This is a genomic window from Pseudomonas sp. C9-3 (genome assembly GCF_032392015.1).
Lineage (GTDB): Bacteria > Pseudomonadota > Gammaproteobacteria > Pseudomonadales > Pseudomonadaceae > Pseudomonas > Pseudomonas nitroreducens.
This window is the reverse complement of the sequence record NZ_CP135919.1, coordinates 1993011-2048501: the sequence shown is the minus strand read 5'-3', so window position 1 is coordinate 2048501 and position 55491 is coordinate 1993011. Positions and strand designations below refer to the sequence as shown.

Below are 55491 nucleotides of genomic sequence, written 5' to 3'. Positions count from 1 at the left end.
GCTGCAGGACGCTCGCCGCCACGGCCTGCAGATCCGCCCGGTGGACGTGCGCCACAGCCACTGGGACTGCACCCTGGAGCCCATCGCCGAACGCCAGCCGGCGATTCGCCTCGGCCTGCGCATGGTGCGCGGGCTGCGCGAAGACGTCGCCGATGCCATTGCCCAGGCCCGCGAGCAACGCCCCTTCGCCGATGCCGCCGACCTCTGCCTGCGCGCCCACCTGGATAACCGCGCCCGCGAGCAACTGGCCGACGCCGGCGCCCTGCGCGGCCTCGCTGGCCACCGGCACAAGGCGCGCTGGGCGATTGCCGGGGTCGAGCCGCAACTGCCGCTGTTCGCCGGCCAGGTCACCGAGGAAGCGCCCGTCAGCCTGCCGCTGCCCAGCCGCGGCGAAGACCTGCTGATCGACTACGCGACCCTGGGCACCACCCTCGGCCCGCACCCCATGACCCTGCTGCGCGGCGCCCTCAAGGCTCGCCGCTGCCGCAGTTCGCGGGACCTGCTCAAGCTCGAAGCTGATCGCCCGGTGCGCGTCGCCGGCCTGGTGGTCGGTCGGCAACGGCCGGGGACGGCCAGCGGCGTCACCTTCGTCACCCTCGAAGACGAGTTCGGCATGATCAACGTGATCGTCTGGCGCGACCTTGCCGAACAGCAGCGCCGCCCCTTCCTCAGCGCCCGCCTGATGCAGGTGGACGGCACCCTGGAAGCCAAGGACGGCGTGCGCCATGTGATCGCCGGGCGGCTGACGGATTTGAGCGGATTGCTGGAAGGGCTGGATGTGCGGAGTCGGGACTTCCATTAGAAGCGCGAGCTGCCGGCCGCTCGCGACGGTATCATTCAAGGCATCACGCAAATCCTGGATGGAACCCATGAACTCGAACGGACTTCGGCCACTCCTTCTCCTTTTCATTGCACTGGGCTGCACCGCCCACGCCGCCGACACCACGCTCCCCGCCGGGGAATATCTGGCCAAGGGCGGTTGGGGCACCCTGGTGATCCAGCCGGCCAGAGAGGGCAAGCAGCAGTTCAGCCTCGATTCCCTTGGCGCCAACGGTCACTCCTGCACGCTGGATGGCAGCATTCGCAACGGTGAAGCCGACCTTCGCGAGGACTGGCAGGACGGCACCTGCCACATCACCTTCAAGCTGCAGGACAGCGCAATAGAAGTCAGCAACGAGCAGAACGAAAACTGCCGAAGTTACTGCGGAGCCCGGGCCGGCTTCGACGGCAGCTATCTGAAACCCGCCCAGGGCTGTGGGAGCAAGGCGCTGCGGCAGACGCGAGACCGCTTCAAGAAGCTCTACGACAGCAAGGACTATGCAGGCGCCGAGCGCGTGCTCAACCCGGTCCTGAGCGACTGCAAGGCCACCTTGCTCTGGCTGGAAGAACTCAGCATCCGCAACGACCTCGCCCTCACCCAGGCCAAGCTCGGCCAGGGCAAGGCATGCCGCAGCACGCTGGAGTCGATGATCGAGGATGCCCAGCGCTACAGCGGCCCCCAGGAGGACAACACGACCATCTGCGACAGCGGCGATCGCTACCTTCCCCCGGCGGACTGCGATGGCTACCTGCGACAGGTCCGTGCCGCCAAGACCAACCTCGGCTGGTGCGAACGCGCCGGCGGCTGATTCGCAACGTAGGGTGCATAACCTGGAACGGGTGATCCGCCATTACAGCGGGTAACGCTTGAGGCGTGAGTCACCCTGCGGAGCTTCCGCAAAATTCGACGTGTTGTGCGGTTCGCGAGCAAGCGCGCTCCTACAAGGAGCGCACGGCGCAAAGTCGGACCTGTAGGAGCGAGCTTGCTCGCGAACCCGCCGGGCGCCGAGCAGGTCAGGGGAATCACGGAGTACGAAAGGACTCACCCTCCCAGCAGGTAGATGACCAACTCGGCCACCGACAGCGAGAACAGGTACGGCCCGGTGAAACCCGCCCAGATGAGCAGCGCAAAAGGCGTGTAGAGCACTACCAGCACCACGCGGGCGCGACGGCTGCGGAGCATCAGCCAGAATATCTGCCCCAGTGCAAACAATGCGCCGCACAGAACGGCGGGAACGAAGATGGCGTGGAGCCGACCATAGTCGCTCAGCGCCCCGATATCGCTGCCCAGCACCAGGTACATCGCCAGCGCCATGCCCGCCGCGCCGACTGCCAGGGCCAGCACAGCGCCCACCAGGACCCAGAACGCCAGACGTGTGAGCCCGGGCTCAGCGGGTACGGATTGTTCGCCTTCCATCAGCCTTGCCGCTCCTTTGCATGACGGCCCGACACTACACAACCCCGGCCGATTTGCCGAGACCGCGCGGACGCCTTACGCTGCCGCCATTCCTTTCTCCGGCCCCGAGCATGATCACCCTCCGCCACATCGAAGTCTTCCGCGCGGTCATGACTACCGGCAGCGTCACCCGTGCGGCGGCGTTCCTGCATACCAGCCAGCCCACGGTCAGCCGCGAGCTGGCTCGGCTCGAGCAACTGGTCGGCTTCGAGCTGTTCCTGCGCGAGCGCGGGCGGCTGGCGCCGACGGCGCGGGCGTTGATGCTGTTCGAGGAGGTGGAGCGTTCCTTCACCGGGCTGGACCGTATCGTCGCCTTCGCCGGTAGCCTGGGGCAGTTCGCCGAGGGCAAGTTCTCCATCGGTTGCCTGCCGGCGCTGTCCCAGGCGCTGCTGCCGGAAGCCTGCAAGCGCTTCAGCCGGGAAAACCCGGCCATCAGCCTGGAAGTGGCGGCGCTGGAGTCACCGCATCTGGAAGAGGCCCTCAGCGCCCAGCACCACGACATCGGCCTGATCGAGAACGACGACGCCCCGCGCGGCACCGAGTTGCAGCCGCTGCTGGCGGTGGACGAGGTGTGCATTCTCCCGGAGGGCCACCCGCTGCTGGCCCGCGAGCGCCTGGAGGCGGCGGATTTCGCCAGCCAGCCCTTCGTCAGCCTCGCCACCAGCGACCGTTACCGGCACCTGATCGATGCCGTATTCCTCGGCGCCGGCGTGCAGCGGCAGATGCAGGTGGAAACCCACAGCGCCGTCTCGGTGTGCAGCATGGTCCGCGCTGGTTTGGGCCTTGCCGTGGTCAACCCGATCACCGCGCTGATGTTCCAGGGCCAGGGCATCCAGTTGCGGCCACTGGCGTTCTCGCTGCCGTTCCAGGTAAGCGTGGCGAAGCCGCTGTACCGCCCCGCTACGCCACTGCGCGAGCGCTTCGTCGCGGCACTTCAGGCAGAAGCTGGCGTGCTGGTACAGCGCCTGCGCGAAGCCGGCGTGGGCTGCACCCTATATCAAAAATGAATTGACCAAATAACAAGCGGCATTATTCAGCCAGACAAAGGCCCGGTAGACTAGCGCCATCTATCTTCGGAGCCCATTCATGACTTTCCTCGCCCTGCCCCGCGCCGAACAGCTCGCCCTGCAATTCGGCACCCCGCTGTGGATCTACGACGCCGCCACCATCCGCAGTCAGATCGAGCGTCTGAAGAGCTTCGACATCATCCGCTTCGCCCAGAAGGCCTGCTCCAACCTGCACATCCTGCGCCTGATGCGCGAACAGGGCGTGAAGGTCGACGCCGTTTCCCAGGGCGAACTGCTGCGCGCCCTGGCCGCTGGCTACTCGTGCCGCGAGGATGAATCCGAGATCGTCTTCACCGCCGACCTGCTGGACCGCGCCACCCTGGAAACCGTGGTCGAGCACGGCATCCCGGTGAACGCCGGCTCCATCGACATGCTCCGCCAGCTGGGCGAAGTCGCTCCCGGCCATCCGGTGTGGCTGCGCATCAACCCCGGTTTCGGCCACGGCCACAGCAACAAGACCAACACCGGCGGCGAGCACTCCAAGCACGGCATCTGGCACAGCGACCTGCGCGCCGCCCTGGACGTGATCCGCGAACGCGGCCTGCGCCTGGTCGGCCTGCACATGCACATCGGCTCGGGCGTCGACTACGGTCACCTGGCCCAGGTCGGCGAAGCCATGCTCGGCCTGGTACAGCAGGTGAAAGACGCCGGCCACGACCTGTCCGGCATCTCCGCCGGCGGCGGCCTGTCCATCCCCTACCGCGCCGGCGACCCGGAAGTGGACACCACGCACTATTTCCAGCTGTGGGACAAGGCGCGCAAGGCCGCCGAAGCCGTGGTCGGCCACTCGCTGCACCTGGAGATCGAGCCGGGTCGCTACCTGGTCGCCCAGTCCGGCTGCCTGCTCAGCGAAGTGCGCGCCACCAAGGACGCCGGCCGCAACCACTTCGTGCTGGTGGACGCCGGCTTCAACGAGCTGATGCGCCCGTCCATGTACGGCAGCTACCACGGCATCCGCGTACTGGCCGGCGACGTGGCCAGCCGCGAGGTGATCGACACCGTGGTGGCCGGCCCGCTGTGCGAGTCCGGCGACGTGTTCACCCAGGGGGACGGCGGCGTGGTCATCCCCCGCGCCCTGCCGCGCGCCCAGGTCGGCGACCTGCTGCTGATCGAGGACACCGGCGCGTATGGCGCGTCCATGTCGTCGAACTACAACAGCCGTCCGCTGATCGCCGAGGTGCTGCTCGAAGGCGCCGAAGCGAAGCTGATCCGCCGCCGCCAGCGCGTGGAAGAACTGCTGGCGCTGGAAGAAGAACTGGGCTGATTGCGGGCGTGGCCCATTACAGAGGCCATCGGCGCTGGGCGGTTCGCGAGCAAGCTCGCTCCTACAGTTCCATCCCGGTTTCGGAGTGCTTTTCGTAGGAGCGAGCTTGCTCGCGAACCCGCTCCACGCTGGCTCCGCCGGCGAGGAGCGGGCGAAGTCCTCCTACAAGGACAACAGCCCCCTCACCGATCGATGCGCGTCGACAGAATGATCGACGACATCGTCCGCTCCACCCCGTCCAGCGCGCCGATGCGGTCCAGCACGGCGTCCAGGTCGCGGATCGACAGCGCCTCGACGATCACGATCATGTCGAAGTTGCCGCTCACCGAGTGCAGTGTCTTCACCTCGATGATCTTCTCCAACGCCTGCACGACCTGGTGCGACAGCTTGGGCAGCGCCGTCACCAGCACGTGGGCGCGCACCAGCGACTGGGCGTAGCTGTCCGACACCTTGATCGAATAGCCACTGATGATCCCCTGCTGCTCCAGCCGCTCGATTCGGCTCTGCACCGTGGAACGGGACACCCCCAGCTTGCGCGCCAGCTCGGAAATCGACTCACGGGCATTGGCGCGCAACAGGTTCAACAAGGCCGCATCAGCGTTTTTCGTCATATTGCTCATTGGATTGATCAATCTGCCTGAAAGCTCTCGCCAATCTTGCAGATTGCCGGATTCATTTCAACGACAAGCTTTGCAATAGTGATCGCCAAGGCGAGCCCACCAGCTCGCCATTTCTTTGCCCGCGCGCCGCTCATCGACTGGCTCCTGCGGGCCACGCAATGCCTTGCCAAGCTGGTCGAGACAGACCGGCAGACCGATAACCGGGAGATTCCAATGCACAAGAACCGCCATCCCCACACCCCCGGCAAGAAACCGGTGACCATCTTCGGCCCGGACTTCCCCTTTGCCTTCGACGACTGGATCGAGCACCCCGCCGGCCTGGGCAGCATCCCCGCCGAGCAGCACGGCCAGGAAGTGGCCATCGTCGGCGCCGGCATTTCCGGGCTGGTGGCGGCCTACGAGCTGATGAAAATGGGCCTGAAGCCCGTCGTCTACGAAGCCTCGAAGATGGGCGGTCGCCTGCGCTCGGAGACCTTCGAAGGCGCCGACGGAATCATCGCCGAGCTGGGCGGCATGCGCTTCCCGGTGTCCAGCACCGCCTTCTACCACTACGTCGACAAGCTGGGCCTGGAAACCAGACCCTTCCCCAACCCGCTGACCCCGGCGTCGGGCAGCACCGTGGTCGACCTGGAGGGCACCAGCCACTACGCGGAGAAGATCGACGACCTGCCGGAAATCTTCCGCGAAGTCGCCCAGGCCTGGGCCGACGCGCTGGAAGACGGCGCGCGCTTCTCCGAGATCCAGGACGCCATCCGCGAGCGCGACACGGTCAAGCTCAAGGCCCTGTGGGACGAGCTGGTGCCCAAGTGGGACGACCGCACCTTCTACGACTTCGTCGCCAGCTCCAAGGCTTTCTCCCGGCTGTCCTTCCAGCACCGCGAAATCTTCGGCCAGGTCGGCTTCGGCACCGGCGGCTGGGACTCGGACTTCCCCAACTCCATGCTGGAAATCTTCCGCGTGGTGATGACCAACTGCGACGACCACCAGCACCTGGTCGTGGGCGGCGTCGAGCAGGTGCCGCGCGGCATCTGGAGCCATGTGCCGGAAAACTGCGCGCACTGGCCGGCCGGCACCTCCCTGGCCTCGCTGCACAACGGCGCGCCGCGCCCGGGCGTGAAGAAGATCGCCCGCGCCACCGATGGCACTTTCGCCGTCACCGACTACTGGGGCGATACCCGCCACTACGCGGCCGTCCTGGCGACCTGCCAGACCTGGCTGCTGACCACCCAGATCGAATGCGAGGAAGCGCTGTTCTCGCAGAAGATGTGGATGGCCCTGGACCGCACCCGCTACATGCAATCCTCGAAGACCTTCGTGATGGTCGACCGGCCGTTCTGGAAGGACAAGGACCCGCAGACCGGCCGCGACGTGATGAGTATGACCCTCACCGACCGCCTGACCCGCGGCACCTACCTGTTCGACAACGGCGACGACAAGCCGGGGGTGATCTGCCTGTCCTACTCGTGGATGAGCGACGCCATGAAGATGCTCCCGCACCCGGTGGAAAAGCGCGTGCAGCTGGCCCTGGACGCGCTGAAGAAGGTCTACCCGAAGGTCGATATCGCCGGGCACATCATCGGCAATCCGATCACCGTGTCCTGGGAGGCCGACCCGCACTTCCTGGGCGCCTTCAAGGGCGCGCTGCCGGGCCACTACCGATACAACCAGCGCATGTACGCGCACTTCATGCAGGACGCCATGCCCGCCGAGCAGCGCGGCATCTTCATTGCCGGCGACGATGTGTCCTGGACCCCGGCCTGGGTGGAAGGCGCGGTGCAGACCTCGCTGAACGCCGTGTGGGGCATCATGAAGCACTTCGGCGGCGCGACTCATCCGGAGAACCCCGGCCCTGGCGATCGCTTCGCCGAGCTGGGCCCGATGGCGCTGCCGGACTGAAGCCCGGCTGACGAAAACCGCCTCGCGCACGAGTGGGATCGGGTGCAAACTGCCTGACCCGCTCGTGCTTTTTTCAAGGAGACCCCTCATGTACCTCGCCCTCTACCAGTGCCCTCCCGGCCCCGAAGACGTCGCCGGCAACCTGCAGCGTCTGGAACAGGCAGCGCGGCAGGCGGTGCAGAACGGCGCGGACCTGCTGGTGCTGCCGGAGATGTTCCTGTCCGGCTACAACATCGGCGCGAAACGTGTCGCGGAACTGGCGGAAAGCTGCGACGGCCCCTCCGCCCTGCGCATCGCCGAGATCGCCCGCCAGCACAAGCTCGGCATCCTCTACGGCTACCCCGAACGTGACGCCAACGGCGCCATCTACAACAGCGTGCAGCTGATCGACCGCCAGGGCGAACGCCGCGCCAACTACCGCAAGACCCACCTCTACGGCGATCTGGACCGCAGCCAGTTCAGCGCCTCCGACGAGCCACCGGCGATCTTCGAGCTGGACGGCTGGAAGATCGGCCTGCTGATCTGCTTCGACGTGGAATTCCCCGAAGCCGTCCGCACCCTCGCCCTGGCCGGCGCCGACCTGGTGCTGGTGCCCACCGCGAACATGCGCCCCTACGAGTTCGTCGCCCAGGTGCTGGTACCGACTCGCGCCTTCGAGAACCAGGTATTCCTGGCCTACGCCAACTACGTCGGCAGCGAAGGCGAGATCGAGTACTGCGGGCTGAGCAGCATCGTCGCCCCGGATGGCCAGGTGATGACCCAGGCCAAGCACGGCGAGGAACTGCTGGTCGCCGAACTGGACCCGCAGCGTATCGCCCTGGCGCGCGAGGGATACAGCTACGTGCACCTGCGGCGGCCAGTGCTGTATCGCAGCTGACGAAAAGCCCGGCATCACGCCGGGCTTTCTCCATCGGTGCTGCAACTTCCCTTGTAGGAGCGAGCTTGCTCGCGAACAGATTCGCCCGCGGCTTCGGCGTCAGGCAGGTTCGCGAGCAAGCTCGCTCCTACAGGTTCCCTCTGCGGTGGCACGCCTGGCAGCTACGCACCGGCCCGCTGGCGTGAAACGCCTGCAATCGTTCGAGGTGACAGCTCTGGCACAGCTGATGGAAATCCGCCTCGATGCGCACCGCCAGCGCCGGGCTCTGCTTGTGGCAGAGAATGCAGGTGCGGTTGCCGGAGACCGAAGGCGACTGGTCCTTGTAGTCGTGGTGGCAGGTGATGCAGTTCACCGAGGCGTGTGGCTCGTGGGGGAAGGCCAGCGGCATCAGCGGCCGGCTGCGTTGCCAATGCCCGTGGGCGAACCACGCCCCCACCGACAGCGCCACGACCGAAACAAGCGAAAGCCCGATCCAGACTCGCCTCATAGCGGCAGCTCCAGGTTCGCCAGCAGGCTGTAGAGCGCCGAAAGTCCGATGATCACGCCGCTTGCCGCCAGCGCAAACCAGGTGGCGCGCTGCGCCGTGTTCCGCTTGCGCCCGCTGATACCGTTGCCAGGTTTTGGCAAGCGCGGCCAGATGGCCGCCGCCAGCATCAGCGTCACCAGCAGTGCACCTTTCCAGATGCCACCGCTGTAGTAACCCGCGCCAAGCACGTGCACGGCCATCAGCAACAGGGCGAGCAGGCTGCCGCCGTAATGCCAGCGGCGGAACGAAGCGGCGCTGCTGCTCCAGCGTGGGCGCACGCGGTTCAGGCTGGATATCGCGAGCACCAGCATCAGCACCGCCGAAGCCAGCCCGGCGAGCATGTAGCCGGGTGCGGATGGCAGCAGGTCCTCGATCAGCAATGGTTCATCGACCAGCAGCACGCCGATATGCACCAGCAGCAGCGCAACGGCGGCGAAGCCCAGGTCGCGGTGCAGGCGCAGGAAGAACTTGCCCTCATAGAGCGGGCGCGGCTGCGGGCGCCCCCCGATGACGAAAAGCAGCCCCAGCAGGCAGGCGCCGAGCAGCCCGGCGGCATTGGCGAAATCCCAGGCATAGCCGAGCCCCGGCATGGCGCCGAGGCCGAGCAGGATGGCGACCGGCAGCAGGCAGCCGAGCGCCAGGCGCGCGATCAGCGTAGGCATGGGGGACTCCGAACGGGGACTATCGCCGGAGGCTAGCAATTGCCGGCGGCGCGCGAGTGTCGCTGTCTGCCAGACGAATTGCCAGCGCTGCCATCACCCGCCGATCTGATGTTGCAGGAGCGAGCCTGCTCGCGAGCGAAGTACCCCTGCGACGCCGGCATCAAGCGGGTTCGCGAGCAAGCTCGCTCCTACATGGTCCATGTCCGTAGGATGGGGTGGAGCGCAGCGATACCCATGCTGCTGGCGCGCAGATTGATGGGTATCGCTTCGCTCCACGCCATCCTACGCAGAGCGATCTGCGTTACAGGTCCAGCACCAACCGCGCCGACCGGGCCCGCGAAACGCAGGCGCAGATCTGCTTGTTGGAGGCCTTCTCCTTGTTCGACAGGCAGTTGTCGCGGTGCTCCGGCTCGCCGTCCAGCACCTCGACGATGCAGGTGCCGCAGATGCCCTCGCGGCACTCCGTGTCGATGTCGCAGCCGTGGGCCTGCAGCACGTCCACCAGCGTCGAGTCCGCCGGCACATGGAGCACCACGCCGGAGCTGGCCAGTTCCACTTCGAAGGAACCCGCCGGCGCCGCGTTGGCGGCCAGGTCGGCCTGGAAGTGTTCGAGGTGGATGGCATCTTCCGGGCGGCTGCGCGCGGCGATCTCCACCACCTTGTTCATGAATGGCGCCGGGCCGCAGGTGTAGACGTGGGCGTGCTGCGGCGCACGCGCAAGGCACTCGCCCAGCACGCTGTCGAGGTCAGCGGGTTCGACGCCGTAATGCAACTCGACCTTGCCGGCGAACGCCTCGCTGGCCAGCAGCTCGACAAAGGCCGCGTGCTCGGCGGACCGGGCGAAGTAATGCAGGCGATAAGGCTCGCCCTTGGCGTTCAGGCGGTAGGCCATGCTCAGCAGCGGTGTGACACCGATGCCCGCAGCAAACAGCACGTGCTCGCGGGCTTCCGCTGCCAGGCGGAACAGGTTGCGCGGCGCGCCGATGTCCAGCTCCGCGCCTTCCTGCACGTCGTGCAGGGCACTGGAGCCGCCACGGGACGCGCCCTCCTTCTTCACCGCCACCAGGTAGGCGGTGCGGTCGTCCGGCGGGCTGCACAGCGAATACTGGCGCGTCACCCCGGTCGGCCCGGTGACGTCGACGTGAGCGCCCGGCTCGTAGGCGTCGAACGGCTGGCCATCACAACGTACGAGACGCAGGGAACGGATGTCCTGCGCTTCCTCGACGATCCTTTCGATTCTGACCTTCATCATGGCGTTACCTGCAAGGCGTTGGGTGCGGGCTCTGTGGCCCCTTTCCCGGCCTCTTTGTTACGAGCGGACGGGTTTTCGATTGGGTAAGGGAGCGTGCCGGGCTCACTTCTGAAATATCGGAGCGGACGGCTTCGCCCTCTCCCTAACCCTCTCCCTGAAGGGAGAGGGAACCGGTCGGCGCAGGGTGAATCCACAGCGTCAGCCGGTACGGACAGCTCCCTCTCCCTTCAGGGAGAGGGCTGGGGAGAGGGGCTTTCAGACACCCATGTCCCCATGGTTCAAACCTCAACGCATGAACAACCCACCATTGATATCCCAGCACGCCCCGGTCACCGATCCGGCGTTCTCCGCACACAGCAGCAGCACGCTGTCGGCGATGAAGGTCGGGTCGCCCAGGCGGCCGGCGGGGATGGTCTTGAGGATCTGTTCCAGGCGCTCGGGCGCCACGCTCTCGTAGACCACCGGCAAGTCCAGCGGCCCCGGCGAGATCGCGTTGACGGTGACGCCCTGCGCCGAGAGTTCGCGGGCGAACACCTTGGTCAGGGTCGCCACGCCGCCCTTGGCTGCGGCGTAGTGGCCGCCGGTGGCGGTGCCGCCGTTCTGCCCGGCCAGCGAGGCAATGTTGACGATGCGACCGAAACCGCGTGCCGCGAAGTGCGTGCCGAATACCTGGCAGGCGACGAAAGTGCCGCGCAGGTTCACCGCCATGGAGGCGTCGAAATCCTCCGGGCTGATGTCCATCAGCCCGGCAACCTTGGACATCCCGGCATTGTTCACCAGGATGTCGGTGCCGCCCCAGCGCTCGGCAATCACATCGCGAGCGCGTTCGAAATCGGCTTTCTCCCGCGCATCCAGCTTCAACCCGAGGGCCGTGCGGCCCTCCGGGTCGAGTTCATCGGCCAGGCGCTGCACCGCGTCCTCGTTGAGGTCGGCCAGCGCCACGCGCAGGCCGGCGGCGTGCAGGCGGCGCGCGATGACTTCGCCGAGCCCGCGTGCGGCGCCAGTTACCAGGGCAACTCGTTGCATGGTGCGGCCCTCAGAGCAGGAAGCCGAGCGCGTTGAGCGTGTCTTCGGCGTTGATCAGGCGGATCACCTTGCGCTCCAGGCGGGCTTGCCCGTCGGTGAAGCGAATACGGTGGTTCAGGTCGGCAATGAACGGCGTCGCCACGCCACGCTTGTAGGCGTAGAGCACCTGCGCCGAGTTCACCTCGACCACATCGCCCGCCGCTTCCACCAGGGTGAAACGCGAGACGGTGCGCACGGTCTTCGCCGCGTCCACCGCCGACGGCGAATGGCCGCCGGTGAGGCGTTCGATGCGCAGGGCGCGCATGCGCGCGTCGTCGAAGACGTAGTTCAGGCTGGCGGCGAAGTCGTCGCCCTCGGCGTCAATCGGCACCACGTAGATGCCGTCCTCGCTCCACAGCTGCGACCACTGTGCGTAGTCCTTGCGGTCGAGCAACTCGGCCTCGCGCCAGACGAATTCGATGGCCTTGGCCAGCGGGCCGGAGAAGCCGTTCAGGGTGTCGTTGCTCATTGGCTCATCATCCTTTTCCACATCTGGTACGCCTCGCGCATGCCGCCTTCGTCGGTGGCGTGGGAGACCTTGTCGCCGTTCTCGGCGACCACTTCGCGGTTCAGACCGCGGTTGACCAGGATCGGCGCGTCGACGCCGGCGTAGGAGCCACGCTGCACGCGGTCCCAGGCCTCGGCGTCGTCCGGGCTGCCAAAGCCGAACGGGCCCTGGAAGTGCTCGTGGATGCGCATGCGTTCGCGGTTGGCGATTTCCGGGCCGCCGTCCATGCCCAGGGCGACGTGGCGAATCTCGGTCTCGGTGACGGAGATCGGCCGCAGCACGCGGAAGAACGACATGGACATGGCCACGTTGGGGAACAGGTTGAGGTTGAAGCCGGCGCCATGCAGCGAGCGGACGATGCGGCGCACCTGGGCAGGCTCCATGGTTTTCGACAGTTCCTCGGTGACGTGGGCGAAGCGCTCCTGCAGTTGCTCGGTGCCGTCGTCGTGGTCGAGGTCGACGTGCTCGGGGACCATCACCATCACGCTGTGGCCGTTGCCCAGGGCGTGAGTCACCGCCTGCTCGTCGCTCATGAACGAGAGCATCTCTTCGGTCTCTTCATCCACCGAGGACATGAACGACTTGTGCACGATGGGGAAGTGGTAGCCGTCGGTGGTGTTTTCCAGCTGGATCTTCCAGTTGCCGCGGAAGGTGAACTTGTGTTCGCCCTGGGTCTTGATCGGGTAGCCGGCGCCCTGCTTCATGAACAGGTCCATCCAGTGCTTCGCCCCGCCGAGGAAGTCTTCCAGCGGCTCGATGTCGTCGTTGTAGGTGGCGAACACCATGCCGGCGTAGCTTTCCACGCGCAGGCTGGTCAGCGGCAGCTCGGACTTGTCGAGGATGTCCTCGTAGCCATCCGGGTACGGCAGCGCACGCAGCTTGCCGTCCAGCGCGTAGGACCAGCTGTGGTACGGGCAGGTGAATCCGGTGGCGTTGCCCTTGTGCTTCTCGCAAACGGTGGCACCACGGTGGCGGCAGCGGTTTTCCAGGACGTTGATGTTGCCCTTCTTGTCGCGCACCACGATCACCGGGCGGCGACCGACGCTGGTGGTTTTGAAGTCACCGGCGTTACGCACTTCGCTTTCGTGGGCGACCCACACCCAGGTGCGGTAGAAGATCTTGTCCATCTCCGCTTCGAACAGCTGCGGGTCGTTGTACAGCGAGACATCGACGCGGTCGTCACCGACCAGCTCTTCGACGCTGCGCGACCGGGCGATCAGCCGGTATTCGTGAGCGCTCATGCCCATCTCCTCATGCCGATTTCTTATGTTTTTGCGCAGGCCGCGTGGCGGCCAGGCTGTGTTCGAGTTGCGCACCGAAGGCGCATACGCGTTCGTCGTCGCCCTTGCGGCCGACGATCTGCAGGCCGACTTTCAGCCCGCCGCAATCCAGGTCCACCGGCACGGTCAGCGCCGGGTGTCCGCTGAGGTTGAAAGGCCGCACCAGGGGCGTCATGCCGGCCACCGATTTGCCGTTGCGCGCATCGCTGAGCAGCGGCGGCAGGTCGGGCATGGTCGGCAGCAAGAGCACTTCAAAGTCCTCCAGCGCGGCGTCGATGGCGCGGGTGAAGTGCTCGCGCACTTTCTCCGCCTCGGCGCGCTCGGCGTCGGTGGTGCGGCTGGCCAGCAGCAGGCGCTGCTCGACATCGGCGCCGATCAGGCCCTTGCCGGTCAGCGCCGCATAGGCGGCCCAGTTCTCATGATTGATCACCACCAGCCCGGCCTGGAACGCCGCCTCGAACTCGCCGAGGAACAGGTGGCTGCGGCGCCAGCCGGCGCGGTCCGCGGCGGCACCCAGGCAGGCCTGGATGTGTGGCGCGGACGGCACTTCGAGGAAGGCCACACGGGCGCCGTCACCGGGCATTTGCACGTTGCCGAAGCCAGGGCAGATGACCTGCATGGCGGCGATCAGGTCGGCCATGTTGGCGGCAAACGGGCCAACGCAATCCAGGCTGCTCTGCGCCGGGTGCACGCCGTCGCGGCTGACGCGACCGAAGGTCGGCTTCAACCCGGCGATACCGCAGCAGGCCGCCGGCACGCGCACCGAACCACCGGTGTCGGTGCCCAGCGCGATATCCGCCAGGCCCGCCGCCACGGCGGACGCGGAGCCGCTGGAGGAACCGCCGGGTACGCGGTCCGGCGCCATCGGGTTGATCGGCGTGCCGGTCCAGTCATTGATGCCGGTGACGCCGAAGGCCAGTTCGTGAAGATTGGTCTTGCCGACGATCTGCCAGCCGGCGTTCAGCACGGCGTCGACCACGAACGCGTTGCGCGTGGCCGGCGCGGCGTCGGCCAGCGCGCGAGTGCCGCAACAGGTCGGGTAGCCGGCGATGTCGATGCTGTCCTTGACCGCGACGCGCTTGCCGTCGCCGCCGAGAATGAATTCGCTGACGAAAGTGCTCATGGACGGCCCTCCCCTGCGCCACCCAGCGCGCGTTGCGAGAGGCGCTGCGTGCGGAAATGGCTGATCTGCCAGCGCCCGTCGATCTCGCGGAAATCGATGTCCAGCCGCGTGCCGAACAGCTCGGTGTGGCCCTCGGCATAGGTCGAGAGCTGCTGCATGATCCATTGCCCGCGCGCGGTGCGGCCGTCGACGCGGATCGACTCGCTGGTAAGGAAATGCAGGTTCAGCGCGAAGTGCGGCGACGGCGGCAGGTAGCCGAAGACGAACGCAGCGATCGCCTCGCGGCCCTGGTGATGGCCGAAGGTCTGCGCCGTAGTTGCGCCGATGCCTTCCCACACTGCGTCCTCGCTGAACAGCTCGGCCAGCTCGGTGATCGCCACCGGCGCGCGCGGTACGTCGCAGAGGTCCATGTAGCGGGCCATCAACCGGCGCACCTGGCTTTCCCCTTCGAGGACCTCCAGGCGGCGGTTCAGCTCGGCCATGCTCAGGCTGCTCATGGCTCAGGTCCGCGCGGCTTCGGGAATGGTCAGCGGGCGGCCGATGCGCGCCTCGACCTTGGCGTACTTCCACAGGCTGTACTCGCCCACCGGCGTGGTGCGGAACAGGTTGCAGGCGTCGATCACGGTCTGGTGGCAATCCACGTCGGCCATGATGTAGACGGTCCAGGGCGAGGTGGTGGACGGGCCGACCATCAGGCGGTCGTCATCCAGCACGCCGAGCACGTTCATGCCCGGCAGCGCGCCGAGGTCGCTCATCATTTGCGAGAAGCCTTTCCACACGGTGATGCCTTCACCGGTGGGCAGGTCGAAGAACGGCTGGGCGATGCCGATGCAGAACAGTACGCGCAAGGGTTCGGTGGTCGGACGGGTCATGCTTCGAGTCCTTGTTCTTATGGGTTTGAATCAGATGTATCCGGGGAACGGCGGCACATCGAGCAGCACCGCACCGGCGCCGTCGTACATGCCATCGCTCAGGAAGGCGTGCTGGGTCACCACCATGGCGTCGCGCAGGTAGCGCTGCAGCGGGTGGTTCAGGTAGATCGCCGTGGTGCCGGCCAGGCTGTAGGCGCGGCGTACCACGTCGGCGCCGGCGCGGGACACGTGCACGGCGGCCAGGCGCAGCTGGCTGACCTGCTCGGGGCTGACGGCGTTGCCGGCAAGGATGGAGTCCCAGACGGTCTCGGTGGCGTCGTAGAAGAAGCCGCGCGCGGCCTGCAGCTCAGCCTCGGCCTTGCCGATCTCGATGCGTACATAGGCGCGGTCGCCAAGCTTGGGCGCGCCGGTCACGCCACTGGAGGACGCCATGCGGGTGATCTCGTCCAGCGCCGCGCGGGCCAGGCCGAGGTTGACCACGGCCAATACCTGGGCGGCGTAGGCGATGGTCGGGTAGCGGTACAGCGGTTCATCGATGTTCGATTCGCCGCCGCGAATGAACGTCCAGTCGTCCGCAACGAAGGCGTTGTCCAGCTTCAGGTCGTGACTGCCGGTGCCCTTGAGGCCAACCACGTTCCAGTTCTCGACGATCTCCACGTCCCTGGCGCGCAGCAGCGCAGTGCGCGGCTTGCCGCCTGGGCCACCGATGCCAATGCCGACGCCGAGCACGTCGGCGCCCTTGCAGCCGCTGGCGAATTTCCAGGTGCCGCTGACGCGCCAGCCGCCTTCGACCTGGGTGGCCGGCTGGATCGGGAACAGGCCGCCGGCGAACACCAGGTCCGGGCCGTCGGCATAGAGTTCGGCGAGGGTGTGGCGCGGCAGCGCGGTGAGGTAGGTGCTGGCGCTGCCAAAGCTGGCCACCCAGCCGGCGGAGCCGTCGGCTTCGGCGATACGCTCGACCAGTTTCAGGAACTGCGCAGGCGGCAGTGCGTCGCCGCCGAAGCAGCGCGGAGTTGCGGCGCGGTAGATGCCGACATCGCGGAAGCGTTCGATCATGTCGCGGGGAACGTGGGAGCGGGTGTCGAACTCATCGCGGCGCTGGCGCACTTCATCGAGCACGCGCTGGAATTCGAGGGCACGGCCGTCCGCATCGAGCGGTTCGGCGAGGGCGGCACGCAGCATGGCATTATCTCCGTTTGTTCTTATCGACCTGCTCCCGGTCTGCCTGCGCTTGCTCAGGCTGCGTTGGAGGCGCACTCGGAATGCTCATTTGCAAATGCAAACTGCGCTTCCTCGCGCGCCTCCGCCTTGCCTGAACTGCGCTCGGCGAGACCTGGAACAGGTCGTGTAGGCCATCGGCCCGTTCGATGCGGGCCGGTCGTCGTTGGGGCCAGTGTATGAACCGCCCTGCCCGCCCAACTATTGGGGCGTGCAGCCCCGCGTCTAAAGGAATCCCCTAGTCGGCGCCGGGTTACTCCGCAGTCCCTTCGCGCTACGCTGCGCGGTATAAAGGCGCCACTGCTTACCCGTCCCTGCAATCGAGAGCGAGCTTCGATGTTCCAGCCCAAGCCCGACGACTTCCTCGCCCTGCTCCAGGCCATGCCGCTGTGCGTGATCCTTCACGATGCGCAGACCAAGGAAATCCTCTGGGCCAACAACGCCGCACTGGCCGTGCTTGGTTTCACGCTGGAAGAGCTGGTGCCACTGAAGGCGCCGGACATGACCGCCAAGGCCCCGCAGTACCGCCGCTCGGTCGGCCTGCGCTGGCTGGAAGGCGCGGCGCGCACCGGCCAGCGCACCATCGAGTGGTGCTACCGCTCCAAACAGGGCGTGGAAATCCTCTCCGAGGCCGTCGCCACCCGCGTGCGCCTGCAGGAGCGCGACGTGCTGATGGTGCAGTTCCGCGATATCTCCAGGGAGAAACAGGTCGAGCGCGACCTGCAGCGTTTCGAGAGCCGCCTGAAGGCCTTCATGCAGGACCTCGCCGAAGGCGTGGCGGTGCTCGACGCTGACGGCAACCTGCGCTTCCTCAGCGAATCCGCCCTGCCCCTGCTGGGCGGCAGCCAGGACGACTGGATGGCGCACAACTTCCTCGGCCGCTGCGACAGCGCCACGCGCCCGCGCCTGGAACACCACCTGGCGATGCAGCCGCCAAGCCGCGAGCCGTACTCCGTCAGCTACCAGTTGCAGCGCCTGGACGGCGAATGGCGCTGGCACCACGCGACCTGCCGCTACATCGAGATCGAGGACGACCTGGTCGGCCACCTGCTGCTGTTCCGCGACGTCACCGAACAGGTCCGCGCCGCCCAGGCGCAGCGCCAGAGCGACCAGAAGCTGGAGTACCTGGCGCGCTACAACGCCATGGGCGAGATGGCCCTGGCCATCGCCCACGAACTCAGCCAGCCGCTGGCGGCCACGCGCAACTTCATCGAGGGCGCGCTGATCCGCCTGGACCGCGAACAGAAGGCCGAAGCTTCCGCCGCCTGGGGCCTGGACAGCGCCGTGCGGCAGATCGAGCACGCCTCGCTGATCATCAAGAGCGTGCGCGAATACGTGGTGAAACTGGAGCAGGCCGAACAGCGCATCGACCTCAACGAACTGCTCGGCGAAACGCTCTACTTCATCAGCCTCAAGGCGCAGCCGAGCAACGTGCGCGTGGAACTGGAGCGCTGCGACGAGCCGCTCTGGGTGAGCTGCGAGAAGGTGCTGGTCGGCCAGGTGATCCTCAACCTCGCCTTCAACGCCATCGAGGAGATGCTCAACCTACCCGAGGAGCGCCGCCTGCTGCGCATCCGCACCTCTCGCGAGGGCGACAGCGCGCGGCTGTGCGTGCTCGACCAGGGCCGTGGCATCGATGCCGGGGCCAAGGAGCGGCTGTTCGATGGCTTCTTCACCTCCAAGGTGAGCGGCAATGGCATTGGCCTGGCGCTGTGCCAAAGCATCGTCTCGCGGCATCGCGGGGATATCTGGGCGGAGAATGTCGAGCCGTGCGGGGCGATGTTCTGTTTCGGGTTGCCGTTGGCGGACCGACCGTAAACACAGCACGACGCTTTTCGTAGGATGGGTGGAGCGCAGCGATACGCGTCCTACATCCGAGACTCGCCGGTAAGGCCGCCACCGTAGGGCGCATAACCTGGAACAGGTTATCCGCCATTGCCGGCGGATAACGCTGGCGCGTTATGCGCCCTACGAAACTGAGGGGTTCGCGAGCAAGCTCGCTCCTACAAAAAAGCAAAAGAAACGGCGCCCGAAGGCGCCGTCATTGGCTCAGGGAAACCTCAGCCGTGGGCCTTCTTGATAATCGCCTCGGCGATGTTCGCCGGCGCCTCGGCGTACTTGGTGAACTCCATCGAGTAGCTCGCGCGCCCCTGGGACATCGAGCGCACGTCGGTGGCGTAGCCGAACATCTCGCCCAGCGGCACCTCGGCGCGGATGACCTTGCCGGCCGGCGTATCTTCCATCCCCTGGATCAGCCCGCGCCGGCGGTTCAGGTCGCCCATCACGTCACCCATGTAGTCCTCCGGCGTCACCACCTCGACCTTCATCACCGGCTCCAGCAGCACCGCGCCGCCCTTCTGCGAGAGCTGCTTGGTGGCCATGGAGGCGGCGATCTTGAACGCCATCTCGCTGGAGTCGACGTCGTGGTAGGAGCCGTCGAATACCGAGGCCTTCAGGCCGATCAGCGGGTAGCCGGCGAGCACGCCGTTCTGCATCTGTTCCTCGATGCCCTTCTGGATCGCCGGGATGAATTCGCGCGGGATCACACCACCGACCACCTCGTTGACGAACTCCAGCCCGTCCTTGCCCTCGTCGCCCGGCTCGAAACGAATCCAGCAGTGACCGAACTGGCCACGGCCGCCAGACTGGCGGACGAACTTGCCTTCGATCTCGCACTTCCTGCGGATCGCCTCGCGGTAGGCCACCTGCGGCTTGCCGATGTTGGCCTCGACGTTGAACTCGCGGCGCATGCGGTCGACGATGATGTCTAGGTGCAGCTCGCCCATGCCGGAGATGATGGTCTGCCCGGTTTCCTCGTCGGTCTTGACGCGGAACGAGGGGTCTTCCTGGGCCAGCTTGGACAGGGCGATGCCCATCTTCTCCTGGTCGGCCTTGGTCTTGGGTTCCACGGCCACGGAGATCACCGGGTCGGGGAAGTCCATGCGTTCGAGGATGATCGGCTTGTCGATGGAACACAGGGTGTCGCCGGTGGTGACATCCTTCATGCCGATCAGCGCGGCGATGTCGCCGGCGCGCACTTCCTTGATCTCCTCGCGCTGGTTGGCGTGCATCTGCACCATCCGGCCGACGCGTTCCTTCTTGGTCTTCACCGAGTTGAGCACGGCGTCGCCGCTGCTGAGCACGCCGGAATAGACGCGGGCGAAGGTCAGGGTGCCGACGAAGGGGTCGGTGGCGATCTTGAAGGCCAGCGCGGAGAACGGTTCGCTGTCGTCGGCGTGGCGCTCCAGGTGCTTTTCTTCATCGTCCGGGTCGGTGCCGTTGATCGCGGGGATTTCCGAGGGCGCCGGCAAGTAGTCGATGACGGCGTCGAGCACCAGCGGCACGCCCTTGTTCTTGAACGAGGAACCCAGTACCGCCGGGACGATCTCGTTGGCCAGGGTGCGCTGGCGCAGGCCGGCCTTGATTTCCGCGATGCTCAGTTCCTCGCCTTCGAGGTACTTGTTCATCAGCTCGTCGTTGGCTTCGGCGGCGGCCTCGATCATGTGCGCGCGCCACTCGTCCGCCAGCGCCTGCAGTTCTGCGGGGATCGGCTCCTCGGTGTAACTGGTGCCCTGGTCGGTATCGTTCCAGACGATGGCCTTCATCTTCACCAGGTCGATCTGCCCGGCGAAGTTTTCCTCCGAGCCGATGGCCAGCTGGATCGGCACCGGCGTGTGGCCCAGGCGCTGTTTGATCTGCGCGACCACGCGGAGGAAGTCGGCGCCCTGGCGGTCCATCTTGTTGACGTAGGCCAGGCGCGGCACGTGGTACTTGTTGGCCTGGCGCCAGACCGTCTCGGACTGCGGCTCGACGCCGTCGGCGCCGCTGAACACCACCACCGCGCCATCGAGCACGCGCAGGGAGCGCTCCACCTCGATGGTGAAGTCGACGTGGCCGGGGGTGTCGATGATGTTGAAGCGGTACTTGTGGTCGTACTGTTTGGTGGAGCCCTGCCAGAACGCCGTGGTGGCCGCCGAGGTGATGGTGATGCCGCGTTCCTGTTCCTGCACCATCCAGTCCATGGTCGCCGCGCCGTCGTGCACCTCGCCCATCTTGTGGTTCACACCGGTGTAGAAAAGGATGCGCTCGGTCGTGGTGGTCTTGCCGGCGTCCACGTGGGCGACGATGCCGATATTGCGGTAAAGCTCGATGGGCGTATTGCGAGCCATGGTGTGCTCCGTTTCTGCTGGTTGACTGCCGGGCCTGCTGCTGCGGGTCCGTTGCCTGCGCGGGACGGCGGGAGGAAATGCGGCGTCAGAAATTTCTGAGCGCAACAGGCTCAAGGTAGCGCGTCTTCGTGGCAATTCCAGTATGGCGGGGGCGCTGGTGTCGCGGTCCGACCGGCTGCGTCGCTCCGGCATTGCGTTGCACGGCGGGAAAACCCTAAAATGATAGGCATTCTCAAATGAAAATCTGACGCACGCACCGTGGCTCTCGTCGAAACCCCTTCCCCACAGCACCTGCACACTCTCTATAACGAGCACAACGGCTGGCTCCAGCAGTGGCTGCGCGGAAAGCTGGGCAACGCCTGGGATGCCGCCGATCTTGCCCATGACACCTTCCTGCGCCTGTTGCGGCGGCCGCTGGAAGACCTCGGCGAACGCCCGCGCGCCCTTCTCACCCACATTGCCAAGGGTCTGCTGGTGGACCGCTGGCGGCGCCAGGAGATCGAGCGAGCCTACCTGGAAAGCGTCGCCGCGCTGCCCGAAGAGCTGGTGCCCGGCCCGGAAACCCGCGAGCTGATCATCGAGGCGCTGGAGCGCATCGACGCCGCCCTGAGCGAATTGCCGGTGCTGACCCGCGAGGCTTTCCTGCTGTCACAACTGGATGGCCTGACCTACCCGGTGATCGCCGAGCGCCTGGGCGTTTCCCTGGCCAGCGTGAAGCGCTACATGCGTGCCGGTTTCGTCGCCTGCCTGAGCGTCGCCTGATGCGCGAGCAACCACTGGACCCCGGCATCCTCGGCGAAGCCGCCGACTGGCTGGTGCGCCTGAACGAACACCCGGCCAGCAGCGCCGACCTGCAGGCCATCGAGCAATGGCGCGCGCGCAGCGCCCAGCACGCCGAAGCCTGGCGCCGCGCCGAAGCGTTGCTGGGCCTGCGCCAGCTGCCGCCGGGCCTGGGCCGGCAAAGCCTGCAACGCACGGGCCTGAGTCGCCGGCAGATGCTCAACCGCCTGGGCGTGATGATGGCCGTGGCGCCCGCTGCCTGGCTGGTAGCCCGGCAGATGCCGTGGGCGGAGTGGAATGCCGATCTGCGCACCGCCGTGGGCGAGCGCAAGCACCTGCGTCTGCCGGACGGCAGCCAGATCACGCTGAATACCGGCAGCGCGGTGAATGTCGCTTTCAACGCCCGCGAACGCCGCCTCAGCCTGGTGGAAGGCGAAATCCTCGTCGACGCCCTCCCCGATCCACGCCCCTTCCTCGTCGACAGCCGTCATGGCCTGTTGCGCACCCCGGCCGCGCGCTTCAGCCTGCGCGACCTGGGCGACGCCTGCCGGGTCGCGGTGCTGGACAAGGAAGTCAGCGTCGAATTGCCGGGAGCCGCGAGCCAGGTGGTCAGCGCCGGCCAGCAACTGGTGTTCGGGGCGCAGGGCTTCCAGTCCCTGCAAAGCGCGGATGCCAACGCCAGCGCCTGGGAGAACGGCATGCTGCTGGCCCAGGGCATGCGCCTGGATGCTCTGCTGGAAGAACTCGGCCGCTATCGCAGCGGCTTCCTGCGCTGCGACCCGCGCCTGGCGAACCTGCGCGTGACCGGGGCGATCCCGGTTGGCGACAGCGATGCCGGGCTGGCACTGCTGGCGGACATGCTGCCGGTGAAGCTACGTCGGCTGACGCGCTACTGGGTGACGGTGGAGCCGGCGTGAGCCGGGAGCAAAGTGTGCCTCCTGCTATTCCTGCGCCCACGGCGTCCCCCTCACCCCAGCCCTCTCCCTCAGGGAGAGGGGGCCGTGTGGTGCAGGACGAAACCCTCGGCGTCAGCCGGCACGATCTGCTCCCTCTCCCCCTGGGAGAGGGTTGGGGTGAGGGCATGCCACCACTCCGAACTATCCATTGCCCTGTAGGAGTGAGCTTGCTCGCGAACAGATTCTCCGGCCGCGCTGGCGCTGGGCGGTTCGCGAGCAAGAGCTGGGCGCCCCCCTCGCTCCTACAGAACAGACAACCTGAAATTTTTTCGCCCACCCCTGACACCTTTTCCGATCTCGCCCGGTGAAGAGGAAGACAACCTCTATTCGCCGACAGGAACACTCCATGCTCCTCCGCTCCCGCCTCCGCCCCCACTCCCTTGCCCTGGCCGTCGGCCTGGCCCTGACTGGCGGCGTCGTGCTGCCCACCCTGGCGGCCGAAGCCAGCAGCCAGCAGCGCCAGTACGACATCGCCCCCGGCCCGCTGGGCGAGGTGCTGGCCCGCTTCGCTGCGCAGGCCGGCGTGCCGCTGGCATTCGAGGCACAGGCGCTGAATCGCCAGCAAAGTGCTGGATTGAAAGGCAACTACGCGCCGGAGCAGGGCCTTGAGCACCTGCTCGAAGGCAGCGGCTACCGCCTGATGCGCAAGAGCAGCGGCTACGGCGTGGAAGCGGCGCCGGATGACAGCGGCGCCCTGGAGATGGATGCCACCACCGTCAGCGGCGCCGCGCAGCAACGCGGCGAGCTGCCGCCCGCCTATGCTGGCGGCCAGGTTGCCCGTGGCGCGCGGCTGGGCATGCTGGGTGACCAGGACATGCAGGACGTGCCCTTCAGCTTCACCAGCTACACCGCCAGGACCATCCAGGACCAGCAGGCGCAGACCGTCGGCGACGTGCTGCTCAACGATGCCTCGGTGCGCCAGGGCAATGGCTACGGCAACTTCTCGCAGATCTTCGTCATCCGTGGCCTGCCGCTGAGTACCGACGACGTCTCGCTCAACGGCCTGTACGGCGTCACCCCGCGGCAGATCATCGGCACCGAATCGCTGGAGCGCGTCGAACTGTTCAAGGGTCCCAACGCCTTCATCAACGGCGTGACACCCAGCGGCAGCGGCATCGGCGGCGCGGTCAACCTGCAGACCAAGCGCGCCGAAGACAACCCCACCCGCAGCGTGACCCTGGGCTACGGCAGCGACAATCAGATCGGCGAGCACCTCGACCTCGGCCAGCGCTTCGGCGAGGACAACCGCTTCGGCGCGCGGGTCAACCTGGCCCAGCGCGAGGGCGAGACCGGCGTCGACGACGAGAACCAGCGCTACAAGCTGGCCACCGTCAACCTCGACTACCGCGGCGAGCGCCTGCGCCTGATGACTGACTTCGGCTACCAGAAGCAGCGCATCAACCAGGGCCGCCCGGTGGTCTACGTTGGCACCGGCGTCAGCAGCATTCCCCACGCCCCGGACGCCGACCACAACTACGGCCAGTCCTGGAGCTATTCCCAGCTGGAAGACACCTTCGGCATGTTCCGCGCCGAGTACGACCTCAATGACAGCTGGACCGCCTACCTCTCCGGCGGCGCCAAGCACACCCGCGAGAATGGCGCCTACTCGGCCCTGACGCTCAGCGACAACAATGGCGCCGCAGGCGGCGGCATGATGGATGCCACCCACGACGAGGACAACAAGAGCGCCATGGCCGGCCTCAACGGCCACTTCGCCACCGGCCCGGTCAGCCACCAGATGAACCTCAGCGTCGCCGGCATCTGGGCCGAGCAGCGCAGCGCCTACACCATGGCCACCAAGCGCTACCCCACCGACATCTATAACCCGGTGCAGACGCCCAAGCCCGCGCCAACCCTCACCGGCGGCGACTACAGCGACCCCGGCATCGTCGGCAAGACACTGAACAAGAGCCTGGCCGCCGCCGATACCCTGGGCTTCCTCGACGACCGTGTGCTGCTGACCGTCGGCGTACGCCGCCAGAGCATCGGCACCGACGGCTGGAACTACGTCGGCAAGCGCACCGCCACCTACGACGAATCCATCACCACGCCGGTCTACGGCCTGGTGGTGAAGCCCACCGAGTACCTGTCGCTCTACGCCAACCGCATCGAAGGCCTGGCCGCCGGCCCGACCGCGCCCAGCAGCGCAGCGAACTTCGGTGAAGTCTTCGCACCGAACCGCTCCAAGCAGGTGGAAGTGGGCGCCAAGCTGGACTTCGGCAGCTACGGCGGCAACCTCGCCTTCTACCGCATCGAGCAGCCCTTCAGCACCACCGACCCGGACTCGAAGATCTTCAGCGTCGACGGCGAGCAGGAAAACCGCGGCATCGAGCTGAACGTCTTCGGCGAGCCGGTGGACGGGCTGCGCCTGCTGGCCGGCGGCACCTGGATCGACACCGAACTGAAGAACACCGCTGGCGGCAAGACCGACGGTAACCGCGCCGTCGGCGTGCCGACCTTCCAGTACAACCTGGGCGCCGACTGGGATGTGCCGGGTATCCAGGGTGCAGCCATCAACGGCCGCATGCTGCGCACCGGCGGCCAGTACCTGGACGCAGCCAACGACCTCAGCATCCCGGCCTGGACCCGCTTCGACCTCGGCGCCCGCTATGCCTTCAAGGTGGACGAGCGCGACGTGACCCTGCGCGCCAACCTGGAGAACGTCGCCAACAAGTCCTACTGGGCCTCCACCATCGGTGGCTACCTGACCCAGGGCGACCCGCGCACCCTGAAGCTGTCGATGACCCTGGACTTCTGATTTCCCCTTCGCGACAGGGACGTCGCCCCTCTTCCACCGATGGCGCCGGCCTTCCTGGCGGCTCGCCGTCGGCCTGACAAACGCCGATCAGCTTTCAGAATCAGCGGGTTACGCTGGTTCTGGGGTTGCCGCAGAGCCTTCCGTCCGCCCCGTTACTGGATTGGAATACCCATTCGGGTCCATGCTTGATGCTCGCCCATTTGCCGGAGATCGCCCCCATGAGCGATGCCATTACCGTTGATTTCGTCTCCGACGTGGTCTGCCCCTGGTGTGCCATCGGCCTCAACGGCCTGCTCGAAGCCATGCGCCGGGTGGACGGCGAGTTGACCGTGGAGTTGCGCATCAAGCCCTTCGAACTCAACGCCGACATGCCCGCTGAAGGGGAAGACCTGGTGGAACACCTGCAGCGCAAGTACGGCAGCAGCGCCGAGGACATTGCCCGCAACCAGGAACACCTGCGCACCATGGGCGAGGAAGTCGGCGTGCACTTCGACCTGAAGAAGCGCGACCGCATCTACAACACCTTCGATGCCCATCGCCTGCTGCACTGGGCGGCGGAATCGCACCGCGACGTGGCGCTGAAACAGGCGCTGCTGCACGCCTACTTCGGCGAAGGGCGCAACCCGAGCGACCCGGAAGTGCTGCTGGAAGTGGCCGTCAGCGTCGGCCTGGACGCCGTGCGCACGCGGGAAATCCTCGACAGCGATGCCTACGCCGACGAGGTAGTGGCCGAGGAGGACTTCTACACCAGCCACGGTATCCGCGCCGTGCCGGCGGTAATCCTCAACGGCCGCCAGCTGATCTCCGGGGCGCAGAGTACCGACTACTACGAGCAGGCACTGCGCCAGGTGGCGCGGCAGGCACCGTTGCCGGAGTGAATTTCTGCTCTTATGAAAAGGCCCACTTCGCGTGGGCCTTTTCGTTACGGCGTCCCCGTCACCCCAAGCGGGTGCCATTGGGAACATTGAATTCCGGGACGATGAAGGCCGTGGGGCGCAGACCCTCGGAATAACCCAGATCGAGAATCAAGCCGTTGGAAACGATCCCGGCAATCTCCTTGGGCTGCAGATTGATCAGAAAAAGCGCCTGCTTGCCGACCAGACTGCTGAAGGACCCCCTCTCTTTCCTGATCGCCGACAAGATCTCGCGACTGAAACTGCCAAAATCGACAGTGAAACGTAGCAACTTCCGCGAACCCTCCACTTCACTAATCGCCAGAATCTGCCCAGCCCTGATGTCGGCTTTTTCAAACGACACAAGGTCGATAACCTCCCTGACCGGCAATCCCATAGGTAACCTCTGCAATCAATCGAATGAGTGGAGACTAATGATTGCCGCGCCTTGCCTGGTCGTCATAGGGGAAAAGCCAATGCATGCTCGCGGGAAACGGCTATTGCAGAAGTACGACATCTCCACGAACGCGAGAAATCCGCCCCCGACAAGGAGACGAATCCGCTGGAAGCCCACGAAGCGGCACACTCCAGCGACACGGCACGAAGCGCCCGCCCAAAGAAAAACGGCGCCCGAAGGCGCCGTTTTTCATGAGGCATCAGCCGATCAGAGCGCCGACCAGCCGTCCATCTGACCACCGAGGTCGGCGGAGTGCTCGGACAGCAGTGCGGCATAGCCGCTGATGTGCTCGTGGCTGAGCTCCATCACCGGGTAGGCCAGGACCTGCCAGGGCAGCTTGTCGTTGCCGTCGTACTCGGAGTACGCCACCTTCTGCCCGTTCTGCAGCAGCATGATGGCGAAGTCCAGGGCGGACTGCTCGTCCGGGAAGATCACCGCGAACTCCACCTCATGCTCGAGGGAGAGGTCTTCGCCGTCTTCCTGCAGGGCCCACAGGGCATCGCCGATTTCGTCTTCCGGGAAAAGCTGCTTGTCGCGGCTCATGTCACTGCTCCAATTCGATTTACAAAATGCCCGTTTTGGGCACGCCCGCGCAGGATACCTGTCCTGCATGACAGATGCCGGAAAATCTCGCCGGCACCATCGCCTTTGGTGATGTTCACCATCACGGTGTTTCACTTCCGCCCTTGCCCGCCCGGCGCGACGATGCCTCCATCGGGCCTGCGCCCTCCCACACCGAGCCTGCGACCATGCACAGCACAGAGGCGGCTTACCGCATCACCTACATCACTCTGGACGAAGTGCAGTTGCACTTCGAGACCCAGATCGCCGTGCCCGACGACGAAGGCGGCCTGGCGCTGCACAACGCCGCCACCCTGCCCGAAGAACGCCGGGTGCTGCGCGAGCTGATCTGCGAAGGGCACGAACAGCAGGCCCTGGTTGCCTGATCTCGGGAAAGTTTAGACCCTGCCAAGCAAATGCCCCGCTCGTGCGGGGCATTTGTGTTACCAGCCGGGCATCACGCCTGTAGCTGATTGCCGATCGGCAGGGTGCGGATACGCTTGCCGGTCGCCGCAAACAGCGCATTGGCCAGTGCCGGCGCCAGCGGCGGCACCCCCGGTTCACCCACGCCGGTGGGCGGCTCGGCCGATGGCACGATGTGCACTTCCACTACCGGCATCTCGTTGATCCGCAATACCTGGAAGTCGTGGAAGTTGGACTGGTCGACCTTGCCGTCGGTCAGGGTGATGGCGCTGTGCAGCGCCGCCGACAGGGCGAAGCCGATGCCGCCCTCCATCTGCGCCTTGATCACGTCCGGGTTGATCGCCAGGCCGCAATCCACCGCACAGACCACGCGGTCCACCTTGAAGCTCTTGTCCGCCTTGTAGGTCACCTCCACAACCTGGGCAACGAAGCTGCCGAACGACTCGTGCACGGCAATACCCCGGCCGCGCTGCTCGCCTTCCTTGCCCTTCTCCAGCGGCGCCAGCCAGTTGGCGCGCTGCGCCACCAGTTCCAGTGCACCGCGGTGACGCGGGTGTTCCGCCAGCAGCTTGCGGCGGAACTCGTAGGGGTCCTGCTTGGCGGCGACAGCTGCTTCGTCGACCAGTGTTTCAGTGGAGAACGCCGTGTGGGTGTGGCCCACCGAGCGCCACCACTGGGTCGGAACCGTCACATTGTCTGCCAGCGCCTGTTCGATGCGCAGGTTGGGCACGGCGTAAGGCAGGTCGGCGGCGCCTTCCACGGCGATCTTGTCGATGCCGTCCTTGACCATGAACTTCTCGAACGGCGTCCCGACGATAAAGGATTGCCCCACCAGCCGCTGCTCCCAACCCACCAGGTTGCCCTGGGCATCCACCGCCAGTCGCGCGCGGTGCAGGAAGGCCGGCCGGTAGTAGCCGGCGCGGGTGTCGTCCTCGCGGGTCCAGACCATCTTGATCGGTACCTTCACGCCCTGCTCGCGGGCGGCCTTGGCGATCGCGGCCGCTTCCAGCACGTAGTCCGAGTGCGGGTTGGCGCGGCGGCCGAAGCTGCCGCCGGCGTACAACTGGGTGATGCTCACTTGCTCGGGCTGCATGCCCAGCAACTGCGCCACCGACATCTGGTCGCCGGTCTGCCACTGCTCGCCGTTCCAGATCTGGCAGCCGTCCTCCTTGAGGAATACCACGCAGTTCAGCGGCTCCATGGCGGCATGGGCGAGATAGGGGAACTGATACTCCGCCTCGATCAGGTGCGCCGGCTTCTCCAGCGCCTTGGCGATATCGCCGTCGTTGCGCGCCACCAGGCCCGGCTTGCTGGCCATGTCGCGGTACTGGGCAAAGATTTCCTTGCTGCCCATCTTGAAAGCCTTGCTCTCGTCCCACTCGACCTGCAGCGCATCACGGCCCTGGCGCGCGGCCCAGGTATTCTTCGCCAGCACCGCGACACCGGCGAAACGCCGCTCGCTACCGGGGAACTGCACGACGTCCACCACGCCGGGCACGGCCTTGGCCTTGCTCGCATCGACCTTCGCCGGCACACCGCCGAAGCGCGGCGGGTGGGCGACCACGGCCACCAGCATGTCCGGCAGGTGCACGTCCTGGGTGAACTGCGCAGTACCGTCGGTCTTCGACGGGCTGTCCTTGCGCGGCAGCTGCACCTGGCCGATCAGCTTGAAGTCCTTCGGATCCTTGAGCTTCACGTCCGCCGGCACCGGCTGTTTCGCCGCCGCCTCGGCCAGTTCGCCGAAACCGGCCTTGTGCCCGGAAGACGCATGGCTGACGACGCCGTCGTGCACTTCGATCTCGGCCGCCGGCACCTTCCACTGCTCCGCCGCCGCGCCCACCAACATGGCGCGGGCGCTGGCGCCGGCCTTGCGCATCTGTTCGAAGGAGTTGGCCATGGCGTTGCTGCCGCCAGTGCCCTGCAGGTTGCCGAAGGCCAGGTTGGCGTAGCGCTTGGCATCGGCTGGGGCGCCTTCGACCTGCACGTGGCTCCAGTCGGCATCCAGTTCCTCCGCCACCAGGGTGGCGAGGCCGGTGTAGCTGCCCTGGCCCATCTCCACATGTTTGGCGATCACAGTGACGGTGCCATCAGGGGCGATTCGCACGAAGGCATTCGGTTCGAAATCGCTGGCCGCCTGGGCATCGCCCAGCTTGCCCAGCAGCGGTGCGAAATAGATGCCCAGGGCCAGGCCACCGGCGCCGCGCAGGAAGCTGCGGCGGCTGACGTTGAGGATGCTGCCGGCCTCGGCCGGCAGTTGGTCGATACGGGGGTCGAGCATGGTGTCGGTCCTCAGGCCAGGGTCTGGGCGGCGTCGTGGATGGCCGCGCGGATCCGCGCATAGGTGGCGCAGCGGCAGATGTTGCCGCTCATCGCTGCATCGATATCGGCATCGCTGGGCGCCTTGTTCGAAGCCAGCAGCGCAGTGGCCGACATGATCTGCCCGGACTGGCAGTAACCGCACTGCACCACGTCGAGCTTGCGCCAGGCGTCCTGCACCGCCTTGCCGGCGGGTTGCTCGGCCACCGCCTCGATGGTGGTGATCTTCTTGCCGGCCACCGCCGCCAGCGGGGTGACGCAGGAGCGCGTCGGCTGGCCGTCGACGTGCACGGTGCAGGCACCGCACAGCGCCATGCCACAGCCGTACTTGGTGCCGGTCATGCCGGCGACATCGCGCAGGGCCCAGAGCAGCGGCATCTCGCCGGGGGCGTCGAGTTGGTGGTCCTTGCCGTTCAGGTTCACGGTAATCATCAGGGGTTTCACCTCTTCTGCGGGTGATGGAATGGGGCGAAGCACGCGGGCTTCGACACGCAATGGATTCAGCCTAGGCGCAAGCGCCGGCCTGTGCCGCGACGATACGCGAGGAAGACGCCGAGCGGTTTGCCTGGTTCTCTGGAGGCTTGCCTGATTCTGCGCAGGATGGCGCTCGGAGCGTCCTGCGTGATTGTCTGCAGGAGCGAGCTTGCTCGCGAACCCGCTTGACGCTGGTGTGGCCGGAAACTCTGTTCGCGAACAAGCTCGCTCCTACAGGGATACCGGGAATCCCGCGCGCACAAAAAAGCCACTCCGAAGAGTGGCTTTCTCGCCTCATGGATGCAGGATCACTCCGGCATCCTGATCACTACACGGCCGCCGCCCGGGCAGGTTTCCATATAGGTGTTGGCGTCCAGGTACTGGGCGAAATCGAACACCCGGTCAATGCTCGGCTTGAGCAACTGGTCGGCGGTCATCTGGTTGATCGCGGTCAGCGCCCGTTGCACGGCTTCGTCGTTGCGGGTCAGGCCGATCTCCGGCTGCCCGGTGAAGTCCAGCACGCAGTGGCGGAAGAACTGCAGGTGCTTCTTGAAGGCCGCACAGGCCGGGAAGGCTGCATCGTTGCCGCCGTTGATGCCGTACAGGATCAGCTTGCCGCGCGGGGCCGCCACGTCACCCAGCAGCTTCATCTGCGGGCCGGCGCACTGGTCGAGGACGATCTCGACGCCTTCACCCTTGGTGAACCGCTCGACCTCCAGTACCAGGTCCTGCTCCTCGGTATAGATGACCTTGTCCGCCCCCAGGCCCTTGAGGAACTCACGGGTTTCCTCGTGGCTGGTGGTGGCGATCACCTGGGCGCCGAGCGCCTTGGCAAGCTGCACCGCCTGCGGGGCCAGGCAATGGCCGGCCTCGGTGATCAGCACGCGCTGGCCGGGCTTGATCTGGGCAAGCTCCACCAGGGCGAAATAGGAGTACATCAGGCCGGTGTAGTGCACCGCCGCCTCGACCGGGGTCAGGACATCCGGATAGCGGGTCAGCGACGTGCGCGGCAGGATGACGTGGTCACCCCAGGCCGGATACAGGTTCGGCGAGTTCGCCGGGAAGCTGGCCACCGCCACGCCGGGCTCGAGGTCTTCCACACCCTCGCCCACGGCTTCGACGATGCCGGAGAGTTCATAGCCGATGCCCGCCGGCAACTTGGCCTGATCCGGGGCGAGGTTCTGCCGCCAGAGCACGTCGCGCCAACTGACGCCCAGTGCCTGGGTACGGATCAGTACTTCACCCGGCCCCGGTTGCGGGGTCGGCATTTCCTCGATCTTCAGGACCGAGGCGTCACCGAACTGGTGGAAACGGATCATGCGGGACATCACATACCTCGCCTTTGTAGTGCTTCATAGCCACGGACTCTATCCGGGCTTTCCGGGTGACGCCACCGTTCGCCATTGATAATGGACATAAACGGCGATGATTCGGCACGCGGTGAAATGCTTGTCCGGCGCGGCCCGGAGGCTCTGCGGCGGGTCTGCGCGACCGTGCGTGGAGGTCGGTACCTTACAAACTCTGACCACGCATCCGGGGCGTGATTCTCTTTAAAAAAGTAGAAATTGATCAAGGACTTATCTGACAGACTTGACTCAGGACACGGTCGGCCTCACTTTTCCCCCATCGCCAGGGAGTCCCCATGAACCGCAACGACCTTCGCAAGGTTGACCTCAACCTGTTGATCGTTTTCGAGACGCTGATGCATGAACGCAGCGTGACCCGCGCCGCCGAGAAGCTGTTCCTCGGCCAGCCGGCGATCAGTGCGGCCCTGGCGCGCCTGCGCGGCCTGTTCGACGATCCGCTGTTCGTCCGCACCGGACGCAGCATGGAACCCACCGCGCGGGCCCAGGAAATCTTCGGCCACCTCTCGCCGGCGCTGGACTCCATCTCCACCGCCCTGAGCCGCGCCGCCGACTTCGACCCGGCCACCAGCAAGGCGGTGTTCCGCATCGGCCTGTCCGACGACGTGGAGTTCGGCCTGCTGCCACCGCTGCTGCGCCGCCTGCGCTCGGAAGCACCGGGCATTACCCTGGTGGTGCGCCGCGCCAACTACCTGTTGATGCCGCAATTGCTGTCGTCCGGGGAAATCTCCGTCGGCGTGAGCTACACCGACGAGCTACCGGCCAATGCCAAGCGCAAGACCCTGCGCCGCAGCACCTGGAAGATCCTGCGGGCCGATTCGATTCCCGGTGCGCTGACCCTCGATGATTACTGCGCGCGCCCGCACGCGCTGGTGTCCTATGCGGGCGACCTGGACGGCTTCGTCGACCAGACGCTGGCCGAGATGGACCGCAAGCGCCAGGTGGTGCTGGCCGTGCCGCAGTTCGTCGGCCTCGCCCAGTTGCTGGCCGGCACCGACATCATCGCCACCGTGCCCGAATACGTGGCCCTGGCCCTGACCGCCGCCGGCGGCCTGCGCGCCGAAGACCCGCCCTTCCCCACCCGCCTGGCCGAGCTGTCGATGGTCTGGCGCGGCGCCCAGGACCAGGACCCGGCCGAGCGCTGGCTGCGTTCGCGGATCACCATGTTCGTGGGTGACCCCGACAGTCTCTGACGCAACCCCCTCCCATTCCCCACCTGTAGGGCGCATAACCCGGAACGGGTTATCCGCCATGGCGGATAACGCCGAGGGCGTTATGCGCCCTACGCACTGAGTTCCATAGCGTGTACCCCTGCAAGAGCGAGCCTCTTCGCCGACGCATCGGCGTGGGATCCTTCCCTCACCCCAGCCCTCTCCCTGAGGGAGAGGGAGCCGACCGTGCCGGCTGAAACTGCAGCGTTCCCCTGCTCCGAACGGTCCCCTCTCCCGCTGGGAGAGGGTTAGGGTGAGGGGGTACCGAGCGCCCATCCTGAACGTGTCGGCGAGTGCATATGCCGTACTCACTTCTTCAATCTATTGGTGCGCGCTCTTCTATCTATCTATTCATACGAATAGTGCAAAGGCTTTTATCACTCCACGTGATAATCAAAATTCTCTCGTTCGATTAGTTCCCAACCCCCCGCGCACGCAGACTCCGCTCCATTAGAAATCCATAAACCAATTAGAACGCCGGAGTCTTTTCCATGGAGCGAAATCTGAACACCTTGCGTATTCCGTTGGCGTTGGCCGCCGTGCTGGTTCTCAGCGCCTGCGGCAAGGGCCAGGAGGCGGCACAGAACATGGCCGCCCCCAAGGTCAGCGTGGCGGACGTCATCGAACAGCCGATCAACGAATGGGACGAATTCACCGGCCGCCTGGAGGCTCCGGAATCCGTCGAACTGCGTCCGCGCGTCTCCGGCTACATCGACCGAGTCGCCTTCCGTGAAGGCGCCCTGGTGAAGAAAGGCGACCTGCTGTTCCAGATTGACCCGCGGCCGTTCCAGGCCGAGGTCCATCGCCTGGAAGCCCAGCTGCAACAAGCCCGTGCCAACCAGACCCGTACCGTCAATGAAGATGCTCGTGGTGTGCGCCTGCGTGCCACCAACGCCATCTCCGCTGAATTGGCCGACGCCCGCACCGCCGCCGCCACCGAGGCGAAAGCCGTGGTCGCCGCGACCCAGGCGGAACTGGACAACGCCCGGCTGAACCTGTCGTTCACCCAGATCACCGCGCCCATCGACGGCCGCGTCTCGCGCGCCGAAGTGACCGCCGGCAACCTGGTGAACAGCGGCCAGAGCCTGCTGACTACCCTGGTGTCCACCGACAAGGTCTACGCCTACTTCGACGCCGACGAGCGCGTCTACTTGAAGTACGTCGACCTCGCCCGCAAGGGCGGCCCGGATGCGCGCGGCACTAGCCCGGTGTACCTGGGCCTGACCGGCGAGGATGGCTTCCCCCACCAGGGTCGCCTGGACTTCCTCGACAACCAGGTCAACCCGAAGACCGGCACCATCCGCGGTCGCGCGGTGTTCGACAACGACGCCAACCAGTTCACCCCCGGCCTGTATGCCCGCATCAAGCTGGTCGGCAGCGGCACCTACCCCGCCGCGCTGATCAAGGACGAAGCGGTCGGCACCGACCTGGGCAAGAAGTTCGTGCTGGTGGTCGACAAGGACAGCAAGGCGCAGTACCGCGGCATCGAGCTGGGCCCGAAACTGGAAGGCCTGCGCATCGTCCGCAGCGGTCTGGTGAAGGGTGACCGCATCGTGGTCAACGGCCTGCAACGGGTTCGCCCGGGTGCCCAGGTCGACGCCCAGGGTGTCGAGATGGCCAGCCAGTCAACCCTCGCCAACCTCGAAAACCAGCGTCGTGCGCTGGAGAGCTTCGAGGCGCCGAAGGTGGCCGAGAAATCCGCCAAGCCGGGCGCGCCGCGCGGCTGAGCACTCTCCGACTGAACCACCCCCTGTCTTAAACGATTGATGTACCAGGCCCTGTCCCACCAGGGCCTTGGGTGACCTTTGTCCCGGGTTTGGCGAACCGTAGCGTTCGCGACAGGAACCAGCCATGAACTTTTCGCAATTCTTCATCCAGCGGCCGATCTTCGCCGCCGTGCTATCGCTGATCATCCTGATCGGCGGGGCCATCTCGCTGTTCCAGCTACCGATCAGCGAATACCCCGAAGTGGTGCCGCCCACCGTGGTGGTGCGCGCCAACTTCCCCGGCGCCAACCCCAAGGTGATCGGCGAGACCGTTGCCGCGCCGCTGGAACAGGCCATCACCGGCGTCGAGAACATGCTCTACATGTCCTCGCAGTCCACTGCCGACGGCAAGATGACCCTGACCATCACCTTCGCCCTGGGCACCGACCTGGACAACGCGCAGGTGCAGGTGCAGAACCGCGTGACCCGCACGCAGCCCAAGCTGCCCGAGGAAGTCACCCGCATCGGCATCACCGTCGACAAGGCTTCGCCCGACCTGACCATGGTCGTGCACCTGACCTCGCCGGATAACCGCTACGACATGCTCTACCTGTCCAACTACGCCATCCTCAACATCAAGGACGAGCTGGCGCGCCTGGACGGTGTGGGTGACGTGCAGTTGTTCGGCATGGGTGACTACTCGCTGCGCGTGTGGCTCGACCCGAACAAGGTCGCCTCGCGCAACCTGACCGCCACCGACGTGGTCGCGGCGATCCGCGAGCAGAACCGCCAGGTGGCCGCCGGCTCCCTCGGTGCCCCGCCGGCGCCGAGCGACACCAGCTTCCAGCTGTCGATCAACACTCAGGGTCGCCTGGTCACCGAAGAAGAGTTCGAGAACATCGTCATCCGCAGCGGCCCCGACGGCGAGATCACCCGCCTGAAGGACATCGCCCGCGTCGAGCTCGGCTCCAGCCAGTACGCCCTGCGTTCGCTGCTGGACAACCAGCCGGCGGTCGCCATCCCGATCTTCCAGCGCCCTGGTTCCAATGCCATCGCCATCTCCAACCTGGTGCGCGAGAAGATGGCCGAGCTGAAGAAGGATTTCCCGCAGGGCGTGGACTACTCCATCGTCTATGACCCGACCATCTTCGTCCGCGGCTCCATCGAAGCAGTGGTGCACACCCTGTTCGAAGCGCTGATCCTGGTGGTGCTGGTGGTCGTGCTGTTCCTGCAGACCTGGCGCGCCTCGATCATTCCGCTGGCCGCCGTACCGGTCTCGCTGATCGGCACCTTCGCGGTGATGCACGCCTTCGGCTTCTCGCTCAACGCGCTGTCGCTATTCGGCCTGGTATTGGCCATCGGCATCGTGGTGGACGACGCCATCGTGGTGGTGGAGAACGTCGAGCGGAACATCGGGCTGGGGCTCACTCCCGTCGAGGCGACCAAGCGCGCTATGAAGGAAGTGACCGGGCCGATCATCGCCACCGCCCTGGTGCTGTGCGCCGTGTTCATCCCGACCGCGTTCATCTCCGGCCTCACCGGGCAGTTCTACCGGCAGTTCGCACTGACCATCGCGATCTCCACGGTGATCTCCGCATTCAACTCGCTGACCCTGTCGCCGGCGCTGTCCGCCGTGCTGCTCAAAGGGCACCACGAGCCGAAGGACCGCTTCTCGGTGATCCTCGACAAGCTGCTGGGCGGCTGGCTGTTCCGTCCGTTCAACCGCTTCTTCGACCGCGCCAGCCATGGCTATGTCGGCACCGTCACCCGCGTGCTGCGCGGCAGCTCCATCGCGCTGCTGCTGTATGCAGGCCTGATCGGCCTGACCTACCTGGGCTTCTCTAGCACCCCGACGGGCTTCGTGCCGCAACAGGACAAGCAGTACCTGGTGGCGTTCGCACAACTGCCTGACGCCGCCACGCTGGACCGCACCGAAGCGGTGATCAAGCGCATGTCGGAAATTGCCGGCAAGCACCCGGGCATCGAGCACACCGTGTCCTTCCCCGGCCTGTCGATCAACGGCTTCACCAACAGCCCCAACAGCGGCATCGTCTTCACCCCGCTGAAGGACTTCAGCGAGCGTAAGGGCCCGGGCATGTCGGCCAACGAGATCGCCGCCGAGCTGAACAAGCAGTTCGCGGATATCCAGGACGCCTACATCGCGATCTTCCCGCCGCCGCCGGTACAGGGGCTGGGCACCATCGGTGGCTTCCGCCTGCAGATCGAGGACCGCGGCAACGCCGGTTACGAGGAGCTCTACGCACAGACCCAGAACATCCTCAACAAGGCCCGCGCGCTGCCGGAACTGAACCCCATGTCGGTGTTCACCAGCTACCAGGTGAACGTGCCACAGGTGGACGCTGCCATCGACCGCGAAAAGGCCAAGACCCACGGTGTGGCGATCAGCGACATCTTCGACACCCTGCAGGTCTACCTGGGCTCGCTGTATGCGAACGACTTCAACCGCTTCGGCCGCACCTACCAGGTGAACGTCCAGGGCGAGCAGCAGTTCCGTCTCGAACCCGAGCAGATCGGCCAGCTGAAGGTGCGCAACAACCAGGGTGAAATGGTCCCGCTGGCGACCTTCATCAAGATCAGCGACACCGCTGGTCCCGACCGCGTGATGCACTACAACGGCTTCATCACCGCCGAGATCAACGGCGCCGCCGCACCGGGCTACAGCTCCGGCCAGGCCGAGGCCGCCATCGAGCGCCTGCTCAAGCAGGAGCTGCCCAATGGCATGACCTACGAGTGGACCGAGCTGACCTACCAGCAGATCCTCGCCGGCAACTCCGCGATCTACGTGTTCCCGCTCTGCGTGCTGCTCGCCTTCCTCGTGCTGGCCGCGCTGTACGAAAGCTGGGGCCTGCCGCTGGCGGTGATCCTGATCGTGCCGATGACCCTGCTGTCGGCCATCGCGGGCGTGATCCTGTCCGGTGGCGACAACAACATCTTCACCCAGATCGGCCTGATCGTACTGGTGGGCCTGGCGTGCAAGAACGCGATCCTGATCGTCGAGTTCGCCAAGGACAAACAGGACGAAGGCATGGACCGCCTGAGCGCGGTACTGGAAGCCTGCCGCCTGCGTCTGCGGCCGATCCTGATGACCTCCATCGCCTTCATCATGGGCGTGGTGCCCCTGGTGCTGTCGTCCGGCGCCGGCGCCGAAATGCGCCATGCCATGGGTGTCGCGGTGTTCTCCGGGATGCTCGGCGTGACCTTCTTCGGCCTGCTGCTGACCCCGGTCTTCTATGTGCTGATCCGCCGCTTCATGGAAGCCCGTGAAGCGAAGAAGCAGGCGCGTGCTGCCCTGAGCCACACGAACCATAACGAGGCCCATCAGGCATGAGCGTCATGACCATCAATGCTGTGAGCAAGAGTGCCGTGAAACTGTTCGTCCCCTCCCTGCTCGCGCTGGCCCTCAGCGCGTGCATGGTCGGCCCCGATTACCAGAAGCCGGACACTGCGCCGGCCCAACTGGACAGCAATGCCCAGGCGAAGAACTACGACCGCAGCCGTTACGAAGACGCCTGGTGGAAGCAGTTCGACGACCCCGTGCTGACCCAGCTGGTCGACCAGTCCCTCAAGGAAAACCGCGAGCTGCGCGTGGCCTATGCCCGCGTGCTGGCTTCGCGGGCGATCCGCGACGACGTCGCCAATGACCGTTTCCCCACGGTCACCAGCCGCGCCGAAGGCCAGGTCGGCAAGGGCCAGGTGCCCGGCCAGACCGAGGACCGGGTCAACCAGGAGCGCTACGACCTGGGCCTGGACATGATCTGGGAAGTCGACCTGTTCGGCCGCGTGCGCCGTCAGCTGGAATCCAGCGACGCGCTGAGCGCAGCCACCGTGGCCGACCTGCAGCAGTTGCAGGTCAGCCTGATCGCCGAGCTGGCCGATGCCTATGGGCAGCTGCGCGGTGCGCAACTGCGCGAAAGCATCGCCAGGAGCAACCTGGAGAACCAGCGCGAATCCCGCGACCTGACCATCCAGCTGCGTGACGCCGGTGTCGGCAGCGAGCTGGACGTGCAGCGCGCCGAAGCGCGCCTGGCCTCCACCGAAGCCAGCGTGCCGCAACTGCAGGCCGAGGAAGTGCGCCAGCGCAACCGTATCGCCACCCTCCTCGGCCAGCGCCCGGACGCGCTCTCCGTGGACCTGTCGCCGAAGAAACTCCCGGCCATCGCCAAGGCGTTGCCGATCGGCGATCCGAGCGAGCTGCTGCGTCGCCGGCCGGACGTGGCCTCCGCCGAACGCCGCCTGGCTGCGGCCACCGCGGATGTGGGCGTGGCCACCGCCGACCTGTTCCCGAAAGTCAGCCTCGGCGGCTTCCTCGGCTACACCGCCGGCCGTGGCTCGCAGATCGGTTCGTCCGCCGCCAGCGCCTGGGGCGTCGCCCCGAGCATTACCTGGGCGGCCTTCGACCTGGGCAGCGTGCGGGCCCGCCTGCGCGCCTCCAAGGCCGACGCCGATGGCGCCCTGGCGACCTACGAGCAGCAGGTCCTGCTGGCCCTGGAAGAGTCGTCGAACGCCTTCAGCGACTACGGCAAGCGCCAGCAGCGCCTGGTGTCGCTGGTGCGCCAGTCCGAAGCCAACCGCAATGCCGCACAGCAAGCCGGCCTGCAGTACCGCGAAGGCACCGTGGACTTCCTCAACCTGCTGGACGCCGAGCGCGAGCAACTCGCCGCCGAGGACGCCCAGGCCCTGGCGGAAGTCGACGTGTATCGCGGCATCGTGGCGATCTACAAGGCCCTCGGCGGCGGCTGGCAGCCGACACCGGCGGCCTGATCGGTCCTCCCCGGTCGAGAATTTCTCGACCGTTCTGGCCCTGCGGTCTGACGCTCCGGACCGCGGGGCTTTTTTATGGCCGTGTTTCCGAGGCGCTTCCTAGCTATTGGCATGCAAGTTCCGAAATCTGTCAGATACTCAGATGCTGATCAGTATTTTCTGATAGCAATAGAAAATAAGCTGAAGCCTGTTCGAATTCAGAATCCACTGACACCAGGTATAAGGAATACCGCTCAGTGTCCGACGCCGATGAAACCAGAATCCCAGCCCCTCGCCGCGGTAACGAGCTGCACGACCTCCTACGAGGCGTGCGGCGCGGCGATGTCTTTCACCCTGCGCTGAAAAGATGGCTCGTGCACCTGCGGCTGGCCGAGTTCCGCGGCCTGCAACTGGTGCTGACGAACCAGGGGCAGCGTCTGGCGCAGAGCTGAGCCTTGGGCTGGGCGGTTTGTGCCGTTATGATCCGGCGCGACTTGCCAGGGATCAAAAGAGTTCGCCCTCGCCCTGGCCTAGAATTTCTATATCGGAATTTTCAGACAAGGATTCGCCATGGACGCCACCGCTCATTTCATCCCCCTGGACCCCACGTCCCTCTTCGTCACCCTCGGCATCCTCGTCTTCGGCATGTTCATGCTGGGGATCGGCTTCACCATCCGCCATCGTCCGGTCGGTGTGTTCCTCATGTGGATCGGCGTGCTGAGCATGCTGTCGATCATCACCTACCGGATCTACATCGCGACGTCGGTCTAGCCATCCCACCCGCCTGAAAACGATCGCGGACTCTGTCCGCGATTGGCCGCCGGCCACTCCGAATTCCCGCTACCGCTGCATTGCGCGCGCGTACCCCTTGGGCGAGAAGCGCAACGTCACGCCCAACATCAGCACCACCGACACCGCCAGCAGGATCCACGAAGCCTGGAAGCTCCCGGTGCTGTCACGCAGCCAGCCGGTGACGTAGGGCACGATGCCGGTGACGATGAAGCCGATGCCCTGCACGAAGGCCGCCAGCCGACCGGCTGCGCCGGCATCGGTGAGATGATCCAGGGTCAGCGTCAGGCTCAGGGCGAAACAGGCGCCCAGGCCGTAGCCGATCATCGCCACCCAGATACCCGGCAGGTGCAGCGGCGCCGAGAGCAGCCCGATGAAGCCAGCCAGTTGAATCAGCAGGCACAGGCACAGCCAGCCGCGACGGTCCGGCGAACGGCGGATCAGCAAGGGGACGGTCAGCGCGGCGATCACCTGGAAGATGGTCATCAGGCCGATCAGTTGCCCGCTGGCCTGAGCCGTCCAGCCCAGTTGGCGGTAATACACCGGCAACCAGGCCACCATGCTGGTGTAGCCGCCGTTGATCAAGCCGAAGTACAGCGCCAGCAGCCAGGCGCGACGGCTGCCGAAATAGTGCTGCGCCTTCTGCCGGGGCGGTGCCGCCACCGGCGCCTCCCGCGGGCGGGCCACGGCCCAGAGCAGCAGGCCGACAATGGCCAGCAGCAGCCAGGCGCCGAGACCGTCCTGCCAGCGATGGAAGTGCTCCGAAACCACCGGTGCCAGGACTGCGGCGCTACCGCCGCCAGCCATCAGCGAAGCCGAGTAGAGCCCCATCGCCGAGGGCACCTTGTGCGGGAACCAGCGCTTGATCACCCCCGGCACGAACGCCTGGATCACCGCCACGCCGCAGCCCGCCAGCACCGCACTGGCAATCAGCGCGATGCCGCTGTCCAGCAGCAACCGCCAGAAGCACGCCGCGCCAATGGCCAGCAGGCCGAACACCATGCCTCGGCTCTCGCCCAGGCGCGGGCCGACCCAGGGCAGGCCCAGCGCAAACAGGCCCATGCACAGCACGGGCAGCACGGTCAGCATCGACAGGCCCTGGAAGCCCAGGCCGGTGGCATCGTGAATATCCGCGAGCAACGGGCCGATGGACGTGAGGATCGGCCGCAAGTTGATGCCCAGCGCGACGATCACCAGCAGGCCGATCCAGCCGGCGTGACTGCTGCTCTCCTCGACCGGCATGGCCATGCCCCGGCTCACGAGCGCTGCTCCTGCCAGTGCTGGTACAAGCCCTCTTCGCCATTGGGGCGCAACGGGCGCAGCGGCACCGCCTGCCATTGCGGCGGCTGGGTCATCTGCTGGTACACGGCGGAAGTCGACAGCCCGAACGGCTCGCCGTCGTCATTGGAATAGGCGAAATAGGCGCCCTCCACGCCGCACAGGTGCATGGCCGCCAGACACATCGGGCATGGGTGGCCGCTGGCGTAGATCACGCAGCCGTCCAGACGCGACATGCCCAGCACGGCCGAAGCGCGGCGGATCGCCAGCAGCTCGGCGTGGGCGGTAGGGTCGAAATCCAGGTGGATGGAATTGGCGGCGCGGGCGATCACCCGGCCATCCTTGACCAGTACGGCGCCGAACGGGCGGCCGCCGGCCTCGATGTTGTCGCGGGCCAGTTGCAGGGCCTCGCGCATGAAGACTTCGTGTGACATGGCAGTTTCCAGCAAATCAATCGGTTCAATGCGCGCCGGCGACTTCCAGCATCCTGGCGATGGTGGTCTGGTTGCGCTGGCGGGCGTGTTGCAGCGGCGTGATGCCGTCGTTGTCGGCCAGGTTCAGGTTCGCCCCGGCTTCTATGAGTTGTTTCACGATGGCCTGATGACGCGGGCCGCCGTCGCTGAGCAGGATGGCTTCGAGCAGCCCGGTCCAGCCCAGCTTGTTGACATGGTCTGGATCGACACCGGCCTTGAGCAGCGTCGCCACTACGTCCACATGGCCGCGCTCGCAGGCCGGGATCAGCGCCGTGCCGCCATAGCGGTTGGTGCTGCGCAGATCGGCGCCATGGGCCAGCGTCAGCTGGAGGATTTCCAGGCGCCCGGCAGCGCCAGCCAACAGGTAGGCGCTGTCATGGATGCGATTCTGCTGGTTGACGTCGGCACCGGCGGCGACCAGTTGGCGCGCCACGGCAACTCGGTTGTGCGCGGTGGCCAGGAGCAGCGGCGAATTGCCCTGTCCGTCGGTGACGTCCACCGGTACGCCACGCTCGAGCAACGTCGCCACATCGTGTTCGCGGCCATCGCTGGCGGCGCTGAGCAGTGCGTCGGCAGCGACGCGGCTGCGCACGTCCTCGGTCTGGATGGTTGGCATGTCCATGGGCGCTCCCCCGTGATGGCTGTCGTGCCTCGAATCACTCTCGATCAATGAGCAGTCGCAGTATGACAAAGGGATGTTCTATGCTGAAATTAAATAGAAACATGAGTTTCAGTGGGAATCACAATGCTTGACCCCAATCTGCTGCGCAGCTTCGTGATGGTGGTGGACGCCGGCAACTTCACCCGCGCTGCCGAACTGCTGCACCTGACCCAGTCCACCGTCAGCCAGCAGATCCTGCGCCTGGAGCAGAGCCTGGACTGCCGCCTGCTGGACCGTAGCCAGCGCCAGGTACTGCCGACCGAACAGGGGGAACGGCTGCTGGGCTATGCGCGGCGCATCCTCGAACTGGGCTCGGAGGCCCGCGAGGCGCTGAGCAGCGAACACAGTGAAGGCGTGCTGCGCCTGGGGATGCCGGAAGACTTCGCCGGCGAGCGGATGATGCCGCTGCTGGCGGCCTTCAGCGCCGAGCGCCCGCGGCTGCGCCTGGAGGTCTCCAGCGGTCTCAGCCAGGAGCTGTTGCGCCAGTACCGCAGCGGCGAGCTGGACCTGGCGCTGGTCAAGCAATGGGGCGCCGATGCCGATTGCCTGGCGCACTGGCCCGAACCGCTGGCCTGGCAGGACAGCGCGGCCACTCCGGCCGCCGCCCGTGATCCGCTGCCTCTGGTGGTCTTCCCGCTGGGCGCGCTGTACCGCCAGGAGATGATCCACGCCCTGGAAGCCAGCGGCCGGCGTTGGCGCATCAGCTACAGCAGCGCGAGCCTGGCCAGCCTGTCAGCGGCCGTGGCGGCCGGCATGGGCGTCAGCCTGCTGCCCCTGCGCGGGCGCCACGAAGGCCACCGCGTATTGACCGCCGAAGAGGGGTTTGCGCCCATCGAGGGGCTGGAACTGGCGCTCTACGCACGCCCGGAACTGGGCAGCGCCGGGCGCCGCCTGTGCGAACAACTGCGTGAGCTGTGTACGCAGTTGGCAGCGTTGCCAGCGGAGTACTGAGCCGCTCAGGCCGGAGCGCCGAGACGCTCGAGGAATTGCTCGGCCGGCACCGGCTTGCCGAGCAGGAAGCCCTGCAACGAATCGCATCCCAGGCGGGTGAGGAAGTTCTGCTGGCCGGAGGTTTCCACCCCTTCGGCTACGATGCGCAAATCCAGCGCCTGGCCCAGCGCGACGATGGCCGAGACGATGGCGGCGTCGTCACTGTCCTGCTCCAGGTCGCGGACGAAACCGCGATCAATCTTCAACTCGTTGGCCGGCAGGCGCTTGAGGTACAGCAGGCTGGAGTAGCCGGTACCGAAGTCGTCGATGGACAGGTCCACGCCCATCTCCGACAGTTTGCCCAGTATTTCCAGGCTGGAATCGGCGTCGCGCATCGCCGTGGTCTCGGTGATTTCCAGGGTCAGGCAGCGCGCCGGCAAGTGGTGGCGCTGCAGCGCATCGGCCACCGACTGCACCAGCGCCGCATGGCAGAACTGCAGGGCCGAGAGGTTCACCGCCACCCGCCAGCTTTCGTGGCCCTGCAGGTACCACTCGCGCATCTGCCGGCAGGCCTCGTCGAGCACCCAGTCGCCGATGGGGATGATCAACCCGGTGCGCTCGGCCAGGGCGATGAAGGTATCGGGCATCAGCAGCCCGCGTTGCGGATGCTGCCAGCGCAGCAGCGCCTCGGCACCGATGGGTTCGCCGCTGGCGGCGAACTTGGGCTGGTAATGCAGGATGAACTCGCGACGGTCCAGGGCCGCGCGCAGGTCGTGCAATAGCTGCAGATGGTTGCGCGCATTGGTGTTCATCGATTGCTCGAAGAAGCTGTAGCCGTTCTTGCCATTGCCCTTGGCGTGATACATCGCCGCGTCGGCGTTGCGCAGCAGTTCCTGCTGGCTGGCGCCGTCGCCCGGATAGAGCGCAATGCCGATGCTCGCGGCGATGCGCAGCTCCTGCCCGGCCACCTGGAACGGCTGGGCCAGCAGGTTGACCTGCTGGCTGGCGACGGTCACCGCGTCTTCGGCCTCGGCCAGTTCCACCAGCACCACGAACTCGTCGCCGCCGATGCGCGCCACGGTATCGTCGCTGCGCAGGTTGCCGCACAGGCGCAGCGCCACATCCTTGAGCAGCAGGTCGCCGACATGGTGGCCGAACGCATCATTGACCGGCTTGAAGCCATCGAGGTCGAGGAACATCAGCGCGAAGTAGCCGCCGTTGCGCTGGACCTTGCCAATCATCTGTTCGACGCGGTCTTCCAGCAGGATGCGGTTGGGCAGCCGGGTGAGGTTGTCGTGCAGGGCGAGCTGGGTCAGTTCCTGGTTGGCCTGGGCCAGCGACGAGGTGAGCTGTGCCGTGCGCGATTCCAGGCGCGCATCCAGCACTGAGGTGAGCAACGCGATGCCGATGATCGCCAGGGTCACGATGATGATCAGCAATGCCAGCCAGTCACTGTTCAGCCCGCTGGGGGCTGCGCCGCAGAAGCTGCCCTCGGGAAAGCGCGCCGCGGCCATGCCGGTGTAGTGCATGCCGACGATCGCCAGGCCCATCACCAGCGCTGCGCCACCGCGAGCCAGACGCACATAGGGGGTGTTCTGCCGCAGCTTGAAGGCGATCCACAATGCGGCGCCGGACGCCGCCACGGCGATCGCCAGGGAAAGCCCGAACAGTGCCGGGTCGTAGTCGATGCCTGGCTGCATCAGCATCGCGTACATGCCCAGGTAGTGCATGCAGCTGATCCCGGCGCCCATGGCCAGCGCCCCGCAGACCAGTTGCCAGAGCGGCAGGCGGTCCTGGCTGACCAGCGCCAGGGCGAAGCCTGAGCTGAGCACGGCGATGGCCAGCGACAGCAGGGTCAGGGTGAGGTCGTAACCCAGCGGGATCGGCAGGCTGAAAGCGAGCATGCCGATGAAGTGCATCGACCAGACGCCGATGCCCATCGCCACTCCGCCACCGCCGATCCACAGCAGCACGGGCCAGCCGCGGGTCGTCGCGATGCGCCCGGCCAGGTCCAGGGCGGTGTAGGACGCCAACATGGCGACGCACAGCGAGATCAGGACGAGGGCGGGATCGTAACTACCGGTAAGCATGGGGGCTCTCTAATGGACTCAAGCGCTGATGGCCGCACGCGGTCCATGCGCGCAAAAGTCCGGGATTCTAGCGAAAACCCCCAGGGCTCAACTACTGGCCAGTGGCCCTGCTCGTCGCCAACCGGGCAACATCGTTCTGCTTCAGGCAGCCCTGGGCCAGCCAGGGGCAGGCCCGCGCCCAGAGGAAGCCCTGCTCGCGGTTTCCCTGCGGGTCGTAGTAGGCCAGCTGCAGCCGATCCGCGCTGAAGGCCAACCGCGCGAAACCGTGCTGTTCGACGGCGAACAGGGTGCCATCGGCCGGCACACCGGGCCTGATGCCGTCGAGCGTCTGGCCGCCGCCACCGGAGACCAGCCAGGCGGGCTCGCCAGGGCGGACTATCACCTCCTGGTTGTGCTCGTGGCCGGACAGGTAGAGGTCCACCCCACTGCGCTGCATCGCCGGCAGCAACTGCTGCAACAATGCGTCGTCATCGCCGTGCTTGCCGCCACTGCTGCGGATCGCATGGTGTGCCACCACCATCTTCCACAGCGGTGCGGGCCCCGGCCGGGCGAAGGCCGCCTGCAGGAAATCTGCCTGGCGCTGGCGGCCGGCGGCATCGGCATTGGTATCCAGGAACGCGACCCGTAACAGCGGGCGCCCCTCTGCCTCGCCGAAATCGCGCGTATAGAAGGGAGCGGGCATCTGCCAGCGGCCGGAGCCCGCGCGCTGGCGGGCGTAGTCCAGTTCGACGGCGGCGGAGGCCGGGTAGTCGTGATTGCCCAGTACCGCGTAGAACGGCACATGGCTGAGCCAGCGGCCGTGGTAGACGCGTTCGAACTTGAGCTGCCAGGTCGGGTCGTCGACACCGCTCAACGCCTTGCCGTAGAAGTTGTCGCCCAGCAGCAGGACCATGTTCACCCCGCCTTCACTCTCCGCCACACGCTCCATGCCCTCGGCCACGCGCCATTGCTGCAGGTCGCCACTGCCCTGGTCGCCCAGAGCGAGCAGGGTGACCTGTGCAGGGTTCTGGCCCGGCAGGGGCGTATAGGGCGGCGGTGGAACCAGCACCATGAAGCCGGCCAGGCAGCCGACCACGACAATCAGCACCAACAAAGCCAGCAATAGATAACGCCGGCGCAAACGAGGGGCCGGGGTAACGCGGGAACCAGGCAGGCGAGCGGACATGGCGACCCCCCAGGGGAGTACCGGGTGAAGGGCGCAGTGAAACACCGAGAAGGTTAATTTCGCGTTAACGAAATGTCGCCTATACATGCAGGCTCAAACCCCCTGCCCGGGATCCGCCATGTACCAGCGCCGCCATCTACTCCTCCTGCTCGTGCTGGGCGGCCTGCTGTTTTTCTGCGCGCTGGGCAATCACCAGCTGCAGGGCTCCACCGAACCCAGGGTGGCGGGCATCGCGATGGAAATGCACCTGGATCAGGACTGGGTGACGCCGCGCCTGAACGGCCAGTCGTTCCTGGAAAAGCCGCCACTGAGCCTGTGGCTGGACGTTGCCGCCATCCAACTGTTCGGCCTGACCACCTTGTCCGTGCGGCTGGCCTCGGCATTTGCCGGGCTGTTCTGCGTGCTGTTGCTCTACGGCGCACTCCGGCGCATCGGCCGGCCCGCGACGCTCGCGCTGCTCGCCGCGCTGATGCTGATGACCCTGGCGAGTTTCTGGGCCAATGCACGCCAAGTGGGCGAAGACGCCCTGCTAACGCTGGGCGTAACCCTGGCGCTGTTGTCCTTCCTGCAGGCCTGGCTCAGGCCACCGGGGCGCACCGGGCACTGGCTGGCGTTCGCCGCGGGGATCGCGCTCTCCACCCTGAGCAAGGGCGTACTGGGCCTGGCGCTGCCGGGGGTGGTGATTTTCGCCTGCCTGCTGTGGGACAGCCTGGCGCGGCGCCGCCTGGAAATTTCCACCTGGCTGCGACCGCTGCTGTGGACACTGCCGGGCCTGCTGCCGCTGCTGGCCTGGCTGTTGTTCCTCTATCACGATGGCGGGTCTGCAGCCCTGCAGGAAATCCTCTGGACCAACAGCGTCGGCCGCTTCAGCGGCTCGTTCAGCGAAGCCGGGCATTTCGAACCCTTCTACTACTACCTGGTGCGTCTGCCGCAGGCCTTTCTGCCGTGGAACATCCTGCTCTACCTCGGGCTCTGGCACCTGCGCAAACGCCTGGCGCGGGACCGCTACCTGCTGTTCTTCTGCCTGTGGCTGGCGGCACAGTTCGCCCTGCTCAGCTTCGCCTCCAGCAAGCGCATGGTCTACCTGATGGCGCTGGCCCCGGCAGCGGCGGTGATCGCCGCCGAGTTCGGTCACCTCCTGCTAACGCGCTGGCATGCCCGGGCCTCGCAGTGGATGCGCTGTGCCGCCGTGTCCCTGGCGTTGCTGGTACCCGCCTGCTACCTGGGGTACGCGATCTGGGTCGAGCCCCGCGCCGATCTGAAGGAATCCTTCCTGCCGCTGACCGAGCAGATTCGCCAGTACCAGATGCTCGGGCGCCAGGTGGCGCTGTACCAGCCCAGCGAGCGCCTGGCCGGTGCCGGTGTGTTCTACAGCCGTAGCCTGCTGCCGGCCCTGCAGACCAGCGAGGAGCTGACGACCTTCCTCGGCCAACCCGACCAACACATCGCCCTTCTGGAAAGCCAAACCGTGCCACAGGCGCCGCTGAGCGTGCTGCAGCACTTCCGAGTGGGCGAACGCGACTACTACTTCGTCGGCCAGCAGTCCTCGAGATGATTGATCCAGGGCCGGCCGTTCCGGCTGGGACCGGCTAACCTTGCTGCATCGCCACCGTCCGCACAGGAGCCGCTTCCCTTGGCGAAGCAACCCTCGATCCTGACCTTGCCGTTCCGCCGCCTGGCCAATCCCTACACCCGTTATCGCTACGCCGCCTGGATCCATTGCGTGCGCGTCGGCCTCGCCCTGCTCGCCTCGATGCTGCTGACCAGCGCGCTGAAACTGCCACACGGACTCTGGGCCTCGGTGACAGTGCTGGTGGTGATGGGCGGGCTGGTGCACCAGGGGACGATCCGCGGCAAGTCCTACGAACGGGTGCTCGGCACTCTGGCTGGCGCGGCACTGGGTCTGTGCGTGATCGCGGTTTACGACCGCACGCGCTCGCTCACCCTCACCTACCTGGTGATGTCGGTGCTGGGCGCGGCTTCGGCCTTCTACGCGATCCGCCGTCCCGGCTACGTCGCGCTGCTGGCGGGGATCACCATGTGCATTGTCGCCGGCCCCGGCGAGACCGGCTTCACCGAAGGGTTGTGGCGCTCGGCCAACGTGTTGATCGGGGTCGCGGTGGCCCTGGTCTTCTCGCAGATCTACCCGTTGCGGGCGGTCTACGTCTGGCGCTACCTGCTTTCGGACAACCTGCGCGCCTGCGCGCAGATGTACGGACAGTTATCGTCCAACCACGACTTTACCGCCGAGCATTTCGCCCGCCAGCTGGAAGAGCTGGACCATCGACTCGTGGCTTCGCGTGCCCACCTTGGGCCAGTATCGCGGGAGACCGGCATGCCACTGCGCGAGCTGGAGATCCTCCAGCGCATCCATCGCGCCATCATGGGCACCCTGGAATCGCTGATCGCCTCGCGACAGTTCGCGGCCCAGGCCGGGGAGATAGAACCGGTGCCTGCCAGCCTCGACACGCACCGGCAGATCATCGGACGCCTGTTGCTGCAATCGGCCCACGCCCTGAAGTTCAGCCGCACCAGCAAGCTGGTCCAGGCCTGCCAGGGCCTGGACAACCTGCCGGCACGGCCGCACAACCTGACCGACTCCTTCGAGAAGCAGGGCTTCTACTGGCTGACCCTGCGCCTCTACGAACAGGTGGAGATGCTCTCGGAAAAACTCGCCAGCACCTCCGAACACTGGAACATCCAGAGCCGCGACCGGGCCTGAGCCTGGCCGCGCTGCGGTGATCAGGAGCCCATCAGGCGCCGAAGCCGCCGTCGATGGTCAGGCTGGCGCCGGTGATGTAGCCGGCTTCCGGGCCCGCCAGGTAGGCAACGAAGGCCGCGACTTCTTCTGCACGGCCATAACGGCCGACCGCCATCAGGTCCATCAGGGATGCCGCGAAGTCGCTGTCGGCCGGGTTCATGTCGGTGTCCACCGGGCCGGGCTGCACATTGTTCACGGTGATGCCGCGCGGGCCGAGGTCACGGGCCAGGCCCTTGGTCAGGCCGACGATGGCCGACTTGCTCATGGCATAGACGGCGCCGCCGCCAAAGGGCATGCGGTCGGCGTTGGTGCTGCCGATGGTGATGATGCGCCCGCCCTGCCCCATGTGCCGCGCGGCGGCCTGGGTGGCGACGAAGACGCTGCGCACGTTCACAGCCAGGGTGCGGTCGAGGTCTTCCAGGCTGAACTCTTCGACCGGAGCGATGGCCAGTACGCCGGCGTTGTTCACCAGGATGTCGATACCGCCAAAGCGCTGGGCGGCGGTGTCGATGGCCTGCTGCACGGACGCGGCATCCGCGCTGTCGGCTTGCAGCGCCAGGGCGCGCCCGCCGGCGGCTTCGATGCTGGCGGCGAGGTCTTCGGCCTTCTGCGCCGAGCTGACGTAGGTGAAGGCCACGGCAGCGCCTTCACGAGCCAGGCGCTGCACGGTGGCGGCGCCAATGCCGCGGGAGCCGCCCTGTACGAAAGCGACTTTGCCGGCGAGGGTTTGAGTGGTGGTCATTTCGTGTCTCCAGGAATCAGTGGGGGAGTAAGTTCGACAGGGCCAGTTTCGCGCTCGCACTCCTGACCCGGTAGCCAGTAATCGCTATATTCAGTCGATACCAAACGTCCGGAATACCACCCATGGAAAGCCTGATCAGTATCGAATGCTTCGTCCGCAGCGCCGAGGCCGGCAGCTTCGCCGCCGCCGCGCGACGCCTGGGGCTCACGCCGGCGGCGGTGAGCAAGAACGTGGCGCGGCTGGAGAACAACCTGGGCGTCCGGCTGTTCCAGCGTAGTACCCGCAGCCTGACCCTGACCGAATCCGGCGAGCGTTTTCTCGAGGAAGCCAGCGGCGGCCTGGCCAGCCTGCAAAGCGCCATCGCCAACCTGGCCAGCGCCGATGGCCAGCCCAGCGGGGCGCTGAAAGTCAGCATGGGACTGGTGTTCGGCCGCGACTACATCCTGCCGCTGCTGAGGGACTTCCTCGGCCGCTACCCGGCGATACGTCCGGACTGGCACTTCGACAACCGCCAGGTCGACCTCATCGCCGAAGGCTTCGACGCAGCCATCGGCGGCGGCTTCGAGCTGCCGCCCGGCGTGGTGGCGCGCAAGCTGTGCCCGGCACACCTCGTGCTGCTGGCCGCGCCCGCCTACCTCGACGGACGCCCGGCGATCCGTTACCCCTCGGACCTGCCCAGCCATGACGGCATCCGCATCCGCTCGCCGCAGACCGGCCGCGTGCGCCCCTGGCCACTGACCAACCGCCAGCAGGCCCAGGCACCGATTTCTTTGAAGGAGCGCATGACCTTCAGCGACCCGGAAGCCGCCTGCGTGGCCGCCTTGATGGGCCTGGGAGTCACCCTGGTGAGCATGCAGCACGCGGTGCCGTACCTCGATAGCGGCCGTTTGGTGCGCGTGCTGCCGGAGTGGTACGTGGACGCTGGCAACACCGCGCTCTACTACGCCGCCCAGAAGTTGCTGCCGGCGAAGACTCGGGTATTCGTCGACTACGTGATCGAGCATTTTCGCAGCCAGGGCCTGGAGCGGAAGTTCAGCGCCATCTGACCGGCGACACGGACGATCGGGATTTTCCTGACTAGCGTCAGAAATGAAATGAATTCGCGGGGTAAACGCTTGTCGATTGTTAGCAAGCTAACGTAATTTCGAATTTCTTCGATTCGACATTCGAGATGCAAGGAGAACCTGCATGAAAAAGTACGCTCTGCTCCTGGCCATGGTGTTTTCCGTCCCGGCATTCGCCGATAGCGCGCTGTGCGACGGCAACCTGCAGCAACTCAACGACTTCCTCAAGACCGCCAGCACCAACGCCACCGGCGTCAAGGTGAACGTGGTCCACGAGTACATTGCCAAGGCCGAGGAAGCGAAGAAGGCTGGCAATTACGAGGAATGCGTCAACCAGACCACCCAGGCATTGCGGGTGATCCACAAGCCCGCCAACCGCTGATCGCGGCCGGAAACGAAAAGCCCCGCCTAGGCGGGGCTTTTTCATGGGTACAACCCATTGGAATGCAATCAGCCGCAGGAGACCTGCTTCACCACCTGATTGTCATCAACGTCGATGTTCAGGCGCTGCGAGTTGTATTCCATGGTCACCGGCTGGTGCGGGGTGAGCACACGGGCGACGCTGGCGCCCGCGTCACGGCGGGCTTCCTCGGTCAGGGTCGGGGTGACGACCTTGCCGACGATCGACTGCCCCGCCTTGGCGTTGCAGGTGCCGGTCAGGGCCGGCGGATTGTCCGCCGCCGGCTGCGCGGCATCGGACGAAGCATCCTTGGAGCTGCAGCCGGCCAGGGCGGCTGCAGCCAGAAGCGCCAGCAGAGCGCGGTTCAAGGATCTGGGGTTCGAGGGCATGAATGGTCTCCCTGTTCTGTTCTAAGCGCGAAAAACCGCCACCTTACCAGCCGTGAGGCCGAGGCGGCGCGTGGATGTATTGCAAGCTGCTGCACGCAAAGCCCGTCGCAGAGCCACGCAGTGCCATTTACACAACCTTTACACCAGAGCCGTTACAAAACTCTCGGGGCAGATGTCTCATAGATACCGGGATCCTCGCCGGGTTCCTCAGGAGGTGCATCATGCTTCACCGTCTCCCCCAGATCGCCCTGCTCTGCGCTGGCCTCGCCCTCGCTGGTCAGGCCGCGGCCAACAGCAACACTGATGCCGCCGCCATCGGCGCCGTGGTCGGTGCCGTTGTCGGGGGTGCAGTGGTTGCCGGCTCGCAACCCGCGCCAGCGCCCTATTACGCTCCGCCGCCCCCGGTGGCCTACTACCCGCCGCAGCCGGTGTACTACCAACCGGCGCCGGTCTACCAACCCGTCTACCAGCCGGTCTACCGCCCGGTGGTGGTGGTTCCGGGCCCGCGTTACTACGGGCCGCCCCGCTACTATGGTCCGCCACGCTATTACGGCCCTGGCTACTACGGCCCGCCGGGACACTACCGTCACTGGTGATGGCTATTACAGACAAAAGACCCCGCCTCCTGGCGGGGTCTTTCATTCAGGCCGGCAGGCGAATGCTGCCGGCCAGTTCCTCGAACAACGTCACTACTGCCCGCAAGGCGCGGCAGTCCGGCCGGGTCAGCAGCCAGAGATGGATACTGCAGCCGGGCAGTTCCGGCTCCAGCACCTGCAAACCGTCGTCCGGGCGCAGCAGGAACGCCGGCAGCGCCGCCAACCCCAGGCCCGCGCGGCACAGGTCCAGCACCGACAGCATGCTGTTGCAGCGGTAGGCTGGCAGCACCGAGGGGTAAGCCTGGCGGCGCCAGGCGACGCTGGAGTGGTCGGGTAGAAAGTCATCCGGGGCAATCCAGCTCATTTCCTGCCAGGGACGTTCGCCCTGCTCGGCCAGGTAATCGCGATGGGCGCAGAGGACGTAATGCACCTCACCCAGCTTGCGTCCCACCAGATGCTCCGGCGGCGCATTGGTCAAACGCAGGGCGATGTCGGCATCGCGGCGACTGAGGTTGGCGAAGGCGTTGGAGGTGGTCAGCTCCAGGTTTAGTGCCGGGTAGCGTTTCATGAAGCGCGCCAGGGCAGGCAGGAGCAGGCCCTGCAGCACGGTGTCGGAGCAGGTCAGGCGCACGGTGCCACTGAGCACGTCATGCCCCTGCTCCAGCCCCAGTCGCGCCGCTTCCAGCGCCTGCTCGGCCAGTTCCGCCTGGGTCGCCAGTTGCTGTGCGGTGGCGGTCGCCAGGTAGCCGTTGCGGCCCTTCTCGAACAATGCGGTACCCAACGCCTTCTCCAGCCTGCGCACGGCACGGAATACGGTGGAAACGTCTACCTCGAGCAATTCCGAGGCACGGGCAAGGCTGCCCCCGCGCACCAGCGCCAGCACCAGGGCGAGATCGGCGTATTCCAGACGGTATTGCATCGACGCACTCCAAGGTTGCGCAACCGCCCATTTTCGATTGCGCCTGCGCAACTATAAATTGCCTCCCATGGGCCCGCCAATGGGCCACGACGCCGGGGGGAACAACAGATGGGAAAACGTCGCAAAACACTGCGGATCGGCCTGATCGGCGACCGCAACAGCCGCGTCACTGCCCACTGGGCGATACCCCTGGCCTTGCAGCAATCGCTGCTGCCGCACTCGGGCACCTTGCGCGTGGACTGGCTGGATACCCCGCGCCTCGCCGAAGGCCTGGAACTGGAAGCGTACTCGGGCTTCTGGTGCATCCCCGGCAGCCCCTACCTGAATACCGAAGGTGCCTTGCGTGCGATCCGCTTTGCCCGCGAACGCGAGGTGCCTTTCCTCGGCACCTGCGGTGGCTTCCAGCACGCCCTGCTGGAGCGCGCTCGCCATGTACTGGGCTGGAGCGACGCGGCCCATGGCGAACTGGAGCCGGAGGCAGCGCAACAGGTAGTGCATGCATTGCCCTGCTCCCTGCTGGAAGTCAGCGAGACCATTCGTCTCACGCCCGGTTCGAACCTGGCGGCCATCTATGGGCTGCCGGAGATTCGTGAAGGTTACCGCTGCAGCTACGGCGTGAACCCCGAGTTCCAGGACACCCTGTTCGGCGGCTCGCTGCGCGCCTGTGCCCACGGCGAGGACGACAGCATCCGCGCGCTGGAAGCCGCCGACCATCCGTTTTTCGTCGCCACCCTGTTCCAACCCGAGCGCAAGGCCCTGGCCGGCATCGCCGTACCGTTGGCCGAGGCGCTCCTGTCCGCCGCGTTCCGCCATCAATCCAGCCGAATCGGGAGTCCCGCATGATCGCCAGCACACCGCAACCGCCGTACTACGCCGTAACCTTCACTTCCTACCGTACCGAGTTGGACGAAGGCTACGGCGCCACGGCCGAGCGCATGCTCGAACTGGCGGCGCAGCAGGACGGTTTCCTCGGCGTAGAGTCCGCACGGGGTGCCGATGGCCTGGGCATCACTGTGTCCTACTGGCGCGACGAAGCCGCCATCCGCAGCTGGAAGCAGCAGGGTGAGCACCGCATGGCGCAGCAGGCCGGCCGCCGCGACTGGTACAGCGCCTTCCGCGTGCGCATCAGCCGGGTCGAGCGCGAGTACGGTTTCGAACGCTGAGCGACCCGTTCTGGCCCAGACACGACATGCCGGGTTCGATGCCCCGCACACATCGTCTAGGCTGGTCCCCATTCAGCAAAGGGGGACCGACGCATGCACCGACAAGCCAGTGAACTGCAGGCCGCCTACCTGGGCGAAGTCCGCGGCGAAAACTTCTTCCTCGGCCTGGCCGAGCAACTGCCGGAGGGGGCATCCTCGATGCTCCTGCTGGCGCGACTGGAGCGCCAGACCGGCCTGCGCATGGCGCGCCTGCTGCAGCGCCACGGCCTGCCGCTGGGCGATACCGCCCACGCCGCCGCCCAGGGCCGGCAACGCGCCGCCGACTGGCTCGGGCTCGACTGGACGCAGACCCTGGAGAAACTCGAAGTGCTGGTGGAGCCTTACGTCCAGCGCTACGACAGCCTGGCCGATGATGGCGACGACGATGACCGCGACATCCTCGATGAGCTCGCCGAGCACGAACATGCCCTGCTGGAATTCACCCGCCTCGCCCGCGAAGGCCAGATAAGCGCGGCCAAGGCCACCATCACCCGCCTGCTGGCCGTACCGGCCTGAGCCCGACAAGGAGCGCGTCCATGGCCCTATCGCCCTTCCACCTGGCCATCCCCGTCTACGACCTGGCGCTGGCACGGCGCTTCTATGGCGAAGTACTGGGCCTCGGCGAAGGTCGCAGTAGTGCGCAGTGGGTGGATTTCGACTTTTTCGGCCACCAGTTGGTGATCCACCAGCACCCACGC

The 55491-nt window shown here is 66.2% G+C and carries 55 protein-coding genes (2 of these 55 running past the window's edge); 28 read left to right on the top strand and 27 right to left on the bottom strand.

The window, feature by feature from the left end; all coding sequences use genetic code 11:
- Both RS899_RS09335 and RS899_RS09330 read left to right on the top strand, forming a co-directional pair.
- A protein-coding gene (locus tag RS899_RS09335) for an error-prone DNA polymerase (protein WP_315809702.1) crosses the window boundary here: on the top strand, positions 1 to 802 show its 3' end. The gene continues 2291 nt to the left of window position 1, outside the view; only the last 802 of its 3093 coding nucleotides appear in the window; the start codon falls outside the window, past its left edge; it ends in the stop codon at positions 800 to 802.
- A gap of 67 nt (positions 803 to 869) precedes the next feature.
- A complete protein-coding gene (locus RS899_RS09330; RefSeq protein WP_315809701.1) occupies positions 870 to 1628 on the top strand; it encodes a hypothetical protein in 759 nt (252 codons plus the stop codon).
- A gap of 233 nt (positions 1629 to 1861) precedes the next feature.
- Here RS899_RS09330 and RS899_RS09325 read toward each other — a convergent pair whose 3' ends face one another.
- Positions 1862 to 2236, bottom strand: coding sequence for a hypothetical protein (locus tag RS899_RS09325; RefSeq protein WP_315809700.1), 375 nt, complete (start codon positions 2234 to 2236; stop codon positions 1862 to 1864).
- A gap of 110 nt (positions 2237 to 2346) precedes the next feature.
- Between RS899_RS09325 and RS899_RS09320 the strand changes: the two genes are divergently transcribed.
- Together RS899_RS09320 and lysA are read left to right on the top strand one after the other, a co-directional pair.
- Positions 2347 to 3282, top strand: coding sequence for a LysR family transcriptional regulator (locus tag RS899_RS09320; RefSeq protein ID WP_315809699.1), 936 nt, complete (start codon positions 2347 to 2349; stop codon positions 3280 to 3282).
- A 79-nt stretch (positions 3283 to 3361) separates the two neighbouring features.
- Positions 3362 to 4606, top strand: a complete 1245-nt coding sequence (lysA, locus tag RS899_RS09315; protein WP_315809698.1) for a diaminopimelate decarboxylase — start codon at positions 3362 to 3364, stop codon at positions 4604 to 4606.
- 182 nt (positions 4607 to 4788) lie between these two features.
- Here lysA and RS899_RS09310 read toward each other — a convergent pair whose 3' ends face one another.
- A complete protein-coding gene (locus RS899_RS09310; RefSeq protein WP_037006486.1) occupies positions 4789 to 5217 on the bottom strand; it encodes an Lrp/AsnC family transcriptional regulator in 429 nt (142 codons plus the stop codon).
- A 17-nt stretch (positions 5218 to 5234) separates the two neighbouring features.
- Positions 5235 to 5360 carry a hypothetical protein gene (locus RS899_RS09305; RefSeq protein ID WP_256204873.1) on the bottom strand — a complete coding sequence of 42 codons (126 nt, stop codon included), beginning with the start codon at positions 5358 to 5360 and terminating at the stop codon, positions 5235 to 5237.
- A gap of 79 nt (positions 5361 to 5439) precedes the next feature.
- Here RS899_RS09305 and RS899_RS09300 point away from each other — a divergent pair, with 79 nt between their 5' ends.
- On the top strand, positions 5440 to 7122 hold the full coding sequence (locus tag RS899_RS09300; protein ID WP_233298650.1) for a flavin monoamine oxidase family protein: 1683 nt from the start codon (positions 5440 to 5442) through the stop codon (positions 7120 to 7122).
- A gap of 88 nt (positions 7123 to 7210) precedes the next feature.
- Positions 7211 to 7999, top strand: a complete 789-nt coding sequence (locus RS899_RS09295) for a carbon-nitrogen hydrolase family protein (protein WP_233298658.1) — start codon at positions 7211 to 7213, stop codon at positions 7997 to 7999.
- 127 nt (positions 8000 to 8126) lie between these two features.
- Here RS899_RS09295 and RS899_RS09290 read toward each other — a convergent pair whose 3' ends face one another.
- From RS899_RS09290 to RS899_RS09245, 10 genes are all read right to left on the bottom strand, one after another.
- The gene (locus tag RS899_RS09290) at positions 8127 to 8486 is read right to left on the bottom strand and encodes a cytochrome c3 family protein (protein WP_315809697.1); all 360 of its coding nucleotides are present in this window, start codon (positions 8484 to 8486) and stop codon (positions 8127 to 8129) included.
- Positions 8483 to 9187 carry a ferric reductase-like transmembrane domain-containing protein gene (locus tag RS899_RS09285; protein ID WP_315809696.1) on the bottom strand — a complete coding sequence of 235 codons (705 nt, stop codon included), beginning with the start codon at positions 9185 to 9187 and terminating at the stop codon, positions 8483 to 8485. Before RS899_RS09285 ends, RS899_RS09290 begins: the two co-directional genes overlap by 4 nt.
- A gap of 301 nt (positions 9188 to 9488) precedes the next feature.
- The gene (locus RS899_RS09280; protein WP_315809695.1) at positions 9489 to 10439 is read right to left on the bottom strand and encodes a PDR/VanB family oxidoreductase; all 951 of its coding nucleotides are present in this window, start codon (positions 10437 to 10439) and stop codon (positions 9489 to 9491) included.
- 285 nt (positions 10440 to 10724) lie between these two features.
- On the bottom strand, positions 10725 to 11465 hold the full coding sequence (locus RS899_RS09275; RefSeq protein ID WP_315809694.1) for an SDR family NAD(P)-dependent oxidoreductase: 741 nt from the start codon (positions 11463 to 11465) through the stop codon (positions 10725 to 10727).
- A 10-nt stretch (positions 11466 to 11475) separates the two neighbouring features.
- Positions 11476 to 11973 (bottom strand): aromatic-ring-hydroxylating dioxygenase subunit beta, encoded by a 498-nt coding sequence (locus RS899_RS09270; RefSeq protein ID WP_315809693.1) that lies wholly within the window; start codon positions 11971 to 11973, stop codon positions 11476 to 11478.
- Entirely contained in the window at positions 11970 to 13253 is a 1284-nt protein-coding gene (locus tag RS899_RS09265) for an aromatic ring-hydroxylating oxygenase subunit alpha (RefSeq protein WP_054910153.1), read from the bottom strand. The genes RS899_RS09270 and RS899_RS09265 overlap by 4 nt, the downstream gene beginning before the upstream one ends.
- 10 nt (positions 13254 to 13263) lie before the next feature.
- Complete coding sequence (locus RS899_RS09260) at positions 13264 to 14415, bottom strand: amidase (RefSeq protein ID WP_315809692.1); 1152 nt, start codon at positions 14413 to 14415, stop codon at positions 13264 to 13266.
- Positions 14412 to 14912, bottom strand: coding sequence for a nuclear transport factor 2 family protein (locus tag RS899_RS09255; protein WP_371914046.1), 501 nt, complete (start codon positions 14910 to 14912; stop codon positions 14412 to 14414). The genes RS899_RS09260 and RS899_RS09255 overlap by 4 nt, the downstream gene beginning before the upstream one ends.
- Positions 14913 to 14915: 3 nt before the next feature.
- Positions 14916 to 15287, bottom strand: coding sequence for a hypothetical protein (locus RS899_RS09250; protein WP_017516776.1), 372 nt, complete (start codon positions 15285 to 15287; stop codon positions 14916 to 14918).
- A gap of 30 nt (positions 15288 to 15317) precedes the next feature.
- Positions 15318 to 16469, bottom strand: a complete 1152-nt coding sequence (locus RS899_RS09245) for an acyl-CoA dehydrogenase family protein (protein WP_054910151.1) — start codon at positions 16467 to 16469, stop codon at positions 15318 to 15320.
- A gap of 372 nt (positions 16470 to 16841) precedes the next feature.
- On the opposite strand from RS899_RS09245, the gene RS899_RS09240 reads away from it, so the two are divergent.
- On the top strand, positions 16842 to 18323 hold the full coding sequence (locus tag RS899_RS09240) for an ATP-binding protein (protein WP_315809691.1): 1482 nt from the start codon (positions 16842 to 16844) through the stop codon (positions 18321 to 18323).
- Between the two features lie 242 nt (positions 18324 to 18565).
- Here the strand turns inward: RS899_RS09240 and fusA are convergent, their stop codons facing one another.
- Entirely contained in the window at positions 18566 to 20674 is a 2109-nt protein-coding gene (gene fusA / locus RS899_RS09235) for an elongation factor G (RefSeq protein WP_315809690.1), read from the bottom strand.
- Between the two features lie 258 nt (positions 20675 to 20932).
- Between fusA and RS899_RS09230 the strand changes: the two genes are divergently transcribed.
- From RS899_RS09230 to RS899_RS09215, 4 genes are all read left to right on the top strand, one after another.
- Positions 20933 to 21436 carry a sigma-70 family RNA polymerase sigma factor gene (locus RS899_RS09230; protein WP_054910148.1) on the top strand — a complete coding sequence of 168 codons (504 nt, stop codon included), beginning with the start codon at positions 20933 to 20935 and terminating at the stop codon, positions 21434 to 21436.
- Positions 21436 to 22371 (top strand): FecR domain-containing protein, encoded by a 936-nt coding sequence (locus RS899_RS09225; protein WP_315809689.1) that lies wholly within the window; start codon positions 21436 to 21438, stop codon positions 22369 to 22371. The genes RS899_RS09230 and RS899_RS09225 overlap by 1 nt, the downstream gene beginning before the upstream one ends.
- Positions 22372 to 22756: 385 nt before the next feature.
- Positions 22757 to 25168, top strand: a complete 2412-nt coding sequence (locus tag RS899_RS09220) for a TonB-dependent receptor (protein WP_315809688.1) — start codon at positions 22757 to 22759, stop codon at positions 25166 to 25168.
- Positions 25169 to 25386: 218 nt separating this feature from the next.
- On the top strand, positions 25387 to 26046 hold the full coding sequence (locus RS899_RS09215; RefSeq protein ID WP_233298688.1) for a DsbA family oxidoreductase: 660 nt from the start codon (positions 25387 to 25389) through the stop codon (positions 26044 to 26046).
- A 58-nt stretch (positions 26047 to 26104) separates the two neighbouring features.
- Here the strand turns inward: RS899_RS09215 and RS899_RS09210 are convergent, their stop codons facing one another.
- Together RS899_RS09210 and RS899_RS09205 are read right to left on the bottom strand one after the other, a co-directional pair.
- A complete protein-coding gene (locus tag RS899_RS09210) occupies positions 26105 to 26458 on the bottom strand; it encodes a hypothetical protein (protein ID WP_315809687.1) in 354 nt (117 codons plus the stop codon).
- A gap of 267 nt (positions 26459 to 26725) precedes the next feature.
- Positions 26726 to 27061, bottom strand: a complete 336-nt coding sequence (locus RS899_RS09205; RefSeq protein WP_024762270.1) for a ribonuclease E inhibitor RraB — start codon at positions 27059 to 27061, stop codon at positions 26726 to 26728.
- Between the two features lie 206 nt (positions 27062 to 27267).
- On the opposite strand from RS899_RS09205, the gene ptrC reads away from it, so the two are divergent.
- Positions 27268 to 27465 carry a type III secretion system co-regulatory protein PtrC gene (gene ptrC / locus RS899_RS09200; RefSeq protein WP_054910143.1) on the top strand — a complete coding sequence of 66 codons (198 nt, stop codon included), beginning with the start codon at positions 27268 to 27270 and terminating at the stop codon, positions 27463 to 27465.
- 71 nt (positions 27466 to 27536) lie between these two features.
- Here the strand turns inward: ptrC and RS899_RS09195 are convergent, their stop codons facing one another.
- The 3 genes from RS899_RS09195 to RS899_RS09185 form a co-directional block, all read right to left on the bottom strand.
- Positions 27537 to 29780, bottom strand: a complete 2244-nt coding sequence (locus RS899_RS09195; protein WP_315809686.1) for a xanthine dehydrogenase family protein molybdopterin-binding subunit — start codon at positions 29778 to 29780, stop codon at positions 27537 to 27539.
- An 11-nt stretch (positions 29781 to 29791) separates the two neighbouring features.
- On the bottom strand, positions 29792 to 30250 hold the full coding sequence (locus tag RS899_RS09190) for a (2Fe-2S)-binding protein (RefSeq protein WP_054910141.1): 459 nt from the start codon (positions 30248 to 30250) through the stop codon (positions 29792 to 29794).
- Positions 30251 to 30600: 350 nt separating this feature from the next.
- On the bottom strand, positions 30601 to 31620 hold the full coding sequence (locus RS899_RS09185; protein ID WP_054910140.1) for a zinc-dependent alcohol dehydrogenase family protein: 1020 nt from the start codon (positions 31618 to 31620) through the stop codon (positions 30601 to 30603).
- Positions 31621 to 31934: 314 nt separating this feature from the next.
- Between RS899_RS09185 and RS899_RS09180 the strand changes: the two genes are divergently transcribed.
- From RS899_RS09180 to RS899_RS09155, 6 genes are all read left to right on the top strand, one after another.
- Entirely contained in the window at positions 31935 to 32849 is a 915-nt protein-coding gene (locus RS899_RS09180; protein WP_233298698.1) for a LysR family transcriptional regulator, read from the top strand.
- A gap of 509 nt (positions 32850 to 33358) precedes the next feature.
- Positions 33359 to 34594 carry a multidrug efflux RND transporter periplasmic adaptor subunit MexE gene (gene mexE / locus RS899_RS09175; RefSeq protein ID WP_054910138.1) on the top strand — a complete coding sequence of 412 codons (1236 nt, stop codon included), beginning with the start codon at positions 33359 to 33361 and terminating at the stop codon, positions 34592 to 34594.
- A 124-nt stretch (positions 34595 to 34718) separates the two neighbouring features.
- Complete coding sequence (locus RS899_RS09170) at positions 34719 to 37922, top strand: efflux RND transporter permease subunit (RefSeq protein WP_233298701.1); 3204 nt, start codon at positions 34719 to 34721, stop codon at positions 37920 to 37922.
- Between the two features lie 5 nt (positions 37923 to 37927).
- Positions 37928 to 39355 carry a TolC family protein gene (locus RS899_RS09165; RefSeq protein WP_315809685.1) on the top strand — a complete coding sequence of 476 codons (1428 nt, stop codon included), beginning with the start codon at positions 37928 to 37930 and terminating at the stop codon, positions 39353 to 39355.
- Positions 39356 to 39591: 236 nt separating this feature from the next.
- Positions 39592 to 39786 carry a hypothetical protein gene (locus RS899_RS09160; RefSeq protein ID WP_315809684.1) on the top strand — a complete coding sequence of 65 codons (195 nt, stop codon included), beginning with the start codon at positions 39592 to 39594 and terminating at the stop codon, positions 39784 to 39786.
- Positions 39787 to 39904: 118 nt separating this feature from the next.
- Positions 39905 to 40105, top strand: a complete 201-nt coding sequence (locus RS899_RS09155) for a hypothetical protein (protein WP_054910135.1) — start codon at positions 39905 to 39907, stop codon at positions 40103 to 40105.
- Positions 40106 to 40174: 69 nt separating this feature from the next.
- Here the strand turns inward: RS899_RS09155 and RS899_RS09150 are convergent, their stop codons facing one another.
- The 3 genes from RS899_RS09150 to RS899_RS09140 are packed head-to-tail and all read right to left on the bottom strand — an operon-like array spanning position 40175 to position 42496.
- Positions 40175 to 41383, bottom strand: coding sequence for a CynX/NimT family MFS transporter (locus tag RS899_RS09150; RefSeq protein ID WP_409978051.1), 1209 nt, complete (start codon positions 41381 to 41383; stop codon positions 40175 to 40177).
- A complete protein-coding gene (locus RS899_RS09145; RefSeq protein WP_054910134.1) occupies positions 41380 to 41835 on the bottom strand; it encodes a nucleoside deaminase in 456 nt (151 codons plus the stop codon). The genes RS899_RS09150 and RS899_RS09145 overlap by 4 nt, the downstream gene beginning before the upstream one ends.
- A gap of 25 nt (positions 41836 to 41860) precedes the next feature.
- Positions 41861 to 42496 (bottom strand): ankyrin repeat domain-containing protein, encoded by a 636-nt coding sequence (locus tag RS899_RS09140; protein WP_315809683.1) that lies wholly within the window; start codon positions 42494 to 42496, stop codon positions 41861 to 41863.
- Positions 42497 to 42619: 123 nt separating this feature from the next.
- Between RS899_RS09140 and RS899_RS09135 the strand changes: the two genes are divergently transcribed.
- Positions 42620 to 43486, top strand: a complete 867-nt coding sequence (locus tag RS899_RS09135; protein WP_054910132.1) for a LysR substrate-binding domain-containing protein — start codon at positions 42620 to 42622, stop codon at positions 43484 to 43486.
- Between the two features lie 5 nt (positions 43487 to 43491).
- Here RS899_RS09135 and RS899_RS09130 read toward each other — a convergent pair whose 3' ends face one another.
- Together RS899_RS09130 and RS899_RS09125 are read right to left on the bottom strand one after the other, a co-directional pair.
- Entirely contained in the window at positions 43492 to 45555 is a 2064-nt protein-coding gene (locus tag RS899_RS09130) for a putative bifunctional diguanylate cyclase/phosphodiesterase (RefSeq protein ID WP_233298707.1), read from the bottom strand.
- 91 nt (positions 45556 to 45646) lie between these two features.
- Complete coding sequence (locus RS899_RS09125; RefSeq protein WP_315809682.1) at positions 45647 to 46720, bottom strand: metallophosphoesterase; 1074 nt, start codon at positions 46718 to 46720, stop codon at positions 45647 to 45649.
- Between the two features lie 118 nt (positions 46721 to 46838).
- Here RS899_RS09125 and RS899_RS09120 point away from each other — a divergent pair, with 118 nt between their 5' ends.
- Positions 46839 to 48275 (top strand): ArnT family glycosyltransferase, encoded by a 1437-nt coding sequence (locus RS899_RS09120; RefSeq protein ID WP_315809681.1) that lies wholly within the window; start codon positions 46839 to 46841, stop codon positions 48273 to 48275.
- A gap of 78 nt (positions 48276 to 48353) precedes the next feature.
- Positions 48354 to 49442, top strand: a complete 1089-nt coding sequence (locus tag RS899_RS09115; RefSeq protein WP_054908945.1) for an FUSC family protein — start codon at positions 48354 to 48356, stop codon at positions 49440 to 49442.
- A 31-nt stretch (positions 49443 to 49473) separates the two neighbouring features.
- Here RS899_RS09115 and RS899_RS09110 read toward each other — a convergent pair whose 3' ends face one another.
- Positions 49474 to 50223 (bottom strand): 3-oxoacyl-ACP reductase family protein, encoded by a 750-nt coding sequence (locus tag RS899_RS09110; protein WP_233298724.1) that lies wholly within the window; start codon positions 50221 to 50223, stop codon positions 49474 to 49476.
- Positions 50224 to 50345: 122 nt separating this feature from the next.
- On the opposite strand from RS899_RS09110, the gene RS899_RS09105 reads away from it, so the two are divergent.
- Together RS899_RS09105 and RS899_RS09100 are read left to right on the top strand one after the other, a co-directional pair.
- The gene (locus RS899_RS09105; protein ID WP_315809680.1) at positions 50346 to 51269 is read left to right on the top strand and encodes a LysR family transcriptional regulator; all 924 of its coding nucleotides are present in this window, start codon (positions 50346 to 50348) and stop codon (positions 51267 to 51269) included.
- A 142-nt stretch (positions 51270 to 51411) separates the two neighbouring features.
- Complete coding sequence (locus RS899_RS09100; RefSeq protein ID WP_054908942.1) at positions 51412 to 51669, top strand: hypothetical protein; 258 nt, start codon at positions 51412 to 51414, stop codon at positions 51667 to 51669.
- Between the two features lie 68 nt (positions 51670 to 51737).
- Here the strand turns inward: RS899_RS09100 and RS899_RS09095 are convergent, their stop codons facing one another.
- The gene (locus tag RS899_RS09095) at positions 51738 to 52076 is read right to left on the bottom strand and encodes an I78 family peptidase inhibitor (RefSeq protein ID WP_315809679.1); all 339 of its coding nucleotides are present in this window, start codon (positions 52074 to 52076) and stop codon (positions 51738 to 51740) included.
- 221 nt (positions 52077 to 52297) lie between these two features.
- On the opposite strand from RS899_RS09095, the gene RS899_RS09090 reads away from it, so the two are divergent.
- Complete coding sequence (locus tag RS899_RS09090; RefSeq protein WP_024762291.1) at positions 52298 to 52672, top strand: hypothetical protein; 375 nt, start codon at positions 52298 to 52300, stop codon at positions 52670 to 52672.
- Between the two features lie 46 nt (positions 52673 to 52718).
- Here RS899_RS09090 and RS899_RS09085 read toward each other — a convergent pair whose 3' ends face one another.
- The gene (locus RS899_RS09085) at positions 52719 to 53591 is read right to left on the bottom strand and encodes a LysR family transcriptional regulator (RefSeq protein WP_024762292.1); all 873 of its coding nucleotides are present in this window, start codon (positions 53589 to 53591) and stop codon (positions 52719 to 52721) included.
- A 108-nt stretch (positions 53592 to 53699) separates the two neighbouring features.
- Here RS899_RS09085 and RS899_RS09080 point away from each other — a divergent pair, with 108 nt between their 5' ends.
- The 4 genes from RS899_RS09080 to RS899_RS09065 form a co-directional block, all read left to right on the top strand.
- Positions 53700 to 54434, top strand: coding sequence for a CTP synthase C-terminal region-related (seleno)protein (locus RS899_RS09080; RefSeq protein ID WP_315809678.1), 735 nt, complete (start codon positions 53700 to 53702; stop codon positions 54432 to 54434).
- A complete protein-coding gene (locus tag RS899_RS09075) occupies positions 54431 to 54754 on the top strand; it encodes an antibiotic biosynthesis monooxygenase family protein (protein WP_054908939.1) in 324 nt (107 codons plus the stop codon). Before RS899_RS09080 ends, RS899_RS09075 begins: the two co-directional genes overlap by 4 nt.
- A 93-nt stretch (positions 54755 to 54847) precedes the next feature.
- Positions 54848 to 55309: a hypothetical protein gene (locus RS899_RS09070; RefSeq protein ID WP_054908938.1), complete on the top strand. Its 462-nt coding sequence runs from the start codon at positions 54848 to 54850 to the stop codon at positions 55307 to 55309.
- A 20-nt stretch (positions 55310 to 55329) separates the two neighbouring features.
- Positions 55330 to 55491 carry the 5' portion of a VOC family protein gene (locus RS899_RS09065; RefSeq protein WP_315809677.1) on the top strand. The gene runs 261 nt beyond the window's last position, so the window shows 162 of its 423 coding nt (coding positions 1-162); it begins with the start codon at positions 55330 to 55332; its stop codon lies beyond the right edge, outside the window.

Excerpts from the sequence above, each read along its gene's own strand:
- RS899_RS09215 (WP_233298688.1), top strand. The coding sequence starts at position 25,387 with ATGAGCGATGCCATTACCGTTGATTTCGTCTCCGACGTGGTCTGCCCC.
- RS899_RS09305 (WP_256204873.1), bottom strand. The coding sequence starts at position 5,360 with ATGAGCGGCGCGCGGGCAAAGAAATGGCGAGCTGGTGGGCTCGCCTTG.
- mexE (WP_054910138.1), top strand. The coding sequence starts at position 33,359 with ATGGAGCGAAATCTGAACACCTTGCGTATTCCGTTGGCGTTGGCCGCC.
- RS899_RS09285 (WP_315809696.1), bottom strand. The coding sequence starts at position 9,187 with ATGCCTACGCTGATCGCGCGCCTGGCGCTCGGCTGCCTGCTGCCGGTC.
- RS899_RS09125 (WP_315809682.1), bottom strand. The coding sequence starts at position 46,720 with ATGTCCGCTCGCCTGCCTGGTTCCCGCGTTACCCCGGCCCCTCGTTTG.
- RS899_RS09130 (WP_233298707.1), bottom strand. The coding sequence starts at position 45,555 with ATGCTTACCGGTAGTTACGATCCCGCCCTCGTCCTGATCTCGCTGTGC.
- RS899_RS09190 (WP_054910141.1), bottom strand. The coding sequence starts at position 30,250 with ATGATTACCGTGAACCTGAACGGCAAGGACCACCAACTCGACGCCCCC.
- lysA (WP_315809698.1), top strand. The coding sequence starts at position 3,362 with ATGACTTTCCTCGCCCTGCCCCGCGCCGAACAGCTCGCCCTGCAATTC.
- RS899_RS09240 (WP_315809691.1), top strand. The coding sequence starts at position 16,842 with ATGTTCCAGCCCAAGCCCGACGACTTCCTCGCCCTGCTCCAGGCCATG.
- RS899_RS09225 (WP_315809689.1), top strand. The coding sequence starts at position 21,436 with ATGCGCGAGCAACCACTGGACCCCGGCATCCTCGGCGAAGCCGCCGAC.
- RS899_RS09205 (WP_024762270.1), bottom strand. The coding sequence starts at position 27,061 with ATGAGCCGCGACAAGCAGCTTTTCCCGGAAGACGAAATCGGCGATGCC.
- RS899_RS09295 (WP_233298658.1), top strand. The coding sequence starts at position 7,211 with ATGTACCTCGCCCTCTACCAGTGCCCTCCCGGCCCCGAAGACGTCGCC.
- RS899_RS09270 (WP_315809693.1), bottom strand. The coding sequence starts at position 11,973 with ATGAGCAACGACACCCTGAACGGCTTCTCCGGCCCGCTGGCCAAGGCC.
- RS899_RS09100 (WP_054908942.1), top strand. The coding sequence starts at position 51,412 with ATGAAAAAGTACGCTCTGCTCCTGGCCATGGTGTTTTCCGTCCCGGCA.
- RS899_RS09085 (WP_024762292.1), bottom strand. The coding sequence starts at position 53,591 with ATGCAATACCGTCTGGAATACGCCGATCTCGCCCTGGTGCTGGCGCTG.
- RS899_RS09320 (WP_315809699.1), top strand. The coding sequence starts at position 2,347 with ATGATCACCCTCCGCCACATCGAAGTCTTCCGCGCGGTCATGACTACC.
- RS899_RS09300 (WP_233298650.1), top strand. The coding sequence starts at position 5,440 with ATGCACAAGAACCGCCATCCCCACACCCCCGGCAAGAAACCGGTGACC.
- RS899_RS09135 (WP_054910132.1), top strand. The coding sequence starts at position 42,620 with ATGCTTGACCCCAATCTGCTGCGCAGCTTCGTGATGGTGGTGGACGCC.
- RS899_RS09245 (WP_054910151.1), bottom strand. The coding sequence starts at position 16,469 with ATGCTGCGTGCCGCCCTCGCCGAACCGCTCGATGCGGACGGCCGTGCC.
- RS899_RS09185 (WP_054910140.1), bottom strand. The coding sequence starts at position 31,620 with ATGTCCCGCATGATCCGTTTCCACCAGTTCGGTGACGCCTCGGTCCTG.
- RS899_RS09330 (WP_315809701.1), top strand. The coding sequence starts at position 870 with ATGAACTCGAACGGACTTCGGCCACTCCTTCTCCTTTTCATTGCACTG.
- RS899_RS09310 (WP_037006486.1), bottom strand. The coding sequence starts at position 5,217 with ATGACGAAAAACGCTGATGCGGCCTTGTTGAACCTGTTGCGCGCCAAT.
- ptrC (WP_054910143.1), top strand. The coding sequence starts at position 27,268 with ATGCACAGCACAGAGGCGGCTTACCGCATCACCTACATCACTCTGGAC.
- RS899_RS09120 (WP_315809681.1), top strand. The coding sequence starts at position 46,839 with ATGTACCAGCGCCGCCATCTACTCCTCCTGCTCGTGCTGGGCGGCCTG.
- RS899_RS09195 (WP_315809686.1), bottom strand. The coding sequence starts at position 29,780 with ATGCTCGACCCCCGTATCGACCAACTGCCGGCCGAGGCCGGCAGCATC.
- fusA (WP_315809690.1), bottom strand. The coding sequence starts at position 20,674 with ATGGCTCGCAATACGCCCATCGAGCTTTACCGCAATATCGGCATCGTC.
- RS899_RS09220 (WP_315809688.1), top strand. The coding sequence starts at position 22,757 with ATGCTCCTCCGCTCCCGCCTCCGCCCCCACTCCCTTGCCCTGGCCGTC.
- RS899_RS09260 (WP_315809692.1), bottom strand. The coding sequence starts at position 14,415 with ATGAGCACTTTCGTCAGCGAATTCATTCTCGGCGGCGACGGCAAGCGC.
- RS899_RS09265 (WP_054910153.1), bottom strand. The coding sequence starts at position 13,253 with ATGAGCGCTCACGAATACCGGCTGATCGCCCGGTCGCGCAGCGTCGAA.
- RS899_RS09255 (WP_371914046.1), bottom strand. The coding sequence starts at position 14,912 with ATGAGCAGCCTGAGCATGGCCGAGCTGAACCGCCGCCTGGAGGTCCTC.
- RS899_RS09165 (WP_315809685.1), top strand. The coding sequence starts at position 37,928 with ATGACCATCAATGCTGTGAGCAAGAGTGCCGTGAAACTGTTCGTCCCC.
- RS899_RS09070 (WP_054908938.1), top strand. The coding sequence starts at position 54,848 with ATGCACCGACAAGCCAGTGAACTGCAGGCCGCCTACCTGGGCGAAGTC.
- RS899_RS09095 (WP_315809679.1), bottom strand. The coding sequence starts at position 52,076 with ATGCCCTCGAACCCCAGATCCTTGAACCGCGCTCTGCTGGCGCTTCTG.
- RS899_RS09090 (WP_024762291.1), top strand. The coding sequence starts at position 52,298 with ATGCTTCACCGTCTCCCCCAGATCGCCCTGCTCTGCGCTGGCCTCGCC.
- RS899_RS09290 (WP_315809697.1), bottom strand. The coding sequence starts at position 8,486 with ATGAGGCGAGTCTGGATCGGGCTTTCGCTTGTTTCGGTCGTGGCGCTG.
- RS899_RS09155 (WP_054910135.1), top strand. The coding sequence starts at position 39,905 with ATGGACGCCACCGCTCATTTCATCCCCCTGGACCCCACGTCCCTCTTC.
- RS899_RS09080 (WP_315809678.1), top strand. The coding sequence starts at position 53,700 with ATGGGAAAACGTCGCAAAACACTGCGGATCGGCCTGATCGGCGACCGC.
- RS899_RS09170 (WP_233298701.1), top strand. The coding sequence starts at position 34,719 with ATGAACTTTTCGCAATTCTTCATCCAGCGGCCGATCTTCGCCGCCGTG.
- RS899_RS09275 (WP_315809694.1), bottom strand. The coding sequence starts at position 11,465 with ATGCAACGAGTTGCCCTGGTAACTGGCGCCGCACGCGGGCTCGGCGAA.
- RS899_RS09210 (WP_315809687.1), bottom strand. The coding sequence starts at position 26,458 with ATGGGATTGCCGGTCAGGGAGGTTATCGACCTTGTGTCGTTTGAAAAA.
- RS899_RS09110 (WP_233298724.1), bottom strand. The coding sequence starts at position 50,223 with ATGACCACCACTCAAACCCTCGCCGGCAAAGTCGCTTTCGTACAGGGC.
- RS899_RS09145 (WP_054910134.1), bottom strand. The coding sequence starts at position 41,835 with ATGTCACACGAAGTCTTCATGCGCGAGGCCCTGCAACTGGCCCGCGAC.
- RS899_RS09180 (WP_233298698.1), top strand. The coding sequence starts at position 31,935 with ATGAACCGCAACGACCTTCGCAAGGTTGACCTCAACCTGTTGATCGTT.
- RS899_RS09075 (WP_054908939.1), top strand. The coding sequence starts at position 54,431 with ATGATCGCCAGCACACCGCAACCGCCGTACTACGCCGTAACCTTCACT.
- RS899_RS09140 (WP_315809683.1), bottom strand. The coding sequence starts at position 42,496 with ATGGACATGCCAACCATCCAGACCGAGGACGTGCGCAGCCGCGTCGCT.
- RS899_RS09280 (WP_315809695.1), bottom strand. The coding sequence starts at position 10,439 with ATGATGAAGGTCAGAATCGAAAGGATCGTCGAGGAAGCGCAGGACATC.
- RS899_RS09325 (WP_315809700.1), bottom strand. The coding sequence starts at position 2,236 with ATGGAAGGCGAACAATCCGTACCCGCTGAGCCCGGGCTCACACGTCTG.
- RS899_RS09250 (WP_017516776.1), bottom strand. The coding sequence starts at position 15,287 with ATGACCCGTCCGACCACCGAACCCTTGCGCGTACTGTTCTGCATCGGC.
- RS899_RS09105 (WP_315809680.1), top strand. The coding sequence starts at position 50,346 with ATGGAAAGCCTGATCAGTATCGAATGCTTCGTCCGCAGCGCCGAGGCC.